Source organism: Desulfosporosinus nitroreducens, from assembly GCF_023897015.1.
Taxonomy (GTDB): Bacteria; Bacillota; Desulfitobacteriia; order Desulfitobacteriales; family Desulfitobacteriaceae; genus Desulfosporosinus; species Desulfosporosinus nitroreducens.
The window spans coordinates 1-57,671 of record NZ_JAMHFY010000016.1 but is presented as its reverse complement, the minus strand read 5'-3'; the positions used below and the strand labels follow the sequence as shown (position 1 = coordinate 57,671).

Genomic DNA, 57,671 nt, shown 5'->3' with positions numbered 1-57,671 from the left:
TGGTTGCATATTACAGTGGTGATTCAATAGCCAATTACACAATATCTGTTCTAGTCGATCTAATCTTAACAGTAATAGGCATAATTTTCTGTTCTGATCTTATTGCAAATAAACATGAAGATTCAATAATTTGCTTTCTCGCCTATATGATCTTCCTATGGTTATGTACTACAGTACTCAAATTAGTTTTCTTATTATGAAGAATGAACAAGTTTCCAGTAAGCTCGACCATGGAATATAATACCATATACCTTCGGAAGGAGGGTTATACATGGTATATGAAAACAAACGAGTGGAGGAAATGAACTATTTTGAACTGATTGCTTGGCTTGGAATAGGAAGTTCCCATCCCGGAGGCTTTCCTGCTACCAAACTTAATTTAGATGCAATACAAGTCACACCTGAGGAATATGTGCTAGACGCAGGATGCGGAAGTGGTCTAACAGCTTGTCATTTAGCCAAAACAGTGGGATGCAAAATTGCAGGCGTAGATATTAGTCCTCAAATGATTGAAAAAGCAAGACTAAGGGCTGAAAAAGAAGGAGTATCTCATTTGGTTGAATTTAGTGTTTCAGATGTTTATGATCTGCCGTTTAACGATAACCACTTTGACTTAATAATTGCTGAATCTATTACCGTTTTTTTAGATAAAGTCAAAGTTTATCTGGAATTTTATCGAGTATTAAAGCCTGAGGGGAGAGTAGCTGACCTAGAAATGGCATTGTTAAAAGAAATGCCTGCTAATCTTAGACATCAGATGGAACAGTGCTTCGGTTCTGGCACTAATCCATTGTCCTTCGAAGAGTGGCATAATGCTTTAGAGCAAGCTGGATTTCAGGATGTTGAAATTAAAAATCCTCAAGTATTAAAAGATAATGGCAATGTTGTTATGAATGAACTCAAAAAGGATTGGCTACTGATAAAAGACCTTACCACTAAAATCAAAAGACAGCCTAATTTATTGCCCAGATTGCAAAAGAATGCCGGCTTCATGAAGAAGAACCGTAGCTACTTTGGATTTGGCCTTATTTATGGTCGCAAACCCACTCCCAAGAAATTGGGATTCAAGGATTGGGTTAGGCAAGTTTTATTTCGAAGAAAAGCATAGTAATGCTCGTATGCAACGTATGTATTTTATGATTTTGCTAATCCTATGAGTGGACCTATAGGAGGATGCAAATTAATTATGTATAACAAAGCCAAAGCAAACAGCACTGAACAAGTGACAATCAATATTTATTTTAATCGTTGTTTTTCCTCAACTCACAAAGTTATTAAATACTTTTTAAGCAATAATAATTCCAATAAGTTTAAGATCTTCATTTCTCATGTTTGTGCAAACAACTATCTAGAAGAAGTTGCAGATTATTTCGAAGTGGAACCATCTCTTCATGGAAACGACTATGCTAACTATTGTTTAGATTTTTGTCTTAAAAACAATATTAACTTGTTTGTACCAAGATATAATGTAAACACTTTAATCAACTTTAAGGAACAGTTTGAACAACTTGGAGTTAAGGTAATGTTTATCGGGAACAGTGCAACTTACCAACTTCTTGACGATAAGTTAAAAACGTACGAGGCTTTAAAAGATACTGATATTGTCGCTATCCCAAAAACATTTTGTATCAGAAACTATGTGGACTTTGAAAAAGCACATGATGATATAACAAAAAACAGAAGCAGTTCTTGTTTGAAGCCTATCTCTGGAATTGGCGGAGATGGCTTCAAACAAATCTTAGAGGATATGAAAGAAGTAGATGAGCTTTATAAAACAACAGGTCCGACAATCGCCATGGATAGGATAGTACGGGTATTACAGAACTCCAAAAATGTAAACCCCTTCATAGTAATGGAATACTTGGAAGGGGATGAGTTTAGCATTGATTGTTTAGGGAATAAGGGCGAACTTATCGTAGCTATTCCTAGGAGAAAGCTAGACCTGTATCGTCAGAACATTGAATATCGAGAAGATTTGATTGCTCTAGCTCAAAAACTAACTAAGGAATTTTCCTTGAGTTATCTGTACAATATTCAAGTTAAGTATCACAGAGGCAAGGCCTATCTTATAGAAATAAACACCCGTATGTCAGCAGGGATTCATAAATCCTGTTTTACAGGGGTGAATTTCTTAGATCTTGCTATTAAGCTGCTTATGGGAGAGACCGTAACAACTCCGGACAGTATTCATTGGGGCTTTCAAATACGAACTACTGAGAACTATGAAATTGTGCCAACCTTGGCGATACCCTAAGCTTCCAACGTCCTGTTTGAGTCATGTCCATCGCCTGGAAGGCTCGGAGATGTTTCTAAATATCTCTTACTTCTTTATACTTGCTCCTTCTATTTCCAACCATTTAAAAAATAACAACTTTCTCAGTTTAATTTTAATATCCGAATAGCCATCTCTTACTTTAAGTTTTGTTGAATAGTAGATTTTGATTCCATCTTGGTCGAGAACATTATATTCGAGTTGTCTATTTGAATGTGGTTCTCTGATAGAGATTTTTGGAACGTAACGACCTGTTACGTTTGGACTGGGACATCATCCGCCTGAAGACGGATTTGGCTTCAAGTCAATAACTATAGAATTCGACTTGGAATTGATATATTGCAAGGCCTCTTTGTCAACTAAAAACATAGTGGATTCCTCCTGTAATCAGCATTATTATAACGTATTATACTTCCTTTAAGTGGTTGAGACAAATTTAGCTTCTCACCTATGGTACCTGCAAAGTGAACTCGTTCAGCAAAAGCAAGTAGAATAAGGAACACCCACTTGAAGAAGTGGGTGTCTTGGAATTGATAAACTTCAGAGTACCAATAAGTTATGAGAAATAGTTCATAAACTGATATATGCTAGCTGATTAAACCTAGTTCTCTTTTTGTTCGTTCTGCCAGCTTTTTAAGCATTTTTTCTCTATCACTATTGTATAACGGTCCATAAAAAACTATTCCGTACTTCTCTAACATTTTAGATTCGATCTCTTTTCTGGTGCGTCCGACTTCAGGGATATAGAGAGATTTCCTTTTGGCCTTGTGGAATTTCGCATGATGAGCGCTATCAATGAACACTGCAAGGTTTGCAGTTCTGTCGTCATCATTGACTTCGTTAAGATGGTGCAGAATTTCAGTATCTTTCAATTTTCTTTCTAAATACCTCTCAATAATTGACCTTGAGAGCTCAGTTTTCATAGAAATGTTATCGCTCATTAGTTGACTCCTTTCAAAGTGACACCCAAATAAAAAACAAGCAACAACCATTGGGATGGATTCTGCTCCTAGTCCCGCCAGTCAGGTTGCTTTGAATTCAAATAATTTATGAATTGATTAATTCGCTTTTTTATTATACTATATAATGTTGAAAAAAACAACAGCATTTATTTGCTCCACCAAAAATCTTGCAATAACTCCAATATTATAATTCTCACTAATCAATTACATAATTATGTTTCACCATATCGCAGACGTATACCAATCAGTGGACACGAGGGAGTAAAGATTGAGTTAATTTTTATATGATGTTTGCAAGCATGTTTTTGAGGATGTATGGTTAAAGTAAGATAAGGTTCAGTAATCAAGGGAGGGTAAATCAATGGATGAATTGGCTAAAATACAGGATGCTCAAGCAAAAGCTGAAAAAAACAAGAAACATCAAGATAATGAAAATCCAGCTAAGAAGTTACCCAGTAAGCAGCATAGTACTAACAAATAGTTCTATAAACCATGGTCTTTCAAGATCATGGTTTATTAACAAGCTTGACATTGTGACTATGTACTCATATAATCACAAAATGACACGTGGTTATACTTTGCTAAGTGGAGCGATTAAATGCCAAATCAAACCTTTTTCAGACAGATTCCTTAGATTTCTATTTAGTACACGTTATTAATCAACAACTATGGCCTACGTTAAAAGAGGCTAGAATAGGTTGATTTTTAGATCAACAATTTACAGGCTCCAAGTTTGGTTTCTAGGTGACAAGGTAATGAATGAACATAGCACTGATGTTCTAATAATAGAAGGTCGGTGCTATAATTATGTTACTCAAAAAACCAAAGTTTCATTTCAGTTTTTCTAACTGTATGGTATATAATTAATCCTAGTTTTATAATAGATAGCCGAAATGGAGCGTAAATATTAATGAATGTAGCATTTTTTCTTATACCTAAAAAGAACATCGTTTTTTTAAAAGAAAATGCAACGATGCGTCAAGCCTTGGAACGAATGGAGTATCATAGCTATTCGGCGGTCCCTCTCATTAATGACGAGGGAAAATATGCAGGAACGATAACAGAAGGAGATTTACTCTGGAAGTTAAAAAATACGCCTGGTTTATCCTTTGAAAACACGGAGGATATTTTTCTAAGCGAAGTAAAACAACATGTTCAGAATTTGCCAGTAACGATCGAAGCCCATATAGAGGATTTAATTTCCAGAGCGGTAGTGCAGAATTTTGTGCCTGTCGTGGATGATCAGCAAATCTTTATCGGAATTGTACGTCGTCGGGAAATAATTGAATACTGTTCTAAAATCTTGATCCAAAGAAAAGCAGACACCGTGAATACTATGGAAAGACCTAAACCTAGTTCGTTTACTGAACTTCGAGATTAAAAATCAGCAACAAGGTTGCTGAAAGAAAGAATTGGCTATCACATACTAAGATTAGAAGCTATCTGAAATTTTGAGGGGATTAATATGATTTTAGGAAAAAGTATTGAGCGTTGGCAACAAGAATATCCATTGCTTACTGAAATAATCAATACTAACGAAGTATTCTGGATAAATCCACAATATCAAGCATATAATGACGCCATTTTAAAGATTTCCCTCACTGAAGCAGACGTAAAAGCTGCTGACGAACGACTGAAAAAATTTGCTCCATATATCGCCAAAGTCTTTCCAGAGACAAAAGAACAAGGTGGTATTATAGAGTCACCTATTATCAGAATTCCTCGTATGAAAAAACAAATGGAGGAAATATTTAACCTGAAAATAATTTGTGAAAACTTGTTGCTCAAATGTGACAGCCATCTCCCTATTTCTGGGTCAATCAAAGCAAGAGGCGGAATTTATGAGGTACTTAAGCATGCAGAAGATTTAGCGTTTGAATTTGGAATGCTTTCTAGGGAAGACGATTATTCGGTTTTAGACAATGATATATTCAGAAATTTCTTTTCCCACTATTCTATTGTCGTTGGCTCTACAGGAAATTTGGGATTAAGTATCGGCATAATGAGTGCTAAATTAGGATTTAATGTAACTGTTCATATGTCTGCCGATGCAAAGCAATGGAAGAAGGACCTTCTCAGAAGCAAAAGGGTTACCGTAATTGAATATCAATCGGATTACAGCAAAGCTGTTGAAGAGGGTAGAAGACAGGCGGATAACGATCCAAAGAGCTATTTTGTTGATGATGAGAATTCAATCAATCTATTCCTAGGGTATGCTGTTGCAGCACTAAGGCTAAAAGAACAACTTAAAGATCTAAAGGTTGTTGTGGATAAAGACCATCCATTATTTGTATACTTTCCTTGTGGTGTTGGAGGGGGACCCGGTGGAGTAGCATTTGGATTAAAGCTAATTTTTAAGGATTATGTGCATTGCTTCTTTGCGGAGCCTACTCATTCACCTTGCATGTTAATAGGATGTATGACAGGTGAACATGATAAAGTATGTGTTCAGGACTTTGGAATTGATAACATCACGGATGCAGACGGATTAGCTGTAGGCAGAGCTTCAAGCTTTATCGGAAAAACAATGATAAATCTGTTAAGCGGCATTTACACTTTAAACGATAATATGTTGTATAGAATGTTGAGTGTTATGGCTGATACAGAAGAAATATTCGTTGAACCCTCAGCGTTGGCAGGTGCTCCCGGTATGTTCAATTTATTCATGACGAATGCAGGAAACAAATATGTAATAGATCAAGGTTTAACAGACAAAATCCAGAATGCATCTCATATTATCTGGGCAACCGGCGGCAACATGGTGCCGCAATCAGAAATGAGTAATTATTACCAAAAAGGTGTCGACTTATTTCACCATCTAAGCTCAATCTGTAAAAACACCTAATATTGACTCTGTAGCGGGAGTGATTAAAATGTGAACTCGCCTGAGTTGAATACCGATTTTATAAGTGGCAAATTATATAGTAAGTGTAAAAACAGGATACTAAACTGGAGGATAAAATGATTAACTTTAAAGAAATAGAAATAAGTGACAAGAAGTGGATAGACCAACTTCTTGTCACTGCTGATATGCGTGGTTGTCATCAAAATTTTACAAACATATTTGCATGGTCCAAAATCTATAAGTATCGGGTTGCACAAGTAAATGACTTTCTTGTGGTTAAAGGAGTTATGGATGATTCCCCCTATTATTTTTTCCCTGCTGGTACGGGCGATATCAAAACTGTCTTTGAAGTATTGAAACAAGACGCAGTTTACAATGGGCAAGAATTTGTAGTAGCAGGAATATCCCCCGAAAATATCGCAGTAATGAAAGAAGTTTTTCCTGATAACTTCGAGTATAAAGTAATACGAGATAACTTTGATTATGTTTATCTTCTGGACAAGCTAGTCACGTTAAAGGGGAATAAACTTCACTCTAAGCGCAATTATATCAATCGATTTATTAAGGTGAATTCTGATTGGAGTTTTGAACCGATATCATTAGCAAATCTGGCCGAATGCTGGGAAATGAACCTGCAATGGTGTAAGCTCAATTCTCATAATGAGAATCGGCACGAGATCGCCAATGAAACCTGCGCAGTACGGCGTTGCTTTGACAATTTTACCGAACTTGGCTTAGAAGGTGGGCTTATTCGTGCAGAGGGTAAAGTAATTGCTTTCACAATGGGAGAAAAACTAAATTCGGACACTTATGTCATCCATATTGAAAAAGCCTTTGGCGAGATAGCGGGTGCCTATCAAATGATCAACCGTGAGTTTGCTGCGGTTATCCAAAAGAACTATCCCCAACTCCTTTATGTCAACCGTGAGGAGGATATGGGCTTTGAGGGATTAAGAAAAGCTAAGTTATCTTACCATCCAGATAAAATGGAGGAGAAATACTGGGCTACTTACTTTGAACTTAAAGAATTAGCCGTTTAAGGCAGATGGAGATAAAATTTGATGTGCGAAATCAGACTGGCCCGAAAAGGTGAGACGGATCAGCAAAAAGAAATATGGAAACTTTGCTTTGGAGATCCTGACAGTTATATCGATTTCTATTTTGCCAATCGATATAAAGAGGATGAAACGGTTGTATTGCTTCATGATGGAGAGATTGCGGCTATGCTTACGATGATACCTGTCAGAACGGTGTTTCCGGATGACCGAAGCCTTAATACAGCCATGTTCTACGCTATCGCAACACACCCTAAATTCCAGAACAGAGGTTTTGCTACTCAATTAATGGACTATAGCAACAACCAGTACCTCAGGGCTAGAAAAGAGGAACTTTCCGTTCTTGTTCCAGCTCACACTCAGCTTTTTGAGTATTATCGAAAACAAGGCTACCAGGACGGATTATATATTAGGGAGATTCTATTTAGTCGAGAAGGAGCAGATAGCTTGCCTGTCTCTAAGCCGTTCAGTTGTACGATTTTACCAATAACCTCTGAGGATTATAATCGCAGAAGGAATAGCCAACTTAACGGCCGTCTTTATATTTCGTATCCTGATGAGAACATTTCCTACCAGAAAAAACTGTCCCAGCTCTCTGGAGCAGATATCTACGCTATAAATATTGATGATATACAGGGGTGTTTAGCAGTTGAAAGAATTACTTCTGACAAGGTGCTGATCAAAGAAATCTTACTTCCTGATGATCTCCTTAACACAGCTGTCAAACAAATCGTGCAACAACTTACTGCAAAAGAATATGTGCTGCGCACCTCACCCCACATAGGTCAGCAATTAGGAGGCTCCATTCGTCCTTTCGGAATGATCAGGGTACAAAGTGCCATAGATACGTTAATAATGCCAGAAGATTTAGGGTATCTGGGGGTTGCCTTCGATTAGAGATGGAAAAATCACAAACACAAATCCCTCTTTATTGATAAATTCAATAAGAGGGATATTGATCTATTATTAGTTCATGATTATGTTTGTAATATCCTTCACAGGTTTTCCATGCTGATCACAGATTTTTACTCTAACCTTGTCATTTTCTAAGGTGAAGTAGAGAATGTATGGGTTTTTGATATCACTTTTAGCCAAAGGATCAGTAGGATCAAGAATGCTTTTTCTATCAATACTAACTGGTCCAAAGAGGTTCTCATTTTCAAGAATAACTTTGGGTTCTTGCTGATAATTACATATTGTGAGCTTGCCTTTATGGCTTTCATCATAGCTGGTATAGACAACAGAATAGTCGTCATTAAAGGTAGTCGAATCCAAGGCCGGTGCTGAACCTAGAGGGTCAGTGTTAAATGGAATAGTATCCAAGACAAGTATTTTATCGTAATTAGCTTTATATCTTCGAGCCATAAAGATATTTAAAGATTGCTCAACAGAGGAACCAGAGGATTCTTTAATTAAATTCATGCCAATTAAACCAAAACTGTCCTCGATGCTTTGAGCGTTAATGACGTTTTTTATAATGGGTTTATTAAAGTCAGCCACGGGAGTGCCATCAAAATCCATGGCATAGAGGTCAATCCCATTAGCAGTGAGAGAGGTATAGGTCAGTTTACGGTCTAAACTATTAGCATTGACTATTTGATAGGGCTTTCGTAAGTAGGTCATATCCTTAACAACTTCGTTATCATTCATGAAAAAAGGGAAAGATGGTTGGCCAAAATGCTTTACAAATAATAAATGATCATTTGGTTTAGAGTAATAGAGATCACCTTTTAAATCCATGCTGCTAGCTTTCTCAAAGCCTTCTATAGGCATGAATTCTTGTTCGGCGAATAAAATGTGGTTGTCATTCCGATTGAGAGTAATTTTAACAACTCCTTCATTGAAAGCTGTTATTATACCATTGTTTTGAGAGAGGCGATTATCAAATAAAATAATGTTGTCAAGGAATTGGTGAGATGGAAATTCCGCTAAGAGTTTAGTCTCACCATTAGCTATATCTAAATACGATAAAGAAGAGTAGACAATATTATTCTTAGGATTTGTGGCTAAGACTAAGACAGCATTTTCACTTGATACAAAGTTATCTAACCAAACAATGTTTTTAATTTGGCCGAACTTTGTAGATTCAATGTCCAGAAAAGGCTCCCTGAACTCAGGTTTTGGAAGTGTTTTGTATTCTGATATTTGAGTAATAACAGTAGCTATCATCACCACAAGTGTAAATAAGAGCATAGTGTATTTTTTCATAGACTAACCCAATACTCCCTCCATAATATGGTATAATTAATTATTATACCACACTTTAATGGACTAAAAGGAGTAAAAAATGTCTATAACTGATATGTTGAATAAACAGTTTCAATCAATTCATAAGGTTATTTGGATCATTTTGCTGCCTCTAATAATCGACATTGGAGAACTTAATCTTTTTGAAAGGATTTTTAAGACTGAGTACCAGCCTTTATCAAAATTAGTATTTAAGTTAGGGTTTATTTCATCTCCACCTAGTATAAGATACACTCTGGAGGATTTTCCTTCGATCTTCTTTCAGTATAATTCAAGCGGTTTTCGAGGTCTTATAAATCAAATAAACCTGACTAATATTTTGCTCCTTATGTCGTTTGTTCTTATCACAAGTTTTTTACATAGTGGTTATTTATCCGTGATAAGTCAGGCTGGACACAAAAGAGTAACATTTAAGGATTTTCTTCGAGATGGTAATCAATTATGGTTTAAGTTTTTTGTCCTAACCCTCTTAGGGATTATCCCTTCACTTTCGGTATTTATATCGGTAAATTTATTTTATTTAAATTTCATATTTATCATCCTTGTTTATGTCCAATACTCAATAGTAGTTGATAAAGTAAGCCTCAAGGATAATTTTAAGCTGGGAATTAGTTTTCTGTTTGAAAACTTAGGATTAACAATCAAAATGGCCTTTGTTTTTGGCTTTTTGTTTTCCCTTATAGGTATAGCGATTATTATTTTGGCCGGAATGGGTCAGAATGGCATTGTCGTTGGAGTAATTATTACTGCCTATTTTGGAGCAGTTATTAATAAAGCAGTATTAGAGATCTATAGAGAGGTATCCCAAAAAACAAGTGAGGAAATAAACTTTTCGAAGTATGCATAGCCTTTCGCAGGGTAAATCAAATCTAATTATCTCATAGATAAGGCCAAGATATGAGTGGATGTGCTATGTGCGATAAGTTGAAACCTTCTACACATGATGTGGAAGGTTTTATTATTTTCTGATAAGCGTCTGCACCTTTCTCTGTTCTTAGAATAAATACTCAATATAAGAAAACGGGGAGTAGTAGCTCCCCGTTTTCAACGATGCTCTCAATCCTCGAAATGGAGAATAACAGAAGTAGAGAGGTTGAACTAATTATCTCTTTCGTTTTGCCATAAGATTGCTGATAAAACCTTTAAGTCCACCTTTTTTGGGTTCTTCCCATGCAGATTGTAAAGGCATTTGTCCTCTATAATCTTGATTATATCCCTGGGGGGAATATCCTTGGGACGGATAACTTTGAGTCAAAGGCAACTGGGGTTGGGGGTATTGTTGTAGCTGCCCGAAGCCTTGAGGCGGATACCCTGGTGTGGCGTAGCCTTGACCACCCACATTTTGTGGTCCGGCTCCTAAACCAAGATTCCCTCCAAAATTTCCTTGATGTCTAGGCATTTCTCCCCCCAGACTGCTTCCGGGACCATTCATATTCATGTTGCGGCTATATCCTGGTGGTATCGGAAAACTGCCTTGCCCTCCCATCGTGGACGGTACTCTCTGACTCTGATTCAACATCCAAGTGGGAGCGCCCCCGCTAAATTGCCCCGGAGCAGCCGAAGGTTGAAAGAACTGATTCTGTTGGGGCATTGCTTGTTGATTCCAAAACATATTCATTCTATCTAAAGACATAAGGTCACTCTCCATATCTCTATTAAAAAGGTAATATATGGTAGATTATTCGGGGCTATACCATTTCGCTACCCGAAAAAGTTGTCTTATATTATACTTTTTTGAAAGGGGGGAGCCCTCATATTCGCTAAGTGCGATGGGTGTAAATCGAATAATTTATTCATAAACTGCAAGCATTGTAAAATAAGAGCTTGTGCCATCAATCGTAAGGTAGAACACTGTAACGAATGCAATCAATATCCTTAATGGAATTTTAATTGAATTTAACCACTTCGTAATACCTTGCAGAAAAAACCATATGTCTATGATGAAGAAATAAAAGGATGATAATTTTAACGTGATTCGTTGTTTTTAACTCCTTAACGGGACCCGTTATTATGATAAAAAGTAATCACTTAATCTTCTTGGCCCCGCTAGTACCTCTCTGCCAATGAACAATGTACCGTCATCCTTTGTTTTGACATTCCATTTAACAAGTGCAATAAAACCATCAGCAATTTCAATTGCCGTTATACTACGAGGATGGACACTGCTTCCATCATTAAAATACTGGGGATTACCGATCTCTGGAAACATAGGCTTATGAGTATGACCGGCAATAAGCATATGTTTTTCCTGTATTACCCACTCTGTAAGTTTATTTTCAACTGCATCTTTCATATGATAGTTTTTGGCTGTACTTGTTGGATCATTTACACCGAATAGCTCCAGGGGTCTCCATAAATATCTAACCAGGAATCTCGATAACCTCCACATTTCATAATCCATGAAACTTGCTTGATGCCCATGGATCAAGAGAATCTTGTGATCTGTCATTGAATGCCTTAAAACCAGGCCCTCATGAACCTTAATATTCTCAAATAAGGGATAGTACTTTTTGTCCCTTACATCAAAGTATTGATACAAATTGTTTTTAACAAATTTGTCACTTTTTTTGCACATGTCATGGTTCCCAAAAATTAAATACAGCCTGCCCTCATTGAAGAATTTAGAAAGAAGCCAAAATGCATCACTATGTACGTATATAACGTCAGAAGCTTTTTTATTCTTCCAAAGTTCATCACCATCACCAATCTCAATATAAGTATAATTTTCATTATAGTAATGGGTTAAGGCAGCGAAATATAGATTTTGGTTCTTTGAAAAATCATCTGCCCAGCTTCCATCACCCCTATGGATATCACTCATTAATACAATCCTAGAGGTGTCGTCAAAGGAAATTTCGTCTGCTGAATCAAAGACTTTAGAAATGCGTTTTAACTTATTCATATATAACCCCCACGAAATAGATAAGTTCTGAGATAGGGAAATCTTTGTGTCAAAATTACACAAGCATGATCTATTTCCGGCTTTGTTTAACTTAATATATTGTAGTAAGTTAAAAAAGGTGCTTTAATTGAGGGTTAGAATCTCATTCCACGAGAGGACGTCTTATCCCTAATGAGCATATTGATCATTTAATTTTCCTTCGATTTTGTTGATGATGAGGTCAGTCTTTGTAAGGTGATATGAAGACTCTTTTAATTGTCTCACTCGAAAAAAAAAGACAGTTCAAACTGTCTTTTCAACTACCGTTAAATATTTAATTAAGTATCAAAAGGAATGCCAGTATTTGTTCATAAGACAATAGAATACTATCTTAGGTCTAAAATATCTTTCCTGGATCATCACTGTCATTATCAGTATCAATATCGGTATCAAAATCAGTATCAGTATCAGTATCTGTTTCAATATCAGCACCAGTACCAGTACCACAATTAGCATCAATTTCACAATAAATATCACTATTACTTTCACTGTCTTTATCACTAACAAATTCTTCTGTTGCATAAACAGGAACAGTCTTTGTCAAAGCACCCTGCTGAATCTCAGATACTAATGTCTTCAGGTTACTAACTAATTGTTTTCCTTTGTTAATCCAGCTCTTACCATTATTAACCGTCACTTGGGTTTTTTCCTCAACATTTTGCCAAACACTCTGCGCTTTGTCTTTAATATCTACAGCTTTGTCTCCGATTGCATGGGCCTGTTCGACTAGATCTTGACGCATTTCCTGTCCGCTTTTTGGAGCAAGCAATAGGCCCATCACTGCTCCTGCTAGACTTCCAAACATAGCCGCCTTAATTACCGTACCCTTTTTGTTTGCGTTATTTTTTCCCACTTCTTATCCGCTCCTTTTAACGCCATGAAATTACAAAGCTAACCTCTATTTTGTATATCTAGAAGTCTTTGTTTGATGTGCAATCGTTGCTATCATGGTCGTAAGTTTACAAGTCTTATTTATTATATGCTCTCCGAGATAAAATGCTTCTGGTTTCAATGGTTCAATGCTTAAACTAATGTTGCAGAGAATGACTAACAAGGACATGAACACTACACCATAAGAAGACATAAGATGAAGTTAGAATATTACTTAACTTGTTGCCCGGATATAGGAGGCTGACAATGTTAAACAAAAGTTTTATCAGGTCAGATAACAGGAAGGGACACCAATGTCCATTTACAAGTGTTGTGATACTGCAAAAGGATTCGACCGGGATAGTTCATGCTTGTCCGGTTTCAAAGGCGAACATAATTGGAAGCTCTACATATTCGGTTAAAAGCACAACAAAACGACTCTCTTCCAGTAGTGTAGTTCTCAGCAGATCTTACCGAAAAATTCCTCCCCCAGCAATGAGTTTGTCAATCAAGCCGAAGTATTGGCAAGGAACTTTAAAAGTACAACGTGTTTCAGAACCATCAAATCCTGTGCTATTGACTAGTGCTACTTCGGTTAAGAGACTTATCCAGGTGCTCTGTATCCTTTTAACAGCAGGTGTGATTTTTTTAATTGCCAAACCTAAAAAGCTGATAACTTTAGCTAATAGTTTAAGGGCATATTTATTAAGGCCATGTAGGTTTCACAAAAAATAACGTGCTATTTTGTAGAATAGCGCTCCACTCATAAAAAAGCAGGCTGACGTTAACTCCTAAGAGGTTAACGTCAGCCTGCTTTTTTATGCTGTTAAGCAATGTATTAGAGGAATTTAGTATCTGGTGAGGAAAGTTATAATATGGTTTGTTTAAATCAAGCGTACAGTAGAACCAATTTAAATAATTGAACGAGAATCAAGCGAAAGATTTCAAGGATGAATGATGTATTTAGGGAGGTAGAAAAATGATAGTAAGTCATAACCGGGAAGTTTTAGGAACACCTATAGACAATGATCAAATAAAAAATGCCGTCAAGAAAGTACTTATTTCTCCTGGGCAAGGGTGGGAAGGCTATGTTATGCGCGAATTTGAGCTGGGTCAGGGAGGCTATACTCCTCGCCATACTCACCCTTGGCCGCATATAAATTACATTCTCGAAGGTACAGGGTCTTTGTATTTAGATGGACAGGATTATGCGTTAGAAGCAGGTTCGTTTGCTTTTGTACCTAGCAATGAGTTGCATCAGTTTACAAATACTGGCGAGGGAAGATTTGCTTTCATCTGTATTGTACCTGAAGAAGGAGATAAGTAGTCCTACAGGAACCAAAGGTCAAAAATATTACGGAGGCCCTTAGGAGTCACTTCGCTTTTTCGCCATGTTTCGCCGCAAATCTAGAATATAGTATAAACAGAGACAAACCTTTTCGATGACAATTAGGAATTATTCGATAATTACTTATTGCTTAGAACTGATTTTGTGTCAGCGGCAAGTTCTATTTTAAATAAAGGGGGAGGAAGAGTGAGTAACCGTGAGGTAGCAAGTCTTGCTTGTAAGATTCTTAGTATTTACATGATTATTCAAGGGATTAACGTATCAACCAATGTTCTTTCTTTTGCTGTCGCAATGTCACATCAAATGACTCGTGAAAATTTACTGAATATCAGTTATCCGTTAATGTATATTCTTTTCGGAGTTTTACTATGGCTTCTATCGAGTAAGTTATCGGTAGTTATTGTAAAGAAGGAAACTCATTTTAACGATGGGATAAGGATAAGTGCTAGTGATATTCAAAGAATTGCATTTTCAGTTCTCGGTCTATTTTTTGTAGGTAATTCATTGCCTAGGCTAGTTTCAGTAATCGCAATTTTTTATACCAAGAGTAGTCGAGGAATAAACATTTCTACAGCAGAAATATTACTTGGAGCAGGAGGAGACATAACCCAATTAATCGTGGGTTTATGGATTTTTCTCAGCTCAAAGGGTTTAGTCAACTTCCTAAAGGCAATTAGGACTGCGGGATTAAAGAAAGAAGAAGAGGATTAATGCAGGACCCAGGTGCTCAAGAACTCTGGGCCGCCCTTAGTAAGTCAATAAAGGAATTATAATGATAACGTCCTAAAAAACTGCAACATTAACAAAACTTTTTCGAACAGAGCTTAACTTGAGAAGGGGATGGAGGATATGAAAAACAAAGAGCGAATACTATGGATTGGTTCAATGGCGGTAATCTTAGCCGTTTCTTTAATCATTATTTTTCAATACCAAATAAAGTTAAGCAACGCTGAGGAAAAGAAGACTAGTTTATTTAACGACAATAGTCGACTAAAGCAAGAAAATGAAGATTGTGCCACTCAAGCTTCGGGATTGAGGAGCGAACTTGAGAAATTAGAATTAGGAAATTATGACAAAACTACAATGCTTAAATTACAGGCTAAAGGATATACAGGTCAACTGAAAGATATTGTTGCAGACCTCAAGATGCATAATGAGTTGATTCCCTATAAGGGTATTATGGGTGGCACAATGGGTTTTTATCATGATAAAGACATACACCTTCTTACTGATAGGTGGGCATTGGCATATTTTGATGATGGACATATTTCCGGATATATGCTGTTAAGTTACGATATAAATAATGGAACTATCTCATGGAAAGTAATTGATTCACACCTCGATGTTTAAGGGTACAGAAGTCTAATAGAACCAGTGCCTCCTCGCTTACATTTATTTGACGAACGCGTGTTTAACTCGGTGACTGGGGTTAGCAGATAAATTTATTTTATCTGTAATACAAATGTGACACGCGACATAATTATATTGCAGGGCAAAAAAAGATAAGGGAGTGTCCTTATCGGTGCGAGCAAGGCAACCTTATCGGCCGGTGAGAAGTAGCTCGGTTTGGCGCTGGCTACTTTTTACCTTTTTTTACCACTGAGGAGATAGTTCACCTCACAATAACTTTTATCACCTCCACGATTAAAACTAGCAAACTAACTAGTAATGAACAGGATCCGATGGCAATCATTAACGTTTCATATGTTTTCATGATCCAACTTCCTCCCTTCAGAGAGAAATTTGGCTGCATGCCCGCAAATATGATAATTATGTCTATTACAAATATATATGCAGTAATGATGCCTTTAATAACGTTTTATAAAAATAAAGTCGTCCATAAGGCGACTTTTGTTTTGTCGGGTATTTAAAAAAATCATTACAACGACTTTCAATCGAGAAACGATATAGCGTGTGCCAAGCCCTAAAGCTGTAGCGACTAATAACATATTCTCAACAGCTTCAGCGCAGTCTTGATCAGCAAATGGAGCATTATCTTTCGGTGATAATAATTTCACATATTATACTGCGAAAAAAATGGTTTTGATTAAAGACAATTTGCTAACAAAAAGCCAGCTTCAAAGCTGGCTTTTTGCGGTATAATTTTAACATCTTACAAGAGAAGCGAGAATAGACAAGAAAGATATTCTCACTTCGACTATACTTGAAGACGTTATTGTTGTATAATAAAAAATAGACATAAAAAACCCATATTATCTTTATTTCCCTTACTAATATCATATCACAAAGTCTAGATGATGTCAAATGGGTTTTAAGGATTCTGAGTTTTAGGAGTGTGATTTAATGGACAGTTTTCAAGAAAATCATCAAGAGGAAATTGAGTATCTTACTAAAACAATAGCCTTTATTAACGAAGAAATGGAAAAGGAAGAGATTGATTTAGTAGAGAAAAAGAGTGATTTAATTGCAGCTAGAAAGGATATGTATGAAAACACCGTTCATATTTCAAGTGACTTTGAGAGTCTTGTTGATATTAGTTTATATCTCACGCCAGTTAATAATCAGATCTCAAATTACAATTCAAGGCGTATTAAGAAGCTTAAGAAAATGATAAGCTCGCCTTACTTTGGACGGTTTGACTTTACAGAAAAGGGTTTCAGTGAAAAAGAGAAAATATACATTGGACTTTACAATTTAATGGATAGGGATACAGGTCACGTATACGTTTATGATTGGCGTGCTCCCATTTCAAGCATATTTTATAGGTATGAACTAGGAGAAGCGATGTATGACACTCCGATAGGGATTAGTCGGGGAGATGTTTCATTAAAAAGGCAGTATCAAATTCGAAATTCTAAGCTAAAATATTTTTTTGATTGTAGTGTCAGGATTACCGACGAAATACTGCAGGAAGTATTAAGTCATAATACTTCCGCCAAAATGAAAAATATTATAGAAACTATTCAGAAGGAACAAGATGTAATTATTAGGGATAGGGACCATGAGCTTTTAATCGTACAAGGTGTAGCGGGGAGTGGAAAAACTTCGATTGCCTTGCATAGGATTGCCTTCCTCCTTTATGAAGGTCTTAATTCCAATCTGCAATCTAATAATGTCATCATAATTTCCCCTAACATTGTTTTTAGTCACTATATTTCTAGTGTCCTCCCCGAGCTCGGAGAGGAAAATGTGAGACAAAGCATTTTTGATGATCTAGTACTAGATGCTTTTAAAGGCAGGTTTGGTGAAGAAACTAGAGATATGCAGCTTGAAACATTGATACATTCCCGAGCGAAGATCGTAGGAGACCAAAGGCGGCAAAGCATCGATTTTAAAGGTTCGAGGATCTTTAAGCAAATTCTTGATAGACTATTATGGCATTATGGGCATCAGCTCATTGTTTTTGAAGATGTATATTACAACGGAACGATTATTACGACAAGGCAACAGCTAAAGAACCGTTTTTTACACAATGAAATTGGTATTCCGATGGCAAAACAGCTCAAAATAATCGAAAAGACACTCTTGGAAAAGGTCCACCCCTTACAGAGAAATAGACTCAAACGCTTGGAAAAGATTGTTGAAAAAAGTGAAGGGCATGAATTTGAGATAAAGTCATTCAGCCGATTATTAGCTATTAAACAAGCCAAGGCATTTAGGGAACGAATTCAAAGATTTACGAACGTTGATTATAGTCAGTTATATGAGCTGCTTTTCAATAACCGTGGGCTTTTGGTTAAGTTATCGAAAGGTCTAGAACTCCCAGAGAATATTGAAGAAATAGTTACAACAACCCAAGAAAATCTTCGAAAAGGACAAGTGCACTATGAGGATTATGCACCACTTCTTTATCTTAAGTTAAAAATCGAAGGAAATGATTTGTTTTCCGAGATCAAACATGTGGTCATTGATGAAGCTCAGGACTATTCACCCCTGCAATATGAGGTTTTTAAGCTTTTGTACAAAAACGCGACTTATACGGTATTGGGAGACATTCAGCAGACGATTGAAAAGACGATTAACCGTTCACACTATGATGATATTTCTGAGATACTCAGCAAAAATAAAACGATTAAGCTATCATTAGATAAAGGGTATAGATCAACTCTTGAAATCAACACTTTCACGCAGAAGCTTCTGAGTGAAGGTGCCAAACAAAATTATTGTTCTATTGAACGGCATGGTGAGGAACCCTTGGTTCTTCATCAAGAAACATTTGAATCGATGGATGAGGCGATCATCGGGGATATTGCTATGTATACAGAACAAGGGTATGAATCCATAGCTGTAATATGTAAAACTCAAAATGATGCAGAAAAGGTGTATTGTCGGTTGAAAAAATCAGTGCAAATTACCCTTATTAAACCCCGGGGCGGAGAAGTAATAAAAGGTGCATTGGTCATTCCATCATATATGGCGAAGGGATTAGAATTTGATGTTGTGATCGTTTACGATGTTAATAAGGAGAACTATTCGAGTGATTTTGATAAAAAATTACTGTACATTGCCTGTACGCGAGCGCTCCATCGGCTCGTTATTTATTATAAAGGAGATAAAAGTCTGTTGATTTAACTGTGAAGAACCGGATAATCAGAAGCGTAATAAAAGCTACCTGACAATTGCAATCCTGATTTCAATTAATTATGAAATAACGAGGCTCTTAAAACGAGACCTCGTTTTTTTTACGCCTTTTCATATTACCAATAGGCGATATTACGAGCTATATAGTACAATAGAACGTGAAACAATAACTGAGAGAACACTAGACGGGGTATAATTAAGCTTAACGAGGATTAGAAATGGGAGTAGTGAAGAATGTATCATAATTTAGATGAATGTATTCTTGATTTAGAAAAGGCTGGTCAATTGGTTCGGATTCGTGAAGAAGTCGACCCTTATCTTGAAATGGCAGCTATACATATGAGAGTCCATGCTGCCGGTGGCCCTGCACTGTTATTTGAAAATGTAAAAGGCTCGAATTTCCGAGCAGTATCTAATTTATTCGGTAACTTAGAGAGAAGTAAGTTTATTTTTCGGAATACGCTAGGGGCGACACAGGACGTGATCGCGTTGCGCAATGATCCAATGAAGGCATTGAAAAATCCCTTTAAACATTTCAGTTCAGGATTGGCGGCTTCCAAGGCATTGCCTTTGAAAAAAGCAAATAACACTTTGACTGGGTTCAATGAAATACGAATTTCTGATCTTCCGCTTATTCACCATTGGCCAGATGATGGCGGTGCGTTTATAACTTTGCCTCAAGTTTATACAGAAGATCCGGAAAAACCAGGGATTATGAACAGCAATTTAGGTATGTACCGTGTTCAGCTTAGCGGTAACGATTATGAACAAAATAAAGAAGTTGGTTTACACTATCAAATCCACCGCGGAATCGGCATTCACCAAGAAAAGGCAAAAAAGCTTGGTGTTCCGTTAAAAGTCAGTATATTTATTGGAGGTCCTCCTGCTCATACCCTGGCAGCAGTCATGCCATTACCAGAGGGTCTAAGTGAGATGACGTTTGCCGGTTTGATTGCTGGACGTCGTTTTCGTTACAGCTATGTTGATGGTTATTGCATTAGCCTTGATGCTGATTTTGTTATTACAGGCGAAGTTCATCCAGGTGAAACAAAGCCAGAAGGGCCTTTTGGTGATCATTTAGGCTATTATAGTCTTATTCACCATTTTCCTTTCCTGAGGGTACATAAAGTATTTGCCAAGCCAAATGCGATCTGGCCGTTTACAGTTGTTGGTCGTCCACCTCAAGAAGATACTGCTTTCGGCGATCTTATCCATGGGTTAACGGGACATGCAATTAAACAAGAAATTCCTGGTGTGAAAGAAGTTCATGCTGTAGATGCTGCAGGAGTTCATCCTTTACTATTTGCGATTGGAAGCGAACGCTATACGCCGTATCAAATCGTCAAACAACCGACTGAACTTCTCACTATCGCTAACCGCATTTTAGGTACAGGGCATGTAAGTCTCGCTAAATATTTATTTATTACGGCCGAAGAGAATCAACCTTTAGATACCCATCGAGAAGTAGAATTCTTAACATATATACTCGAACGAATTGATCTGCATCGTGACATTCATTTCCAAACTAATACAACAATCGATACCCTTGATTATTCGGGAACAGGTTTAAACTCAGGCAGCAAGGTGGTTATCGCCGCCTATGGTGATCAAAAAAGAGATGTGTGCAGAGCAGTCCCAGAACAGTTGAAAGATTTGCAGGCCTTTAAGAATCCATGTTTAGTAATGCCAGGGATTGTTGCGATCGAAGGACCAGAGTTTATAAACTATCCGCAAGCACAAAAGGAATTAGACGAGTTAAGCTTGGCTATACAGACAAGAGGTGAAATGCCAACTTGTCCAATGATTATCCTTTGTGATGATAGTTCATTTATCAGTGGCTCTCTAAATAACTTTTTATGGGCGACATTTACGCGAAGTAATCCTTCACATGATATCTATGGGGTTAATAGTTACTATGAAAACAAGCACTGGGCCTGTGACAATATGATCATTGATGCCCGCAAAAAGCCTCACCATGCACCGCCATTAATTCTCGATCCAGCCGTTGAAAAGAACATTGAACGTTTATTTCTAAAGGGAGCGAGCTTGAGCGAAGTAAAAGCAGACTGATTCAAGAATTCATTTGAGCCCTCATCATTTAAGGTGAGGGCTTTATGATGAAAATAACAAAACACTTTTAAAGCAACTAGAGGTTGCTTTTAGAAACACTGGGGTGGTTTGTTTTTCTCTTCAGAATGCTACAATTGATGCATAACGTTAAAAGGAGAGAGAAACATGAAAACCGGAGAAAAAATAGCTAAGGCAAGAAAAGCTATAAATTTGACACAGGATCAATTAGCTGAATTATTGGAAGTTACAAGGCAGACTATTTCCAAATGGGAATCCGAATTAGCCTTTCCAGAAACTGCAAAAATCCCCAAATTAGCTGAAGTGCTGAGGGTAAGTTGTGATTATCTATTAAGAGATGAGAAGTCGGTGACATCTGAAGTTTCTATGAAGAGTTCAAATGGTTATGTTGTTGACTGGACAAAACTTTATCCGATTCTCGGGGAATATCAAAACACCGTAAATTGTAAGCAATATCATAGAATATTTACTGAGATGATCAAAGAAATGATGAAAACCTATAATTACTCTTTAGATGACACGGTTTTAGTTCTCAAAGATTTGCAATACAATGCATTTTTGGATATGCAGAAAGAAGAATAATATAGTATTGAAAAGATGTTTAATGACTGTAGTAAATGATCATATTCCGAAGAAAAAAAGCGACGTGAGAGGTAATCCTCTCACGTCGCTTTCTGCTCGGTACTATAATTCCACATGCTTCTTAAGAAGGTACACGGAAAAAACGAATAATAGTGATGAGACTGCGAGAGAGATAAGAAAGGTTGTGAAGAAATCACTCCCATTTATGCTAAAGCAAAAGCCTTGACCAGAGTGTGAGACAAAGGAATCCTTCTGTGGAGAAAGACCAAGGGCCTTAGCCGCATAAAGATTGGTCATTAGGCCAAACATAACCCAAATTATTAGAGAGCCAGGTATCCAATATGACCTTGTAAGGATAACCATCAAGGCACCTAGAGTAATTGAGAAGGGGCTTATAATGAGTAACCAACTTAGATCTCTTGCACAAGCCTGAAGCAAGTCTAACAGTTGAATTTTTGGAAAAAAAACAGGCAGAGTTGAGGTATAAATTGACCCCATAATTACTAATGTAGCAAAGAAAATGCCATACATTTTTAAAACCCGCCAGAAACTAGCAACCCATTTGGCACTAAGCAGTAAACTTCTTGAATAAGGAAGCGCCAGCCACCACCCTGTGGTTCCTTCTTGCCATTCTTTATTGACAACTAAGATTGCGCACCCAAAAGGAGTTAAAATTAGCAAACACCTAATAATCAAATTAATGTCAATGTATCCCTTGGAAAAGGTTAAGGCAGCATTTATTAAGACTACTGCAAAAACTGCATAAACTTTACTTAAAAGAGATCGATGACGACGATCTTCTTTTTCGAGTTTAGAATCATTTCTAACCAAAGTTAAAAATGCTTTCATCGAAATAACCCCCTGTAAATGGATTCGATAGATCCCTTTTCTTGACGCAGGGCTTCCGCATTTCCTTCTAAAACAAGTTGTCCCTTGTTAAGAAATACAACATGTTCAAACAAGCTTTCTGCTTCGTGGATTTCATGGGAGCTGATCAATATAGTCTGTGGTTGATCCAGCATAGAATTAATGAGCAGTTGAATAATGGTTTCACGGGACAATAGATCAATCCCGGAAAATGGTTCATCAAGGAGCACAAGTTTGACCCTCCGTGCCAGGCAAAGAATGATATGTAAGCGGGCCTCATAACCTTCTGATAAGGTGGATACCAGTACGTCCAAATCGAGACTCATGAGGTTGGCCATTTCAAGAGCGCGTGGCAGGTCAAAGCCAGGTAAAATATTGAGAGCATAGGTTAAGGCTTGTTTAATCGTATGGGATTTGTACCATTTTGCACGATCAGGGAGGTAGGCGATCTCTGAGTTTAACTTCCAGTGAGCTGGTTGACCGAAAATCCCGATACTTCCCTGTTGCGGTTTGACAAGCCCAACGATGGCCTTTAAAAGCGTCGACTTTCCCGCGCCGTTAGGACCAATAAGTCCTGTTATTTGACCTGCTGGAAAAGATACGGTTAAGTCGTTGAGGGCGATCTTGGAACCATAGGATTTGCATAGGTGTTTAATTTCAAGAGCACTACTCATGCCAAGTAACCTCCTTTAGAAAGGACTCTGTTGTAGATCGGTCGATCCCCAGATTTTTCATTGACGAGACGAAGGCAATCACTGCCTCACGTGCCAGCGCCTTTTTTACTTGTTCGACAGTTTCAGAATTAGAGGTGATAAAGGTTCCCTGACCCCGGCGAGTTTCTGTTAAGTGATCACGATCGAGTTCTTGATAGGCTCGCATTACGGTGTTGGGGTTAAGTTTTAATTGTTGTGCAAGATCGCGCACGGAAGGCAACTTTGTTCCTAATTGAACGTCTCCTCTAGCTATAGCCTGGCGTATATGCTGCAGGACTTGTTCATACAAAGGTTTTGACAAATCCAATCGAAACTTAAAATCACCAACTTGTATGCTGTCCACTAACGGTCCCCCTCAAGATAGATCTCTTTGTATTAAGTGTATTATATCAAATATGACACTTAAGTTGAAGATAACGTGTAATAAACTTTTCGAGTTCTGGGAATTTTTAGCTTTGAAATGCGGCTTTTAATTTTACGCAAAGGGTAAGGATCATTGATTTATAAATAAATGTTACAAACGGCTAGATTCGCTGATTCGTGGCGAATATAGCCGTTAATTTTTTGATCATTATCAATTCAGGAAACACTCAACAAACGTTCAGCTAGCATTTAGGCCTGATTCAGAAACAAAGGATATAGTTATTTAGCAACACTTTTAACTTTAAACAGGAGGCCAATAAAAATGAAAGTTTACACTTTTAAGTTAAAAATCATAATATTAATAACAATTTTCTTAGTTGGTACGGTATATGTATTATCGCCATTTCCGAGTAAAGACTCCACTTCATTAATAAATAATAATAAGTTTTACCTACCTGTATATAGCAACTTTGAACTCCAGATAGGAAATGAATGCGCCGCATATTCTGTTGCTTTCGTTTTAAGAAACTTAGGTAATGAATCCAAGGGAGCTGATATCTATGCTGAAATCCCTTTCAAAGACCCTTTTATGGGCTATGTCTTGACAAAAGGACTATTTATATATCTTCAAACACAAGGGTTAACGCCTATGATATATAAAGGGGATCTAGCTACACTCAAGGCTAGACTTGTACAAGAGGCGTCTCCAATTATTGTGTTAATTGGAGAAGGAATCTATTGGCAACATTATATTACATTTTTAGGATTTGATGACGAAAAAAACGAATTGTATTTCTACGATTCTAACGAAACAAATGATAATAACGCAGAACTTCCCGGAAACAAAACTATGGAAAAAGAAGTTTTTTCAAACCTGTGGAACAATGGTTTACCAGTCTTCAATCACGTCTATATATCGACAGGGGAGAAACTGGTATCGCCTACTTAACAAACTTAATTTTATAGCCTGTTGAAACACTGGGTGAGAAGCAAGCGCAAAATTATAACCAATTGATGAATTTGAATAAAGTCTATTATAAACCTTGTGTTGTCTCAGAAATTAGATAACCTTAGGGTGGTAGGAGAAAAGCTAGCAACTATGTTCTAGAAATTTATAACTTAATAATTGATACAGTGAATTAAGTCCAGTAATAAAACTGGACTTTTTGCTTACAATGATCTTATTAGTGATTACGCAACGGATAAAAGCCCGTTGTCGGAAGTGTATAATAAATTAACAGAAGCAGACACTAAAAAAGGTTGCCTTTGTGTTGGAACGAATGTAGATATCAAAAAATATCATAGAATCCCTATGGTATCTTGTACTATGTAAAAGAAACAACTAGGATACAATAAGAAAAAGGAAAAAGAGAAGGAGATGCGATGACAAAGGAGAAAGCAATAATTGAAACAGGATGGAACTTAGACAACAGTTATGCACGGCTGCCAAAATCATTTTTCACCAGCCTCAACCCAATCCCTGTACGCTCGCCCAAGTTGATTATCCTCAATTATCCGTTAGCAACATCCCTAGGGTTGGACTTCCAAGCGTTGGAAAGCATAGATGGCGTTGCAGTGTTTGCTGGCAACCGAATTCCTGAAGGCGCTTCGCCTCTTGCTCAAGCTTACGCGGGACATCAATTCGGTCATTTTGCCTTGTTAGGGGACGGCCGGGCTCTGTTGCTTGGCGAACAGATCACTCCGAAAGGTGAGCGGGTTGATATTCAGCTTAAGGGTTCAGGTCCAACCCCATATTCCCGCCGTGGTGATGGCAGAGCAGCGCTTGGACCGATGCTGCGCGAATATATCATCAGCGAAGCAATGCATGCGCTTGGTATTCCTACCACCCGTAGCCTTGCGGTGGTGACAACCGGAGAGTCAGTAATCCGCGAAACCAAGCTGCCGGGTGCAATTTTAACCCGCGTAGCTGCCAGTCATCTGCGGGTCGGCACCTTTCAATACGTTTCAGAATGGGGAACGGTCGAGGATCTCAGGGTTTTAGCTGATTACACATTGCAACGACATTATCCTGACGTTGCAGATGCCCCGAACTGCTATCTTTTGTTGCTTCAGGAAGTTATCAAGCGTCAGGCCGAATTGATTGCCAAATGGCAACTCGTTGGTTTCATTCACGGGGTGATGAACACCGACAACATGACCCTTAGTGGAGAAACCATTGATTATGGTCCGTGCGCCTTCATGGATACCTATGACCCGGCAACAGTATTCAGTTCAATTGACGTTCAAGGCCGCTATGCCTATGTCAATCAGCCGAATATTGCCGCATGGAATCTCGCGCGATTTGCTGAAACCATATTGCCGCTGGTGCATAACAATCAGGAACAAGCGATCAAAATGGCCCAGGATGCGATTTCGGATTTTACTGACTTGTATCACCGTAATTGGCTCTCAGGAATGAGAGCAAAACTAGGAATTATGAACGAAGAGATCGAGGATGAAGCCCTTATTGAAGGTCTGCTCAGTATGATGCAGAAGTATCGTGCGGACTATACTAATACTTTCCGCACGTTAACTTTTGACAGACTGGAGGATTCGGTCCTGTCTGGCACCCCAGAATTTGGTCAGTGGCATGAGCAGTGGCAGGCAAGACTAGGCAGGCAACAGGAATCGAAAACCTCTTCCCATCAATTGATGCGGAACTCCAATCCTGCGCTAATCCCTCGCAACCATCAAGTAGAGGCTGCACTGGAAGCCGCGGTGAAACAAGAAGACTACAGCGTAATGGAGCAACTTCTTGATGTTCTTTCAAACCCCTACGCACACTCCCCCGAACAGGCTGATTACTGTACATTGCCAGAGCTATCAAGCCAACCTTACCGAACTTTTTGCGGGACCTGATATAGAAGTATTAGGGGCGATTCTTTCTTGAGTCTTTCAAAGTTAATCTCTAAGCGCCAAAAGTTCCAGATCGTTTTAAGACGGTCTGGAACTTTTATATTTCTTAGTTTGATTCCTCGATTATGAAGGAAAATTATGTAATAGTAATTATTGACATATGTTCAATACAGAGTATAATTGAAATCATAAAGGGCATATGTCAGTAACTTCGAGGAGGTAAATAGATGTCAGGTAGAGTTGAAATGGGTTAAAAGGATAGCAAAGGTGGAAGAAGGACGCTCCTTTTACTTTTGTCATGAAAAATGAAATTATACCTTGATGTCTGATGAGTAAGAAACTATACGGCTCATCGACTTAAAGGGCTGCGCAGGAAGAGTTGGAAATCTAAGGAACTGTTAAATACCTAATTAATGATAGAGAAAAATATCGCAAGGTCTTAAGGCAACAAATTAAGGTTGATAAAATTGAGGAGGAGACATTATGATTGCTGTAGTAAACCAAGATGAATGCATCGGGTGTGAATCATGCCCTGAATTCTGTCCTGAGGTTTTTAAGATGGGGGCAGACGGGTTAGCAGTAGCATACACAAACCCAGTCCCCAGTGAGTTTGAAGAAGCTGCCAAAGAAGCTGCCGAGGGCTGCCCGGCACACTGTATTACTATTGAATAGTTTAAGTGATGATAAGGTTTCAAGGGTTGAATTTGGGGACTTTGACCAAAGTCAATCGGAGGTGAACATAAGTTGAGAGTACCAATAAGAATTAAAAATACAGATCCAACCTTACGTGATGAAATCGCGGAATTATTGAAAGGCTATGATTTTTCTAAATGCCTTACTTGTGGTATGTGTACGGCTGGTTGTGTTTATAGTGATCTGCATGAGGATCAAGATCCTCGTAAATTTATACGTAAAGTAGTCTTGGGTATGCGAGAAGAAGCAGAGAACGATCCCTTTATCTGGAATTGTACAATGTGTAATCGTTGTACCGTTGAATGCCCGATGGGAGTGAATATTAACGCAATAGCGAGGGCATTTCGAGGAAAAGTTGCAATGCCTCCTGGTCATTTGCAGGTTATTGCTAATGATCATATACGGACAGGTAATCAGATGGGTGTCGAACAAATTGACTATGATGAGACATTACAATGGATTGAAGAAATGATGCAGGAAGAATTGAACGACCCGACTTATAAGATTCCTTTAGATGTCCCTAATGCAGATTTCTTCTTTGGATTTAATGCTCGAGAGATTAAACATTATCCAGCTGATCTGCAAAGCATTTTAAACGTTTTCCACGCGGCCAAAGCAAACTTTACGATTAGCTCTAAGCGTTGGGATGCAACAAATATTTGTTTGTTTACGGGTAAAAACGATGAATTCGATGCGATTTCGCGTCCGATGTTTGAAGAAGCTGAGAGGCTAAACCCTAAGGAAATTATTGTCACGGAATGCGGTCATGCTTTCCGTTCGACAAGGGTGTTTGCGCGAGATTACTGGAAAGGGAAACAGTTCCCTGTTCGGCATATAGTCGAGTTGTATGCTGATTGGATTAAAGACGGCACATTAAAATTGGATAAGAGCAGAAACACAATCCCGGTAACTTTACATGATCCCTGTAATACGGTTCGTAAAGAGGGAATTGTCGAGCCTCAGCGTTATGTACTGAATAATACTGTGATGGATTTTCGTGAAATGTTTCCTAACAGGGAGTATAACCTTTGTTGCGGAGCCGGCGGGGGCGCAGGTGCCGTAGCTGCAACTAAAGCAATGCGTATGGTTAAAGCCAAGCCTAAAGTTGATCAATTAGTGGCTACAGGTGCGAAAATTGGGTGTATCCCTTGCCATAACTGTATGGACCAGTTTGTAGACATGAATAAGCATTACAAACTTGGTATGAAAATGATGCATCTCACCGCCTTAGTAGAAGTTGCATTGGGTTTAGTAGATGAGGAGAAGCAATTTTCTCATTAAATTATTAACATTACGCCAGTAGTAACTGCCTTAGTTTAGTGAAATCAACGCAAAAAGCACAGGACAAGAAATTCTGCCTGTGCTTTTTGCTTTTTATTTTCCTATTTTCCTGCTAACATATTGTTAAGGTCAGTCTTGACATCTCCGGTCAGTTGAAGGTTGAAGTTTTCCTGGAGGACACTCAAAACACCAGGCGTAATAAATTCCGGAGCCTTTGGCCCTACATAGATGTTCTTGACACCTAAGCTAAAGAGTCCCAAAAGAATGGCCACGGCTTTTTGTTCAAACCAGGAGAGAACAATACTTAGCGGAAGGTCATTTACCCCGCAACCAAAGGCATCTGCCAGTGCTAAAGCAATTTTTACGGCTGAACCGGAATTATTACATTGACCCAAGTCGATATAACGGGGGATTCCATCGATCGTACCAAAATCATGGTCATTAAAACGGAACTTACCGCAGGAAGTCGTCAAAATGACACAATCTTGAGGAACGGAGAGGGCTAATTCACGGTAATAGTCGCCGCCTTTTCCTGGTGCATCACAGCCTGCAATAACAAAGAATCGTTTGATTTTCCCAGCCTTTACAGCTTCTATTATTTGCGGGGCGATACTTAAAACGGTGGTGTGGTGAAATCCTGTCAACAAGGTTTTATCGGATTTGACATCCGCTTTAGGCAAGGACAGTGCTTTTTCAATGATTGGAGTAAAATCATCATTGGCGATTTTTGCGACTCCTTCTAAACCCGCAACATCGTAGGACCAGAATCGATCGCTATAGCTCCCTTTGATTGGCATCACGCAGTTGGTTGTGCCAAGGATTGCCCCAGGAAATGCTTCAAAGAGTTGCCTCTGATCAAACCAGGACTTACCGATATTACCTTTTAAATGAGCATATTTTTTCAGATGAGGATAACCATGAGCCGGCAACATTTCGGAGTGGGTATAAATATTAACGCCTTTGCCTTCGCTCTGTTTGAGAAGCTGTTCGAGGGCAAACAAGTTATGCCCGGTGACTACGATACAATGTCCCTCAATTTTGTCTTCAGAAACGGTTACAGGGGTTGGTGTTCCCAGCAAAGCTGTGTGGGCTTGGTCCAAGACATCCATAATTTTAACTGTAGCTGTTCCAACTTTAAGGGCCATGCCAATAGTCTCGGCAAGGTTAAAGTTTGAGTTGGTCAAGGTTGAATACAAAGCTTCATGAGTTATTTTATCGACTTCCGTGTCGCTGTAACCAAGTTGCCGTGCATGTGTGGCGTAGGCTGCAACCCCTTTTAAACCAAAGATTATGGTATCTTGCAGGCTAGCGATATCCGGGTTCTTACCGCAAACTCCGAATTTAGTGCATCCGCCACTCGGAGTTTGTTCACATTGATAACAAAACATGGCGTTGATTTCTTTTGAAGTTTCTTTATCGTTTTGGGATTTGCCGCCTAAATTCGCGAAAAGATCTTTTAATGACATTATTTAGTCTCCTTTGTTGTTTGTTTGTATTTATAGTTTTATGATACTTTAAGAAAAGAGATTTAACTGTGACTGGTTAGTTTTTTTAATGTGATATAAATCATATCTTCACTGTTAACACAATCACATAATCTGCAAACAAAAGGAAAGTAGAAGCCTTTTTATCAGGAAACCTACGCCAAAGATAATTGGAATACGATCTTTGCGCACGCGCCTTGGCTTAGGCTTTTACTGAAAAGGAAACCATCCGTAAAAATTTAAGGTGGTTTCCTTTTTATAAGTTTAATGTGAGCTGTATCACACATTAATCATCTTAAAATTATATAATTAACGAGAAATAATTTACTATATGAAGCAAAGGAGAACTTATGTCGAAGCATAAAAACACTTACACTTGGCGCAGACTCATTCAATTACTATTCACCATTGTTGTTGTCTTGATCGGGGTTCAATTTATTCGTTTTGTTTACAGCATAACCGATCCAAACACCATGCAGTTCATTGCAAGACCGGCGGGAGTGGAGGCATTTCTTCCGATCAGTGCTTTGGTCGCTTTAAAATCGTGGCTCGCCAATGGTATATTTGACCAGATCCACCCGGCTGGACTTGTGATGCTTTTGGCTGCCATGAGCGTCTCCCTTTTATGGAAGAGGGCATTTTGTTCTTGGATTTGTCCTTTTGGTACATTATCTGAGGGTTTAGCTTTATTGGGTAAAAAGATGTTCAAGAGGAATTTTATCCTGCCAAACTGGCTCGATTGTCCTTTACGCTCTCTAAAGTATATAATTCTTGCTTTTTTTGTCCTTTTCATTTTTGTGCTTATGGATGGAGCTTCAACCTACATGTTTTTACAAACTCCCTATAACATGGTTGCGGATATTAAGATGTTAGACTTTTTTAGAAATATGACTTGGGTAGGATTCAGCGTTATCATCAGCTTGATGCTGCTTTCCATCCTTATTGAGAATTTCTGGTGCCGGTATCTCTGTCCCTATGGAGCTTTGTTAGGTTTATTGGGCATATTAAGTCCTTGGAAGATACGAAGAGAGCCCCTCTCATGTATATCCTGTGAAAGATGTTCGATCTCTTGCCCGAACCGAATCGAAGTCGATAAAGCACTAACCGTTTGGTCACCGGAGTGTACAGGGTGTTTAAATTGTGTGGATCAGTGTCCAGTAAGCAACACTTTAAGATTTGATCTTCCCAAGACTTCGTTCCCTTTGTCACCAAGGATGTTGGCTCTGGGAGTAGTTGCTTTATGGATCGCCTTGGTCGGTGTTGCCAAGCTGACTGGGTATTGGGAAACGAGTATCTCAACGGAAATGTATAAGATGTTAATCCCAATTATGGACCAGTTAAATCACTTTTAAGCTAAAATCCATTCCGTAAAATATACTCCAGAGAATGTTAAATACTTGGAAGTTAAGTGGCTATGAATTTTGTCTTTCTTAAAAGTGAGTCGTGATAGTAGATTGTAACCATAATGCTAAGAGGAAAAGCTATGACAGGTTCGAGAAAGAAATGAAATGGTGAAGAATTCTTATAATGCGAAAGAAACAGTAAATACTAAGTGAGGTGACATATGAAGATTGGAATTCTCGTAAGAGAAGATACCATGATGAAGTGTACAGGAAAGGGCTGCTTGAACGCTCTTTTACAGAGAAAAGATGCTTTTGCTAGATATAATGGAGAAATAGAGTTGCTGACTTTTACCCATACCGGCGGTAATTTAAATCGTAAGATTGAGAAAATGCTTGAAGCCGGCATCAAGAGTGTACACATATCCTCCTGCTTAAGAGCAAAGTCCCCGGAATATGAAACGTTAACTAAAACTCTTTCTGTTAATTTTACCGTTGTCGGATACACACACGGTTCAGAAGCAGGGGTAAGAAATTCTTCGCTTCATGATATAAAACATGATATTAATGATTGAGTATGGTATGGAATTTTGAAGCTTTATAAGAAGAACAAAAGCCATCTGGGGAACGGAAGGACGTTAGGGGAACCAATTTTATAAATGGCAAAACCAGATCGTTTTTGTGACGATCTGGTTTCGTTTTATCAATGTTAACTTCTGTTATCTGGGAGGAATTAAAGAAAAGATGACGAATATTGTATGCATAACATATAATCTGTAGGTATCACTCGAATTATCAGTCATCAGCTTTTGTTGATCAACAAAAGCTGACATTGTTTTAGATTGATTTTTTGCTGGAGAGGCCGGAGTGTTCAGCCTAACAATTAATAAAAGGGAGATAGATGATTGAACAAGGAAGATATCGCAGGCATTCGTAAAGAATTAAAAACAAATAATTCTAAATTAAAAATTCAAGAAATTTGCAGCTATTTTATCAAACAAGACAGTAAGGACATCCTCTGTTCTGAAGAAATATACTTTGATATGATGGACGAGCAAAAAAAAGAATTGTATTTAAAAAACTTCAAAAAGGTCTTGACAGGTAAGATTGATTCGAAAATTTTTGAATTAGAATTCAAAAACAATAAACTGGGCGAAAATCAAACTCAGAAGCAAATGATTCATATTTTGAAAACAAATAATTTCAAAGAGGCAACACAAACTATCGTGAGTAAAATTCTGGACCAAACTAGTGAAAAATATGAGCTAGATTTTATGGTTAGTTTTGTTCGAGGAGAAGTTTATAAGTCAGCTAAAAATAAAGATAACGGTGAAGTAGATAATGACGTAGCCTACTCCTTGGGATTTTTCATATGCAGTGTCTGCCCTGTTATCATTCCGAAAAACTCACTTAATTTTGATTTCATTGAAAGAGAGTTTAGCACCAGTGTACCTGCAAAAGCTATCATTAATACAGCGTCTCCTTTTGAGGGTTTTATGTTTCCTTCGTTTAGTGAAGATGCTGCAGAGACTGACAAGGTTGTTTACTATACCCAAAAAGAAAACAAGCCCAATGCTTTGTTTGTAGAAAACATTCTCGATTGTGATTTCAAATCGACAGCCCAGGCTGACAAAGAGCGCTTTTTTGAAGTTGTTCGAGACATTGTAGGAGCCGAAATTGAGCCGGAAGTTGTTTCGAGCATTTATGAAGAACTTGGTCGTCGACTTGACGTAGAGGAAGAAAGTGGAGAAGTTTCTTTAATAGGTTTGAAAGATATGGAGAGAATTTTAGAAAATAGCGGAATTAACACCGCAGATAAGTTGAGATCTTCGTTTCTGGGAATTATGGGTGAGGAAAACTACGAGTTTAAAGCCTCGAGTATTACCCCTAATTATGCAACGAAGTCGATTAAAATTGACAACAACACAGCGTCAATTTCCATTGGCCCACAAGATTTAAAAAATGTTAAGCAAGTAACCAAGGACGGTGTACGATATTTGATGATTAGAATTGATGACACAGCCACACTTGAAGGCTTTGATTTGATTACTGAGGAATTTTAACATCATAAAACTTTACCAGATCGTTAGATCTAGTTTTTTTATATTTACTTAGATTATTTACTGATCTTGGCAGGAAGTCTAAAGAAATATGTGGAATAATAAATTGATCTCCATATTAAAATTTATCAATGGCTACTCCCGTGGTTGGCAAAATCCCCGAAGATAGACCTAAGATGCTTAAAGTATTGCAAGACACTATTGACGATTTTGACGAAGATGAATTAAGGCAATATCGAGAGCAGTTAAGACAGTTGTAATGAAGTCTGCCGAAAAGCTGGATATGATAGCGGTGTCCAATAATTCCACTGCATATTTCTTGATAAACCGAAGAGCAAGGAAAAGAGAAAAACAGAATAACCATTACGACAATGCCTTAACTCATTCAGGAGGATATAACTATATGGATATAAAGATAAGGGAAGCAGTCATAAAAGATTATGAAAGTTTATGTGAAATTTATGTCGAACTTGATGAACAACACAGGTTAAATCATCCTGAACTTTTTATTAAACCTGAAGATTACGCAAGAGCAAAAGAATACATATCGGAAATCATCAATGATAGTAATAAGGCACTTTTTGTTGCTGATATTGATACAAAAGTTGTGGCTTTTGCAGAATGTTTCATTCAGAGGTCATCTAATTTCCCTGTTATCAAGAAGAGGGAATGGGTACAATTAGATGGTATTGCAGTTAAGAGAGATTATCAAAAGTATCATATCGGTTCTTTACTTTTAAGGAAAGTTGTTGAGTGGGCTAAATGTCAGGAGATAAAAAGAATCGAATTAAAAGTATATTCCTTCAATAAGTATGCTGATGAATTTTATTCAAGGAAAGGTTTTAAAGATTTAAGTAAGGCTATGTATTTAGACTTATAGTATTTGTTCAGATTAGCATTTGAATTTTAGAAGGCGTATCCGGTTTCACGAGGTCTGCTGGTACTTTTTTTAGAGGCAGATGACCCGAATGAGAGTGACAGCATTTATGGTTTATGTGATAATGAAAAAAATGGGTTTTAGGGGGAATACCACCATGACTAAACTCATAAATCCAGTTGCTTCTCCGGTAGAAAGTTGCTGAGCACCAAAGAAGGATGCTGGTCAGCATCCTATGAAGAACAATACGGAGCATTGCCAAATCTGCGGTCAAGCGTTGGACTATTTAAGCGTGGGCAAAGAGAGCACCTGTGTTAAATGCGGGAAAATCGAGATTGGAAATATATGTTGTCCTAATGGGCACTACGTTTGTGATGATTGCCATGGGAAAGATCTATTTGAGTTCATTTTGAATGATATTGAGACAACTCAAGAACATAATCCATTTGTGATTGCCGAGCGATTGATGAGTCATGAAAGAGTGCCAATGCTTGGTTGTGAGAATGCCTGGATCGCTGCCGGGGCTTTCCTTGCGGCACTTAAAAACGAAGGAACGTTAAAAATAGCTGACAATCAGATTCGAGAGGCTTTACAGAGAACAAAAAAACAAGCTATCGGCGGATATTGCGGATTAACGGGTGTCTGCGGCATTGCCCCGGCTATTGGAGCCTGTTTTAGCGTTCTGCTGGGAGCAGCGTGTCCAAAAGATCAAGAAACAGCAAAAACCATGAACGTTGTTGGCAATATCGTTCAGGTCATCGCCAGTCTCACCGGTCCATGCTGTTGTAAGGCTTTTGTTAGGGCTGCCCTAGCTGAGGCCTCAGCTTCAGCCGAAGAGTTCTTTAATGTCTCCCTGCCTGCGTACGAGCAGATCGACTGCACCTATAGCGCACGTCACCCGCACCAATGCCGAGAAGATAAATGCCCTTATTATAAGTATCCCCAGGAAAAAGCAAAGACGTTAGACCTTTAATCGTTTTATATATAGTAATGTATATCAATGTAATATTTTCAAAATTGTTTGATTGGAGTTTTAGAAAATGTCTTTTATACTAAAAATCAATAAGTAGAAACAAGTCGTTAACTGGTATCTATAGACTAGACACTTTTAAAAAGAGTTTAGTCTATAGATTTTTTTACATCGTTTTCAAACGAACTTCTACTGGAGATCCTATGGTTATCCCGTCTTCAGAAACTATAGAATCATAGGCCAAGATCGTCACTCCTTTTTCACTTGCAAGCTTCAGCGCCTTTGTAAATTCCGGATCCCTTATCTCAAAGGGGGTAAAATACTTTACGCCTTTCATCTGGACGAGAAAGAAAATGAAACCGGCATACCCATCCTCCACTGCTTTGATCATTTCATAAATATGCTTGCAGCCTCTCTGAGTAGGAGCATCAGGGAACATGGCAATGCCCTCGGTTTCAAGGGTTACACCTTTTACTTCAATGAACCCTCTTTGATCGTTGGTTTCAAAGTATAAATCAAATCTAGAATTACCGTAAACAACCTCTTTAGACAGTTTTGTAACTTCACGAAATTCCTTAATTTTCCCCTCCTTGATACCATCAAATACAACCAGATTCGGGATTTGTGAATCGATATTGATCAGAACATTTCCCTTATAGCAGGCTATAAGGGAGTACTTTGTCTTTCGCTCTGTATTTTTTGCTTCTTCCAGAATTACCACAGTTCCTTCTTGGAGTATCTCTCTGCACCGTCCTGTATTTTTAACATGAACAATTTCTTCATTATTGTCTAACATTACGTGAGCAATAAATCTATTAGGCCGTCTTATAAATCTTGCAACTTTAACAGATGTATACTTCAATGTTTGCACTCCTTTAATTTATAAGCCATAGCCTTCTTATAATAATTATTTCCATGATAAGATTACCGCCCATTTTATAGTCCTGTATTGAGGAGGGGATAGCTAATCAACGGTATTATATTTAATGCGCCACTTAGAAAATTCAAGGGCAGTTATTCTTTCAGCGGTTATGCCATCAGACATGCTAGAGGCCAGGAAAATAATTGGTTCTACCATAACTCTTGGACGTAGCAGTGGGGATTTTATTTGACGCTTAAGATCTTCGGGAATCATCCCGGTATCAGTTGCTCCGCCAGGAAGGAGCATATTAACGGTTATTCCATATGGGCGGAGATCCTCTGCCATTATGTATGACAGCGACTCAGCTCCGGAACCAGAAGGGCCGTAGGGGATAAAGCCCTTGCACCTCGTGGTTTCACGATTTATCATAATGTTGATAATTTTTCCATGTCCCTGCTTAATCATAAGTGGGGTAAACCCTCGGGCCACAAGAAAATAACCCGTAAGATTTGTGTCGATTAAATTTCGGAATCCGTCAGGGGTAACTTGGAAAAAGGGTTGTGGTTCTACCATGAATCGCTTATTTACTGTATGCATACCAATTCCAGCATTATTGACTAAAACATCAAGTTTCCCCCAGGTTCTCTGTACCCATTCAACTGAATCAGCAACCGATGTTTCCGAGCGAACATCCAAAGGCAATCCGTATGCATTCAAACCTGACGATTTAAGTCGCTTAACTTGATTATCCAGTTTTACTCCTGGTCTTGAAGCCAGAGCAACCGTAGCCCCTGCACGAAGAAGACCTTCCGCCATTGCAAGTCCAATACCGCTTGAGGCACCGGTCACAACTATATGGATTCCCGATAAATCCGTATCGGGATTTGAAGTATTAGTTTTAGTCATCTTATACCTCCTGAAAAATTGTGCTATGAGTATAATACCTCCTATCCTTTAACACGACAACTTCAAGCGAAGTGTACATTCATAGTTGTCCTGGGCACCCGATAAGAATATTGAAGATTTTCTTGCTTCTTATATCATTGAGGCAACAAAAGAAGAAAGTGAGATCAATGTTGTTAAAGAGAATTAGTGCTAATTTAGAAGCCGAAATTGGCTTCTTTTAAATACACTAAGAATTTCTAAGTAAAAAAGGAAATCGACTGACGCCTAGGCCCTGGCGCAGCTAGCTATACTTAATACAAATTTCTTAATACTAGTTTTCTTTTACTAAACTATGATGTATAATACTCATATAATCGCGTAAGCGAATATATGAGTATAATTTAAAAGAGGTGATTCAATGGAAAAGCTGTTAGATGCCTTAAAGGCCCTATCTGATGAAACTCGGTTAAGGATTCTAAATTTATTATTTGAAAAGGAACTCTGTGTTTGCGATATAATGGAAACCTTACAAATTTCACAGGCCAAAGCCTCAAGGCACTTAATTTATCTTAAGAATGCTGAATTGGTGAAAGACCGCAAACATGCCCAGTGGGTTTACTATTCCTTGGCTATCGATGAACGGATCAAGTTTATAGACAGCTTGGTCTATGATAATTTGAGGAATCTAGAACTGTATCAAAATGACCTGAAAAACTTAAAGGATTGGTTAACTCGCAAGACTCTGAACTGTGATTAGATTTATGGAGGGTGATTAAAGTGGAAAAGGTTGAACAAGCTAAGTTGTCGTTTTTAGACAGATTCTTGACACTCTGGATATTTATCGCTATGGCAGTCGGTGTCTTTGGTGGGTATTTCTTTCCTGACTTAGCAAAGTCACTGAGTGAATTCAGCACCGGAACAATATCATGGCCGATAGCTGTAGGTCTTATCATTATGATGTATCCCCCCCTTGCCAAGGTAAAGTATGAAGAGATCGGAAAAGTTACACAAAATAAAAAGATCTTTTCCTTTTCGCTAATTCAAAACTGGATTATTGGTCCTATCTTGATGTTTGTGCTGGCTATATTGCTGCTGGGCGATAAACCCGGCTTTGCTATTGGACTTATTATCATAGGTCTTGCCAGATGTATTGCAATGGTTATTGTTTGGAATACCCTCGCTAAAGGGGATAACGAATATTGTGCTGCTTTGGTTGCCCTTAACTCTATCTTCCAAATTCTTTTATACACAGCCTATATTTATATATTTGTCACTGTCATACCTAAGTGGCTGGGGCTTTCCTGGGGAGGCCAGGTGGTAGATGTTTCGATGTGGGAAGTAGCAAAGAGTGTACTTATTTACTTAGGTATCCCTTTTGCAGCAGGTTTTATAACAAGGTTTGGATTGATAAGAGTCAAAACAAAAGAGTGGTACGAAAAGGTATTCATTCCTAAGATATCTCCCTTGGCTTTGATTGCACTGCTTTATACAATCGTCATTATGTTTATAACAAAAGGAGAACAAATTATTCAAAATCCTGGAGATGTCATTAGAATCGCAATACCTATGTTAATTTATTTTGCAATAATGTTTTTTGTAAGCTTTTATATGTCTTTTAAAGGCGGTTTCAGATATGACCAAACTGTAACCTTAGCTTTTACAGCGGCAAGTAATAATTTTGAACTTGCCATAGCAGTTGCTGTAGCTGTATTCGGTATAGCATCAGATGTTGCCTTCACTGCGGTAATCGGTCCTCTAGTTGAGGTGCCAGTCATGATTGCTCTGGTAAATGCAGCACTCTTCTTCAAACGCAAGTATTTCGATAAAAATGGCCTACCAAAGCATAGCCTTTAGAAAGGGGTTTAAATTATGCCTCAAAAAATTAAAGTTGCCTATATTTGCGTTCATAACTCATGTCGCTCACAGATGGCAGAGGCAATATCAAAGCTAATGGCAGCGGATAACTTTGAAACCTATTCTGCAGGGACAGAAATCAAGCCACAGATTAATCAGGATGCAGTTGAAGTAATAAAAGAGATTTATGGTGTTGATATGAACACAACCCAAAGATCAAAATTGCTCTCAGATATTCCTCCTGTGGATGTTGTAATTACCATGGGATGTAACGTCAAGTGTCCTATTCTACCGTGTAAATACAGGGAGGATTGGGGACTGGATGATCCTACGGGTAAGGATAAGCATGAGTTTATAAAAACTGCCCAAATAATAGAACAGAAGGTTATGGACCTGAAAAATAGAATAAACGATTTGTGGTAGCGTATTAGGAGATCTGGCCACTTTGCCCTATAGATCACGCGTATTCATAAATTATAGCCCGATAACTTGATGCTCACAAAATCAAGGTAATCGGGCTATTTTGCACTGCCATCCAGGCGTGAAAAGAAAATTCATGATACTGAAGCAGGATTTAAATGTTCATTAGCCGGTAGTATTTCGACACTATGATTGTAAAAACAACAAAAATATAATAATATAAATACATTATTAAAACACATTTATGAAAGTCGGGGATAAGATGACAATTAACAGAGTGAGTAGCATTGAAGTAAGAAAGATCAATCGAAATGCTATCTACAAATTTTTATATAAGCGGGATCCTATCTCTATTCAAGAAATAGCTCAGACGTTAAATATGAGTTTACCCACCGTTACCCAAAATCTTAAAGAATTACAAGAAAGAGATTTAATTATTGAGACAGGTTTATTCGAGTCTACAGGAGGCAGAAAAGCGAAGGCTATTACGTTTAATAGTCATAAATATGCTATTGGGTTAGATATTACCCGAAATCATGTTGGAATTGTATTAATTGATTTAAGCGGAAAGTTGATCAAAAATGTCCGAAAGCAATATCCATTTGTCAATTCTAAAGAATACTTTGCAGGAGTTGGAAACTTAGTACAGCAATTCATTAATGATTGCACAATAGAAAGTTCGAAGATTTTAGGTGTAGGTATTGCCTTACCTGCAATATTATCAGCCGATAAACAAATGGTGAATTACGCAACTGTTATAGATTTCAAAGGGGGAAGCGTAAAGGACTTTTGTGAGTTTATACCATATCCATGCATTTTGAGTAACGATGCAAATGCAGCAGGATTTGCAGAACTATGGAATGAAGACGATATACAAAATGTGGTATATCTTTCTCTTAATAATAGTGTCGGTGGATCTATTATTATAGGAAAGAATATCTTTTCAGGACAAAATCAACGCAGTGGTGAGTTTGGACATATGACAATTGTTCAAAACGGTCGCACTTGTTACTGTGGACAAAAAGGATGTGTTGATGTATATTGTTCAGCTAAAATCCTATCAGATAGCACAAACGGGAATATTGCTGAGTTCTTTAAACTTCTAAGATCAAATAATGAACCTCAAAGAACTCTTTGGGAAGAATATCTCTCGCACTTGGTCATCATTATCAACAATTTAAGAATGCTCTATGATTGTAATGTAATTCTAGGTGGATATGCTGGAGCCTATATGGATGAGTACATTGACCAATTAAGAGAATTAGTATCAAAAAGAAATTCGTTTGAGGTAGACGGAAGTTATCTGCATGTATGTAAATATAAGTTGGAGGCAACAGCCGTTGGCGCAGCCTTGCAGCATGTTGAAACCTTTATCAATAATATTTAAATATATTTACTTAACTTACTCAACCCCTGCAAGGAGTACCAATTCTAATAATGTTATCATCTTTACTGGATAACTTAGTAATTCAGGCAAGATGATTTTTCATGTTTGTGTTGCAGAAAAATGGAAAAAACCATAGAGTTCAGATGACAAAATTAATTCAGAAATGTATAACTTTACTAGTCAAACACAGGTTGACTTAAGTGAAAAAAGGGATATAATTTTATTAAATCTTATTAAAACATATTTACAAAAGTCTTATATAAATCACGGAAAAATAAGTTCATTTTTTACAAATGTTTAAGTGGTGAAATATGAGGGATGTTAAAGTATGACTCTATTCTGATTTTAAAATCAGCATGAGAAAGGATTAAACAAATAATCTCATGGGGGAAGAAAATGAAAGAAAATTTTAAGCTGCGAGTATCTCAGATTGAGAAATCGTTTCCGGGTGTTAAGGCTCTTGATAAGATTGATTTCGCTGTTAAAAAAGGTTCTGTCCATGTATTGTGTGGAGAAAATGGGGCTGGAAAATCAACATTAATGAAAATCATTAATGGAATCTATCAACCGGATAGTGGTCAGATTTACATAGACGAAAAACCGGTGAAAATCAATAATCCTATCCAAGCGAGAACTCTAGGGATCTCCATGATATTTCAAGAGATGAGTTATGTTCCTGAGATGACAGTTGAAGAGAATCTTTTTCTTGGAAATCTCCCCGTCAAAAGGTTCGGTAATGTTAATTGGAAAGAGGTAAGACGACGCACTAAAGAGCTCTTACTGGCTGAAAATCTACCGTATTCTCCGACGACCCCACTTAAAGATCTTACTATTTCAGATATTCAGATGCTGGAAATCATTAAAGCTATTTCCTACAAGTCCGATATCATCATAATGGATGAGCCCACCTCGGCGATCACACTTAAGGAAGTAGAAAAATTATTCGTTAAGATAAGAGAACTCAAAGCTAGAGGAGTAAGCATCATCTATATATCTCATAAGTTAGATGAGGTTTTCCAGATAGCGGATGATATAACAGTGTTAAGAGATGGAACGGTTGTAGAAAGCCACCCTAAGGAAGAACTGGACATCGAAACGGTTATCGCCTTGATGGTGGGACGTAAACTTACCACGACATTTCCAAAGGAACACGTTGCTATTGGGGAAGATATGCTTCAGGTTGAAAACTTGAATTGCACAAATGTGTTCCATAATATTAATTTCCATGTTAAAAAAGGGGAAATTTTAGGATTTGCCGGGCTAATGGGTGCCGGAAGAACCGAAGTTATGCGCGCTTTATTTGGCCTTGATCCAAAAACATCGGGTATTGTAAAAATTAAAGGCAAGGAAGTTACGATTAAAAACGTGCGTCAGAGTATCGATCATGGGATGGTCATGCTTTCAGAGGATAGGCGACGATACGGTATAATTCCTATGCGATCAGTCAAGGAAAATACGACCCTTTCTAATTTAAAAAGTGTTTTTTATGCTTACAGGAATCATAAAAAAGTTGAGAAGAAACTGGTCTCCGAAATTCTTAATAAAATGAGAATTAAAACACCAACCATAGATACACCTATAGCATCATTGAGCGGAGGTAATCAGCAAAAGGTTGTTCTCGCCAAATGGATGATAAGAAATCCGGATATTCTAATCTTGGATGAACCTACTCGAGGTATTGATGTCGGCGCCAAGTTAGAAATTTATAAGCTTATGACGGATTTAGCTAAAGAGGGTAAAGTCGTAATTATCGTTTCTTCTGAACTCCCTGAGGTCATTGGTATGTGTGACAGGATTTATGTCATGGCCAAAGGAACAATCACAGGGGAGATAAATCGAGGAGACTTTTCTCAAGAGCTCATTATGAGATATGCTACCGGAACTTTGACAGCTGAGGGGGTGAACTGAAATGAAACTAGGAAGTAATTTTTGGAGTACTGTTAAAAAGAAATACAGCATTTATATGATTCTAGTCGGGTTATTCATTGTATGTTCACTGGCAAATCCTAATTTTTTGTCAGTCAATAATTTAACCAACATTTCAAGGCAGTTATCAGTTACCACTATCCTGGCACTGGGTGCGACGCTTCTTATCATCAGCGGAATGCTGGACTTATCATCAGGGTCAGTCCTGGCACTTGCTGGAGTATTTGCAGTATCTACCTATAAAGCGACAGGCTCTTTGTTATTAGCACTTACTGTAGGTATTCTGACTGGGATTGTATGTAACGTAATCAATGCCATCATGGTTAGTACGTTTAAAGCACCTCCTTTTATTGCTACATTGGCAATGCTTACAGTGGCTCGTGGGGTGGCACTTCTGTACACGAAGGGACAGAACATCCTTCAACTGGGAAACTTTACAGAATTAGGACAGGGATCCATTGGAGTTATTCCAATTCCTATTATTTTTCTAATAGCGATTGCAATTCTAACGTGGTATTTGTTGAATCATACTCGATTTGGACGTTCTCTTTATGCTGTCGGAGGTAATGAAGAAGCGGCTATTGCCTCAGGGATTAACGTTCATAACGTTAAATACACTGCTTTTATCATTAATGGTATTTTTGTAGGGATTGCGGGTGTTCTATTCATGTCCCGTGTCAATGCAGGTCTTCCGAATGGCGCTATCAATTATGAGTTTACCGCTCTAACCGCAGCTATCATTGGGGGAACGAGCTTTTCCGGCGGTATTGGGACCGTAGGAGGAACCCTTGCCGGTGCGTTCATTGTTGGGTTTTTAGATAACATTATGAACTTAAACAATGTAGATTCTTATATGCAACAAATAGTTCGCGGTACCATTATCGCACTTGCTGTTATCTACGATATTCGATCAAGGAACCGCAGAGCAAAAGCTACGTTAGTCAAAGCAGAGGATCTGGGAGCAGATAAAAAATAAAAACATCAGTTTAAGGCTTGTTTAATGATGAGAAATAATCAGATTCTTTAACGAAGTATTATATGAACTGAATTAATAAGCCTTGCTGTTTAAAAATATAACTTTACAAGAGAGAAGGATGGAGAAAAAGATGAAGAAAAAACTGTTAAGCGTAGTTTCATTGTTATTAATGGTGGCTTTATTAGCCGGTTGTTCATCAAGTAAGCCAACAACACCTGCTCAGAGTGACTCGTCTAGCGAGAAAAAATACAAGGTTGCCTACATAGCACGCGCCCAATCCGATTCATTTGCGGCTTGGCTTGCTAATGCAGTTAGAGACGAAGCTAAGAAATATCCGAATATCACCCTAGAGGTTTTCGATGGTCAGGCAAACGATGATAAAGAAAACTCTATGATTGAGAATGCTATAACCAACAAATTTGATCTAGTTATCGTGCAGCCAAATAGTGGCGAATCTCAAAGACCTTATGTAGAAAAGGTTGTTAAAGCCGGTATCTTTGCAATTACAACTAATGCACGTATTTCCGGTATTGAAGGTGCATCGTCAGTTGATGCTCAACCTTATGAGCAAGCAGCGGTCAATGCACGTGCAGCTTTAACACAAATTCCACAGGATGCAAAAGTCGTTGTCCTAAAAGGACCTTCCGGTAACTTCCATGCCGATGAGCGTCGTGCCAGCTGGCAAAAAGAGTTCTTTGACAAACGCCCAGATGTTAAAATTGTTGGCGAGCAAATTGCTAATTGGAACAAAGATGAAGCTATGAAGTATATGGAAGACTGGGTTCAAGCTAACGATAAAATTGATGCTGTTATTGCCATGAATGATAACATGGCTGCCGGAGCACTTGAAGTAGTTAAAGACAATCCAAAGTATGCAAAAATGTTTGCCTATGGTGTTGATGGAACAGCTGAAGCATTATTCCTCATTAAAGAAGGCAAAATGACGTCTACTTGTTTGCAAAATGCTAATGAACTTGCAGAGAAAATGCTTGATGCAAGTAACAAGCTTTTAACTGGTGCAGAAAAAGAGATTAACACTGATATTGGTAACCCACTCGTTACTAAGGAAAATGTTGATGAATACATTGAAATCCTAAAAAAATCCGGAACAATTAAATAATACTTTCATGCTCTCTGGAGTACGCAGGACATTCTCCCTCAGGGATGAATGTCCTGTTGGCTAACATCTACCCTAGCGTTCATATGTGATTGCACCATTTTTAACTAACTTACATTTACTCAAGGAGGGGTACTCAATGAAAAATAGAGCAGCCTACATGACCGGTCTCAACAAATTGGAAATCCGTGAAATCGAAGTCCCTGTACCGAAAGAAAAACAAGTCCTCGTAAAACTTGAATATGTAGGTATTTGCGGGTCTGACGTGCATTATTTGGAACACGGGAAAATAGGAGATTTTATCGTCAATGGTGATTTTATACTTGGTCATGAATGTGCGGGAACTGTAGCTGCCATCGGATCAGGTGTAGAAAATCTCAAAGTTGGAGATAAAGTAGCTTTAGAACCGGGATGTACTTGTGGTCAATGCGAATTTTGCAAAACAGGCAGATACAATCTTTGCCCGGATGTAGAGTTCTTAGCGACACCACCCTATCATGGTTGCTTGATGGACTACATTGCATTTCCGGAAAACATGGCCTTTAAGCTGCCAGAAACCATCTCAACTAAAGAAGGCGCGCTTGTTGAGCCATTAGCAGTTGGCATGCATGCTGCAGCGCAGGGTAATGTTAAGTTAGGAGATTCAGTGGTGATCCTTGGCTCAGGTACTATTGGTCTTGTTACACTTCTGGCGTGTAAGGCGTTTGGTGCAACGGATATTATAGTTGTGGACGTTATTCAAAAAAGGCTGGAATATGCTAAAAAACTGGGAGCAACGACAGTTTTAAATGCCAAAGAAGTGGATGTTTTAGCTGAAATCGATAAACTTACGAACAAAAAAGGCGTTGATATTGTTATCGAAACTGCGGGGTCTACCCAAACAATTGCTCAAACCCCTTATCTTGTCAAGAATGGTGGATGTATCGTTCTTGTTGGCATGGCACCTCAGGATACTATCGAATATAACTTCGCAAAAATTATGGCTAAAGAAGCAGAAATTAAATCAGTTTTTCGTTACAGAAATATCTATCCTCAAGCTATCAATGCAATTTCAAAAGGTATTATTGATATCTCTGGAATTATTACGCATGAGTTTGATTTTGAAGATGTTGCCAATGCTTTTGACTTCGCGATTAACCATAAAGAAGACGTTGTTAAAGCTGTTATAAAAATCGGCTAATCTATTTCTACCAATATTCGTAGACTACTAAACCAGGAGGGGTGCGCGATGCAATATTTACTTGGCGTTGACTTAGGGACTTCGGGTACAAAAACTGTGTTGTTTGATCTTGCCGGAAACGCCATCTTTTCAAAGACGATTGAATACCCATTATATCAGCCAGCAAATGGTTGGGCAGAGCAAGACCCTTCTGATTGGTGGAATGCGACATATAATGGTATTAAATACGTTATCAATGAGAGTGGTATTGATGCATCTGGAATTGCCGGAATTGGTCTTTCTGGACAGATGCATGGGCTTGTAATGCTCGATAAGAATGGAATCATCTTGAGAAATTCAATCATTTGGTGCGATCAGAGAACAGACAATGAATGCCAGCAGATGAATAAAATAATCGGTGAAAAAAGGCTCATTGAAATTACGGCCAATCCTGCTCTTACAGGCTTTACTGCTTCCAAAATTCTCTGGGTTCAGAACAACGAACCTGAAGTTTATGAGAAATGTGCTCATATTTTGCTTCCTAAGGATTACATCCGCTATATGCTTACGGGTGAATTTGCTACAGAAATGTCAGATGCGTCAGGTATGCAACTTATGGATATTCCTAATCGTTGTTGGTCTGATGAAATATTATATAAATTTAATATCGACAAGTCTATGCTGGGGAAGATCTATGAATCACCAGATATTACAGGCAAGGTACACAGAAGGGCAGCAGACTTAACGGGACTCCGTGAGGGTACAATCGTTGTGGGCGGTGCAGCTGACAACTCTGCTGCAGCTGTTGGTACAGGGGTCGTAAGGGCAGGGAATGCTTTTACGACCATCGGAACTTCCGGTGTGATTTATGCCATTTCAGATGACGTTTCCATTGACATTAAGGGCAGGGTGCATACATTTTGCAGTGCCGTACCTGGGAAGTGGACGGTCATGAGTTGCACCTTGGGTGCTGGCTTATCTTTGAAATGGTTGAGAGATACTTGTTGCTCTGAGGAAATGATGGAAGCTGAAAAGCTAGGGGTTGACCCCTATGTTGTCATGAATACCATGGCCGAACAAGTTATGCCCGGAGCAGGGGGATTAGTTTATCTGCCTTACTTAATGGGTGAACGCTCTCCTCATCCGGATCCTTATTGCAGAGGAGTATTCTTCGGATTGTCTGCTTCGCATAATCGCTCTAACATGATTCGTGCCGTAATGGAGGGGGTAGCCTTTTCCCAGCTTGAATGTGTTGATGTATTTAAGGAAATGCGAGTTAACGTCGAAGATATGATAGCCTGTGGTGGCGGAGGAAGAAGTCCCGTCTGGAGACAGATGCTTGCAGATATGTACGGTTGCCCTGTAAGCACGATCAAAGCGGATGAAGGGCCTGCCTTTGGTGTAGCGATACTAGCAGGAGTTGGAGCAGGAATCTATGATTCAGTAGAAAACGCCTGTGATAATTTAGTTATCAAGAATAGTATCCAGAAGCCAAATCTTTCTACACGAAAGGTGTACGATGAGTATTATCAGCTGTATAAGAAATTGTACATTGATTTACAGGGGTCATTTAAGTATTTATCTAAACTCCCAAAATAAGTCTGTGAACGGCAAGATTTTAAGAGATCTTTGTGTGAGTGAACCTACTTAGTATAATTACAGGGTTATAACGGAACTAATGTTTCGTTATAACCCCTTAAGCATTCTCTGATATACCCTTAAATTAAGATTTCCTTAGATGTTTCAAGTTATCCCGGAGAGTTCTGAGCCGAATTTAATGCTGCTATACTTCGTACAAAAAAATATGCAGCACCAATTACCATGCTGATATTTAAACAGGGCTACTCTTCATTTGATGAACTTTCTAAACTTGCTGAAGGTGAATGCAGCCAGTTGGTAGTTACTGGAATGTCTATGACAAAAGGAAGAATTAAAGTAATACTTGTTGGGATTTGTTTAGGTTTTTAGAAATAAACAATACATAGTTAAATGAGTTATGATTGAATATAACCCATTCAATGAAAGTTTATTTACCACGCCGAGGGAAGCTCGCATTGATCACGAAAAAGATAAGCAGTTAAATTATTCAAACGTATGAATACTGATGCAAGGGTCTTTTTTCAAGATGAAATATCTTTTTTCCCGGTCAATTATATTAGCCGCTTTAAACTCTTTAAGTGCCTGAATGACCATAACACGCGAAGAGCCAATCATATCAGCTAATTCCTGCTGGGTAATTTTTAGATCTATCAACGTCGAGGTTGGCGTTTTTCGTCCATATTGTTCTGCTAAACGATAAAAAAGTTGCAACAATCTCTCTTTTACAGGTAGTCCAGCTTCTTTTCCTAATTTCAACATGGTTTCATAACGTTTTAGTCCTAAGTAGCCAATAATTCTCATGGCAAACGAAGGATCTTGTTTGATTAACGCCTCAAATTGGAGTTTACTGAAACAGCATATGCAAACATCTTCCATAGCTATGGCGCTTGAATGCTCATTTTGTTCTTGATATAAGGACAATTCACCTAAGACTTCACCGGGTCCGCATATATCCAGAATTGTTTCATTGCCCTCTTTTGTAGTTTGTACGAGTTTCAGCTTACCCGATTTTATGAGGTATATGGTACTTGTTGCCTCTCCTTGCCGAAAAAGGTAGTGTCCTCTGGACAATCTCTTTCTTTGCGTACATTGGCACAAGTTAGTAAGTTGATCTTGTTCTAGTCCCTGAAATAGGTCCAATTGCTGCAGACAGATGATGCAACGCTTCATACTTTTCCTCCTCATGTATCAACGGTTGCTATAAATAGAGTGTATCGGGAAAAGGCTCCAACACTACTATAATACCTGAAAACCTGAAATGCACAATAATTCCGCCTGTCGTAAGCGGAATTATTGTGCATTTTCGGAAAAATTTACAGAAGCACTTCTACCTTTTCTGCCTTAAATAAAACCATTTTCTCCTCTATACATGCTTTGCCTGTGAGCCTGAAGCCTTTTGGGCCACCTTCCATAGTTGCTATTATAACCTGCATCATTCCGTTATCTTTGATGTTCTGCTGAGTGATCTCCATCTTGTAGATACCAAACCCTAGTACGTCAGCTTCTCTTATTTCCGCTACTTTCCCTACCACGATCATGTGTGGTTCTCCATGGACAGAAGCAGTTGTAATAGGAATAAACGGAGCCTTTGCTATTACATCTTTAATTTCTTGAGTTATAACCATTTAAATTCACTCCTTAAACTTTTTATTAATTATGTCACTTAACTTTACTGATGTAAGTAGGGGTTTCTTTGCCTAAAGCTTTCTCTAAAGTTTTAAGCACATTCTTTTTGAAAACTGACAGATCAACGCTCTCAATTTCGATTGGCACCTGTGTATATTCGAAAAAATCTAAGATATCCTCATCATTGAACTCGGAAACACCGGTGTAGAGGAGCAAAATTTTATCATAGAAACCAAAATTCTGCCTAGCGTCAATTTCGTCCCAGCCTTGTGCTTGAATGAAAATTTCTCGCCAATTTTGCAACCAACCTTGAGTAAGGTAAAATATCTTAACCGATTTTTCTAGTTTCTCCTGTCTCTCCTTACCTAAAATCAATTCAATACAATTCCGGGGTTGCAACCTGATAACATGATATTTTTCTGTAAACTCGCTCATCTCAGGATGGCACATAGAGCCAAAAAAGAGGACTGTCTTTTCTTCGGTCGAATTATCATTTAGCGCATCGGTGATGCCATCTTTCAGTTTATCATAGTCTACATGCAAAGCTGGTGCAGTATAGATAACTTTAAACACGACATCAGATGCCCATTCAGTTCTAATTTCCTCTAGAACTTGCTCAAGCTCCAGTTGGAAGATGCCGCAGGCAACTATGCGTACCTCCATATTAATATCACCTCTTCTCTGAGTTTCGTTGTACGATAAGTCATGGGATCTAACAACTTACTCGTCTTGTGTGATCTTAACATGGGGCTAAAAAGATTAATGTTAAATAATTAACAAAAAAGTTAAAAATAATATGTTAATAGCAAGGAACGTATAAGTGTATAAACAAGCGTCAGTATTACGCTCCTATACAAATGGGGTAGACTGGTGAGGCATTGGAGCACTTGCTTTTTCTATTATGTTCCGCACGTGGAGTACGTGGTATGCTATATTGGGTTTGAGTGAAAGTTTTGATATAAGCGGGACGCAGAGAAAGTATATTATTTTTATTTTAGTCGTGGCGTGTAGCGAGCAAGCACGAGTGAAAGCTAAATTGCCCAATAAATTGAAGTATTAGTAGTTATTGAGGCTGTTTTGGATTGATGCTTATTGCTTCTTATAGGATGGGGAGTCAATCTCGGATGGACGCAGTTCTTTAACTTAAAGAAAGTTATCTGATATTTTAAATTTGACATATGTAGATAATCTATATAATATAATTATATAGATTATCTACATATGGAGGCGCAATATGACAATCGATAAAAGTCTTTTAACAGGAAGCACTACAATGCTTATTTTAAAGTTACTTGACGAATCGGATATGTACGGCTACCAAATGATTGAAGAACTGAGAAAAAAGTCAAACAATACTTTTGAGTTAAAAGCAGGAACATTGTATCCTTTGCTCCACACCTTAGAGCAAAAGAATATGCTCACTTCATACGAAGAGACCGCAGATAATGCAAGGGTACGGAAATACTACAGTATAACAAAAAAAGGTCGCAAGCATTTGAGCGAGAAAAAAGAAGAATGGAAAGCATATACCTCTGCGGTAAATGATGTTTTAGGAGGTGCAACTTTTGCAACAGCCTAGCAAAATTACCGAGTATTTGGAAGCTGTGCGCCAACAGATACGTTGGAAAAAAGCTCAGTCTCCAGTTTTAGAGGAAATTAATAACCACATAACCGATCAGAAAAACGCCTTTTTAAGTGAGGGGTATAATGAGGAAGCAGCAATTGACAAGGCAATTGCTGAGATGGGCGATCCCTTTGTTGTCGGAGAGCAACTTGACCGTGCTCATAGACCTAGGCCGGATTGGCCGTTGCTTGTAATAACAGCCACTATGCTTGTTTTGGGGCTAGCTATTCAATTTTTTGTTAGACCAGATGTCCCTCTTGGAGAATGGATGTTTGGAAGACAAATTTTATGGGCAGGTATTTCAATTCTTGTGATGTTTGCGGCATATTTCTTAGACTTCACAATCATAGGGAAGTACCCTAAGTTTATATTTTTTGGTCTCTGTACAATAACGTTAGCTTCTTATTTGTTAAAAGGAGAAGGCAGAGGGACATCTACTATTTATCTGCTATTGCTGTTTCCTACCGCCTTTGCGGGGTTTGTTTACATGATGAGAAAAGGAGGGTATAGCGGACTTATTCTTTGCGGGGTAGCTTTTATTATTCCGGTATCGAGGACTAATGGGAATGTCACTGTTTCCTTTTTGATTTGGATTTCCTGCCTTCTTATTTTGGCGGCGGCTGTTAAAAAAGGCTGGTTTAACGTAAGAAAACTATTGGCTACACTCATTTTAGCTATCCAGACTGTTGTCGTTTTGTCTATACCGTTTTTGAAGGGCAAACAGTATTTCTTTGATAAAATGCGAGTAATCTTAAATCCAACGCTTGACCCGACGGGGTATGGATATATTAGTGCTGTGATACAACGGCTTTTATCCCATTCGCAGTTAATCGGTCAGGGCTTGCCGATAAGAGGGTATGGAGATTATTTGGCATTAAAGCTTTTACCCGCAGCCAATACCAATTTTCTGTTGACTTACTTGATTTACAGATTTGGATGGATTGTACTTATCGGGACAATTGCGATATTCTCAGCTTTTATTATGCGTGCCATTATTCTTTGCAAGAAGCAAAAAAGCGTACTAGGATTTTTGGTTTCTCTCGCGATTATCTCAACATTTTCTGCACAGTTTATTTTGTATATTTCTTCAAACTTAGGTTTTTGGCGACTTGATCCGTTGTCGTTACCACTAATCTCTTACGGAGGGCGAGCCCTAGTTACAAATATGTGCCTAATAGGACTTTTGCTTTCAGTGTTTCGTACAGGGGATTTGGTGACGGATAAAGATGAGGAGAGTGTAGGTGGAATAAATTCAAGCCGATTTATTCAATACGATAACGGACAGATTATCATTAACCTAAAAAGTCACTCTATTAAGTAGGAAATATTTATATTTAATGAAGTCACTAGCATCCTTATTGGGCTTACTAGTGGTCAAATAATACAGCCATAGTCAATAAAATAGGGGAGTGGTTCATTTGAAACGAGATGCAATAATTGGCGGAGTCATGGGGGTAATTATCGGTGACGCTTTAGGGTTACCTGTTCAGTTCATGACAAAAACAGAAATAAAGAAAAACCCCATCACAGATATGACGGGAGGGGGGGCCACCGGACTCGAACCGGGGGCGTGGTCGGACGATAGTTCTCTTACCCTCTGTCTGGCTGAAAGTCTGTATGAGGTGGGCTATAATCCTGCTGATATTGCTCGGCGCTTTGTGATGTGGTATCGTGATGGCTATTTGACCCCGTTGGGCAAGTCCTTTGATATAGGCGAAACCACAGAAATAGCCATGAAGAGATTGATCCATGGGGTTGCTCCATTTAAAGCGGGTCCTACTGATGCCAATAGTAATGGGAATGGAAGCCTGATGCGAATTCTCCCCGCAACCCTATTTTTCGCCCATGAATCTGATTACACTATGATTCAGCGAATATGTGAAGTTTCCAAGATAACCCATGGACATCCGCGTAGCCAATTGGCGTGCAGTTTGTATTCTCTGTTCGTAAGGGAATTGCTAAAAGGGAGCAGTCCTCAAAAAGCCTATGACACTATGAGACTTAAATCTCAAACTGTGTTCTTTATAGATCGCAAAATTGGTAAGCAATTAAGTCATTTTAAACGTATTATTAGCGGTGAACTTCCCGATCTTGATGAAAGTGATATAAAATCGGGGGGCTATGTCGTTGAATCCTTGGAGGCCGCTCTCTGGAGCTTTCTCACCACATCGTCGTTTGAGGACGCGGTGCTCAAAGCGGTAAATTTAGGTTGGGATACGGATACAGTGGGAGCAATTACAGGTAGTATGGCTGGTGTTCATTATGGGTTTTCGAACATTCCCGATCATTGGCTGAGGAAACTATTAGATTATGAAAAAATAATGAGTCTAACTAATCAATTTGCAGAACGGATATTACAAACAAAGTAATTAGCTTATGGCGTGATATATTTAGAGTTTCAATCGCAATTCAGATTAGTTGTTGACAACGTAAATTAAAAATGCTAATATAAAGTTCCGGCTTAAACGGCCACTCAATCTGGCGGCATAGCCAAGTGGTAAGGCAGAGGTCTGCAAAACCTCTATTCCTCAGTTCAAATCTGAGTGCCGCCTCCAATCAATTTGCCGATGTGGCGTAACTGGCAGACGCACGGGACTTAAAATCCCGCGGAGTAACATCCGTACCGGTTCAATTCCGGTCATCGGCACCATACAGACTACTTAGCAAACCTCGAAATCCTTTGATTATGGATTTCGGGGTTTTTTATACGTGGGTTGGACGAAGGTTACACCCTTACCAGGATGTCCTTAATAGGGTTTGCTAATTAATCAAAAAGTCTAGATTTTGCAGGGATTTATGGGTAGTTTTGCGTATATATGTGCATAAAAAAACAGCTTTTGGCGTCAAAAACCGTGCACATGGAGTTAAAAACGATGTATCGTAAACCAAATAGTTAACGTCAGACCCGGCCTAGCTTGTCTCCAAAATCGTACCGCGTACGATTTTGGAGACAAGCTAGGAGAAGGCTCCGACCCTTTCGGGATTGCCCAAATTCTGATTTGGATATTGAGGCGGAAAAATAGTAAGATTCTGGTTGCCTAAGAGAAAAAAAGGGGTTTGGTTAGCAAGCCCTATTTATTAAAAGCCTGTGTGCTAGTGGCCGTAATGGCTATTAGGGGCTTCCGTCATTGTATAGCTTTTGAATTAAGTAGTTCTCTATAATAACTTCAGGACAAACATAACTGACATCCCCAGACCCAAGGTGGCGATAATATTACGGCTCTTATAGGCCACAAAAGCAGCAACTATGCCCGCAATCAGGTAATCATTGTGTAAACTAATATCCAAATATCCCTTGGGCAAAAGTAACAATGGCACAATTAAGGACGTCAATATTGCAACTGGGACATATTTTAACCATCTGTTTAACCAAATTGGAACCCCTGTAAACCGGAACAAAGCTAGCGCACCAAATCTGGTGAAATATGTAACCAAGGTCATCCCTATAATAATGTAAAAAACTTCACTGCGCATGTTCGCTATCCTCCTCTAATAAACCCCCTATTAGACTGGCTATAAGGCAGGCGATAATAATATACCATTTACCTGGTAGGTACAGAGCAGCAATTACTGAAACCACTGCAGCTATAGCGAATACAATTAGACTGATGCGGTCTGCCAACAGCGGTATCAGCAATACCAAAAAAGTTGCCGGCATGGCAAAATCAAGCCCCCAAGTTAAGGGGTCAGAAATGTAGCCCCCCAAAACGACCCCGGTAATAGTAGCCAAAACCCAAACTAAATAAAGTACAATACTCACAGTCAATTGATAGGGCACACTGTATCTGGTTTTGTGAATTCGGCTAATGGTCAAGGCATAAGCTTCATCAGTCAAAAAGAATGCCATAAATGCTTGAAGGGGAAAAGGCAGTCTAACCATATAGGGCGCCAAGGATGATCCCATGATCAAGTGGCGTAAGTTTACCAGTAAGGTTGTAAGCATAAGAATTCCCCAGCCCGTTATGCCTGCGCCCAGCATCGTAATGCCAATAAACTGTGACGCACCGGCAAAAACAAAGACAGACATTAGAATAGTTTCTATTCCTGACATTTTTGCTGTAAGCCCCATTATCCCACAGGTGATACCAAAGGGCACTACCCCAAGCACCACTGGGGTGCATTCGCGAAGTGCAACCCATACTTCTTCTGCTAGTTCGTTCTTACCTGAGAGGAGATTTGATAGCAGCATAATCATCCACCTACCTTTAATATTTCTTTAAATCTTAACGAGTATCGAAAATATTGTAAATATCCAATTGTGCTTATATAATATAAATTGGATACAAAATAAGGAGAAATGCCAAATGGATATATCCAAATACCTAAATAGCACAGAGTTGGATACCTTTAATAAGCAACCTCTCTATCTGCAAATTTCCTTACTCATTGCTGACAAAATCCAAAAGCAAATCTTTCCTTCAGGTACGAAGCTGCCCCCTGAACGGGAATTAGCTGACCTCTTTGCTGTAAGCCGTACAACTGCTATCAATGCCTATCGTAAGTTGGAACAGCAGGGATTGGTATGGACCAAAGTGGGTAGCGGGACTTATGTAGCCCAAGCACGTGATTTAGAGTCCTTATCTGAAGTCCCCTGGCCCCAACTGTTTACTGCCTATCCTCAAAACCCGTTAGCGTCAATCCTGAGGGATCTGGTTTCTACTAATACTCCGGGTACTATATCTCTGGCTGCAGGTATGCCTGATCCAGCCCTTTATCCTCTGGAAACCTTTACCGAGTTATTTAACCGCAATATTGGAACTGTCCCTCCTGCAGATTTTGGACATATTCCTACAGAAGGTTATTACCCATTGAGAAGGGCAATCGCCGCAATGTTGAGCGAGAAGGGGATACCGGCTTCGACGGAGAACATACTAACTCTCTCAGGATCCCAACAAGGCATATATTTACTAAGCAAAGTGTTATTGGAACCTGGCGACTATGTTGTGATGGAAACACCAACGTTTATCGGTGCTATCCAAGTTTTTCAGGCTGCAGGAGCAAGGGTTTTAAGCCTCCCTTACTCGGAAAAATTTTCAATAGAGCTGTTGGAGGACTTTCTAATTCGCTACCGGCCGAAATTGTTATATATTATACCTACCTATCAAAACCCGACCGGCAGGGTAATGCCGGAACAAGAGCGCAAAGATTTGATAAAACTTGCAAAACGTCATCGGCTTGTGATAGTGGAAGATGATCCATACAGCGATTTGTGTTATGGTGAACAGCCGCCTCAAGCTCTTAAATCAATGGATTCCTACGGAGGAGTAGTTTATTTGGGGACTTTCTCGAAAATTCTATTCCCAGGTTTACGTACAGGATACCTTGCAGGTCCGCCAGTTTTAATCAATCGGCTTGCCTTAGAAAAACAGTTCATAGACCTACACTCAAGCAACATAGCCCAATGGCTCGTGACCATGTTCTTAAATGAAGGGAAGCTTGCAGAGCATCTGACCAAGGTTCGGAGAGAATACAAAAAACGCCGAGATACAATGGCAAAAGCTCTCCAGCGTTTGTGTGTAAAAGAGATTGATTTTACCGTACCAGAGGGAGGGTTTTACTTTTGGTGCAAGTTAAAACAGGCTGGTACCTCCCAACAACTCCTACAAGCTGCTGCAAAAAACCGAATTTCCTTTGTGCCTGGCGAAGCTTTCCATACAGTACCCACCCCTGATAAAGAGTTTCGTCTCTGTTTTACGACTCACAATGAAACCGTTTTGCTTGAAAGCGTGCAGCGCTTGGCCAAAACCTTGACACAAATAACAAAAAAGAACAAAGATAACGATGCACCACCTTGTTCGGTATGGCCGATTATTTAACCTAGCGAGGAAGAATTAGACAAACAAACGCCCACCCTTGTTGATTCCAACAAAGGTGGGCGTTAATTAATTCCCTACCTAAACTTTATTAATTCGGCTGAACGTTTGAGTTGTTCATCTAGAACCTTAGCATATATTCTTGTTGTTCTGGGGTCGGTATGTCCTAAAGCGTCTTGTACAATTGCAAGGTTATCCGTTTCACGGAGTAGTAATGTGGCAAAGGTTGAACGCATTTTATGTGCACTGAAACCGTCAGTATTATGTCCCAATGTTTTAAGAATTGCCATATATTTTGTTATGAGATTTTGTACTGCTCTTGTACTTATGCGTTTTCCTTGCATAGAGAGAAATAATGCCTCTGATTTGCCTTGAGCATATCGTTGTCGTTCATTTTGAAGATAATCGTCCAAAGCTTCCTTGATTTCAGTATTAAAGTATACGACTGTTTCTTTATTTCCTTTGCGAATAACTTCAAAGTAGCCTTTACTAAGGTTTGTAGTTGTGAGATTAAGATGACAGAGTTCGGATAAACGCAATCCTGTACCAATAAAGGTAAGAAATATTGCGTAATTGCGTTTTTCAGTATATGCGTGATATTTGAGTTGTTCCTTAGATAAACCAACACCGTTCTGTAAAACGTCAGTAAGGTCAGCAATTTGATTAGGCTCAAGAGCTTTAGGAAGCTTTTGGTTGACGTTAATCGGGTCTAGCTTGATAGTAACATCTTTAGAAATCATATCCTCGCGCAGCAAATAACGATAAAGGGATTTTATGACTGCTTGTTTACGAGCAAGAGCGCGCACACCATTATTGCGTTCAACGCTGGCCCAGCTCAAATAAGCTTCGATGTCGCGGTGTCCGATGTTTTCAACAAGTAATAAGCTTACGTCAACAGGAGAAGAGGGGAAGGCAGCCTTGGAATTGCATAGGAACTGAAAAAACAAACGAAGTTCATTGGTATAGGCATATTGGGTATTTTTCGACTTATTTATGACTGCAAGGTGATTAATATAATCTTGTACAAAATGTGGAAGGGAAGAGGAAGTTAAGCCTTTATTATGATTCAATAGAACCGTACCTCCATCAGTGTAAGCAGTCAAGTAAAACCAGCAACTTTTCGCCACAAACCATACAACATTTTATTACTGGGTAATAGTCTTCCTA

The 57,671-nt window shown here is 38.6% G+C and carries 58 protein-coding genes and 2 tRNA genes; 40 read left to right on the top strand and 20 right to left on the bottom strand.

What is annotated here, in order from left to right; translation table 11 throughout:
• Nucleotides 1-271 precede the first annotated feature (271 nt).
• Entirely contained in the window at nt 272-1,108 is an 837-nt protein-coding gene (locus M8E35_RS16865) for a class I SAM-dependent methyltransferase (protein ID WP_252470434.1), read from the top strand.
• Nucleotides 1,109-1,186: 78 nt separating this feature from the next.
• Nucleotides 1,187-2,254, top strand: coding sequence for an ATP-grasp domain-containing protein (locus tag M8E35_RS16860; RefSeq protein ID WP_252470432.1), 1,068 nt, complete (start codon nt 1,187-1,189; stop codon nt 2,252-2,254).
• 66 nt (nt 2,255-2,320) lie between these two features.
• Here M8E35_RS16860 and M8E35_RS27235 read toward each other — a convergent pair whose 3' ends face one another.
• Both M8E35_RS27235 and M8E35_RS16855 read right to left on the bottom strand, forming a co-directional pair.
• Nucleotides 2,321-2,506 carry a CC/Se motif containing family gene (locus tag M8E35_RS27235; RefSeq protein ID WP_495537917.1) on the bottom strand — a complete coding sequence of 62 codons (186 nt, stop codon included), beginning with the start codon at nt 2,504-2,506 and terminating at the stop codon, nt 2,321-2,323.
• Between the two features lie 353 nt (nt 2,507-2,859).
• Nucleotides 2,860-3,213 (bottom strand): hypothetical protein, encoded by a 354-nt coding sequence (locus tag M8E35_RS16855; protein WP_073030220.1) that lies wholly within the window; start codon nt 3,211-3,213, stop codon nt 2,860-2,862.
• 382 nt (nt 3,214-3,595) lie between these two features.
• Here M8E35_RS16855 and M8E35_RS16850 point away from each other — a divergent pair, with 382 nt between their 5' ends.
• The 5 genes from M8E35_RS16850 to M8E35_RS16830 all read left to right on the top strand — a co-directional run bounded on the left by M8E35_RS16850 (nt 3,596) and on the right by M8E35_RS16830 (nt 8,031).
• Nucleotides 3,596-3,715: a DUF4023 family protein gene (locus M8E35_RS16850; protein WP_073030221.1), complete on the top strand. Its 120-nt coding sequence runs from the start codon at nt 3,596-3,598 to the stop codon at nt 3,713-3,715.
• Nucleotides 3,716-4,144: 429 nt separating this feature from the next.
• The gene (locus M8E35_RS16845) at nt 4,145-4,615 is read left to right on the top strand and encodes a CBS domain-containing protein (protein WP_252470430.1); all 471 of its coding nucleotides are present in this window, start codon (nt 4,145-4,147) and stop codon (nt 4,613-4,615) included.
• 84 nt (nt 4,616-4,699) lie between these two features.
• Nucleotides 4,700-6,079 carry a D-serine ammonia-lyase gene (dsdA, locus tag M8E35_RS16840; protein ID WP_252470428.1) on the top strand — a complete coding sequence of 460 codons (1,380 nt, stop codon included), beginning with the start codon at nt 4,700-4,702 and terminating at the stop codon, nt 6,077-6,079.
• Between the two features lie 116 nt (nt 6,080-6,195).
• Complete coding sequence (locus M8E35_RS16835) at nt 6,196-7,119, top strand: DUF2156 domain-containing protein (RefSeq protein WP_252470426.1); 924 nt, start codon at nt 6,196-6,198, stop codon at nt 7,117-7,119.
• Nucleotides 7,120-7,140: 21 nt separating this feature from the next.
• A complete protein-coding gene (locus M8E35_RS16830) occupies nt 7,141-8,031 on the top strand; it encodes a GNAT family N-acetyltransferase (RefSeq protein WP_252470424.1) in 891 nt (296 codons plus the stop codon).
• Between the two features lie 69 nt (nt 8,032-8,100).
• Here M8E35_RS16830 and M8E35_RS16825 read toward each other — a convergent pair whose 3' ends face one another.
• A complete protein-coding gene (locus M8E35_RS16825; RefSeq protein WP_252470422.1) occupies nt 8,101-9,342 on the bottom strand; it encodes a hypothetical protein in 1,242 nt (413 codons plus the stop codon).
• 79 nt (nt 9,343-9,421) lie between these two features.
• Here M8E35_RS16825 and M8E35_RS16820 point away from each other — a divergent pair, with 79 nt between their 5' ends.
• Nucleotides 9,422-10,228, top strand: a complete 807-nt coding sequence (locus M8E35_RS16820; RefSeq protein ID WP_252470420.1) for a hypothetical protein — start codon at nt 9,422-9,424, stop codon at nt 10,226-10,228.
• A gap of 255 nt (nt 10,229-10,483) precedes the next feature.
• Here the strand turns inward: M8E35_RS16820 and M8E35_RS16815 are convergent, their stop codons facing one another.
• Complete coding sequence (locus M8E35_RS16815; RefSeq protein ID WP_252470418.1) at nt 10,484-11,014, bottom strand: hypothetical protein; 531 nt, start codon at nt 11,012-11,014, stop codon at nt 10,484-10,486.
• A gap of 120 nt (nt 11,015-11,134) precedes the next feature.
• On the opposite strand from M8E35_RS16815, the gene M8E35_RS26975 reads away from it, so the two are divergent.
• Entirely contained in the window at nt 11,135-11,260 is a 126-nt protein-coding gene (locus tag M8E35_RS26975) for a DUF3795 domain-containing protein (protein ID WP_366946827.1), read from the top strand.
• Nucleotides 11,261-11,389: 129 nt separating this feature from the next.
• Here M8E35_RS26975 and M8E35_RS16810 read toward each other — a convergent pair whose 3' ends face one another.
• Both M8E35_RS16810 and M8E35_RS16805 read right to left on the bottom strand, forming a co-directional pair.
• On the bottom strand, nt 11,390-12,283 hold the full coding sequence (locus M8E35_RS16810; protein ID WP_252470416.1) for a metallophosphoesterase: 894 nt from the start codon (nt 12,281-12,283) through the stop codon (nt 11,390-11,392).
• A 376-nt stretch (nt 12,284-12,659) separates the two neighbouring features.
• Entirely contained in the window at nt 12,660-13,175 is a 516-nt protein-coding gene (locus tag M8E35_RS16805) for a YtxH domain-containing protein (protein WP_252470414.1), read from the bottom strand.
• Nucleotides 13,176-13,459: 284 nt separating this feature from the next.
• Between M8E35_RS16805 and M8E35_RS16800 the strand changes: the two genes are divergently transcribed.
• The 4 genes from M8E35_RS16800 to M8E35_RS16785 all read left to right on the top strand — a co-directional run bounded on the left by M8E35_RS16800 (nt 13,460) and on the right by M8E35_RS16785 (nt 15,890).
• Nucleotides 13,460-13,927, top strand: a complete 468-nt coding sequence (locus M8E35_RS16800) for a hypothetical protein (protein ID WP_252470412.1) — start codon at nt 13,460-13,462, stop codon at nt 13,925-13,927.
• A gap of 244 nt (nt 13,928-14,171) precedes the next feature.
• Nucleotides 14,172-14,519 carry a cupin domain-containing protein gene (locus M8E35_RS16795; RefSeq protein ID WP_252470410.1) on the top strand — a complete coding sequence of 116 codons (348 nt, stop codon included), beginning with the start codon at nt 14,172-14,174 and terminating at the stop codon, nt 14,517-14,519.
• A 207-nt stretch (nt 14,520-14,726) separates the two neighbouring features.
• Nucleotides 14,727-15,251 (top strand): hypothetical protein, encoded by a 525-nt coding sequence (locus M8E35_RS16790; protein ID WP_252470408.1) that lies wholly within the window; start codon nt 14,727-14,729, stop codon nt 15,249-15,251.
• A gap of 138 nt (nt 15,252-15,389) precedes the next feature.
• On the top strand, nt 15,390-15,890 hold the full coding sequence (locus M8E35_RS16785) for a hypothetical protein (RefSeq protein WP_252470406.1): 501 nt from the start codon (nt 15,390-15,392) through the stop codon (nt 15,888-15,890).
• 262 nt (nt 15,891-16,152) lie between these two features.
• Here M8E35_RS16785 and M8E35_RS16780 read toward each other — a convergent pair whose 3' ends face one another.
• Both M8E35_RS16780 and M8E35_RS16775 read right to left on the bottom strand, forming a co-directional pair.
• On the bottom strand, nt 16,153-16,254 hold the full coding sequence (locus M8E35_RS16780; RefSeq protein ID WP_252470404.1) for a putative holin-like toxin: 102 nt from the start codon (nt 16,252-16,254) through the stop codon (nt 16,153-16,155).
• Between the two features lie 94 nt (nt 16,255-16,348).
• Nucleotides 16,349-16,558: a nitroreductase family protein gene (locus tag M8E35_RS16775; RefSeq protein ID WP_252470402.1), complete on the bottom strand. Its 210-nt coding sequence runs from the start codon at nt 16,556-16,558 to the stop codon at nt 16,349-16,351.
• Nucleotides 16,559-16,844: 286 nt separating this feature from the next.
• On the opposite strand from M8E35_RS16775, the gene M8E35_RS16770 reads away from it, so the two are divergent.
• The 3 genes from M8E35_RS16770 to M8E35_RS16760 all read left to right on the top strand — a co-directional run bounded on the left by M8E35_RS16770 (nt 16,845) and on the right by M8E35_RS16760 (nt 21,752).
• Nucleotides 16,845-19,073 (top strand): HelD family protein, encoded by a 2,229-nt coding sequence (locus tag M8E35_RS16770; RefSeq protein ID WP_252470400.1) that lies wholly within the window; start codon nt 16,845-16,847, stop codon nt 19,071-19,073.
• A gap of 243 nt (nt 19,074-19,316) precedes the next feature.
• A complete protein-coding gene (locus M8E35_RS16765; RefSeq protein WP_252470398.1) occupies nt 19,317-21,152 on the top strand; it encodes a UbiD family decarboxylase in 1,836 nt (611 codons plus the stop codon).
• A gap of 165 nt (nt 21,153-21,317) precedes the next feature.
• Complete coding sequence (locus tag M8E35_RS16760; protein ID WP_252470396.1) at nt 21,318-21,752, top strand: helix-turn-helix domain-containing protein; 435 nt, start codon at nt 21,318-21,320, stop codon at nt 21,750-21,752.
• Nucleotides 21,753-21,854: 102 nt separating this feature from the next.
• On the opposite strand, the gene M8E35_RS16755 is transcribed toward M8E35_RS16760, so the two are convergent.
• From M8E35_RS16755 to M8E35_RS16745, 3 genes are read right to left on the bottom strand one after another with little or no spacing between them, the layout of a single operon-like run.
• Complete coding sequence (locus M8E35_RS16755; RefSeq protein WP_252470394.1) at nt 21,855-22,601, bottom strand: hypothetical protein; 747 nt, start codon at nt 22,599-22,601, stop codon at nt 21,855-21,857.
• The gene (locus tag M8E35_RS16750) at nt 22,598-23,293 is read right to left on the bottom strand and encodes an ABC transporter ATP-binding protein (protein WP_252470392.1); all 696 of its coding nucleotides are present in this window, start codon (nt 23,291-23,293) and stop codon (nt 22,598-22,600) included. Before M8E35_RS16750 ends, M8E35_RS16755 begins: the two co-directional genes overlap by 4 nt.
• Nucleotides 23,286-23,675: a GntR family transcriptional regulator gene (locus tag M8E35_RS16745; RefSeq protein WP_252470390.1), complete on the bottom strand. Its 390-nt coding sequence runs from the start codon at nt 23,673-23,675 to the stop codon at nt 23,286-23,288. Before M8E35_RS16745 ends, M8E35_RS16750 begins: the two co-directional genes overlap by 8 nt.
• 342 nt (nt 23,676-24,017) lie before the next feature.
• Between M8E35_RS16745 and M8E35_RS16740 the strand changes: the two genes are divergently transcribed.
• The 4 genes from M8E35_RS16740 (at nt 24,018) to M8E35_RS16725 (ending at nt 28,525) form a co-directional block, all read left to right on the top strand.
• Entirely contained in the window at nt 24,018-24,644 is a 627-nt protein-coding gene (locus M8E35_RS16740) for a C39 family peptidase (protein WP_252470388.1), read from the top strand.
• 434 nt (nt 24,645-25,078) lie between these two features.
• Nucleotides 25,079-26,554, top strand: a complete 1,476-nt coding sequence (locus tag M8E35_RS16735) for a protein adenylyltransferase SelO (protein WP_252470386.1) — start codon at nt 25,079-25,081, stop codon at nt 26,552-26,554.
• A 480-nt stretch (nt 26,555-27,034) separates the two neighbouring features.
• Nucleotides 27,035-27,223, top strand: a complete 189-nt coding sequence (locus tag M8E35_RS16730; protein WP_252470384.1) for a ferredoxin — start codon at nt 27,035-27,037, stop codon at nt 27,221-27,223.
• Nucleotides 27,224-27,295: 72 nt separating this feature from the next.
• Nucleotides 27,296-28,525 carry a (Fe-S)-binding protein gene (locus M8E35_RS16725; protein WP_252470382.1) on the top strand — a complete coding sequence of 410 codons (1,230 nt, stop codon included), beginning with the start codon at nt 27,296-27,298 and terminating at the stop codon, nt 28,523-28,525.
• A gap of 101 nt (nt 28,526-28,626) precedes the next feature.
• Here the strand turns inward: M8E35_RS16725 and hcp are convergent, their stop codons facing one another.
• Complete coding sequence (hcp, locus tag M8E35_RS16720) at nt 28,627-29,913, bottom strand: hydroxylamine reductase (protein WP_252470528.1); 1,287 nt, start codon at nt 29,911-29,913, stop codon at nt 28,627-28,629.
• Between the two features lie 446 nt (nt 29,914-30,359).
• Between hcp and M8E35_RS16715 the strand changes: the two genes are divergently transcribed.
• From M8E35_RS16715 to M8E35_RS16695, 5 genes are all read left to right on the top strand, one after another.
• Complete coding sequence (locus tag M8E35_RS16715; RefSeq protein WP_252470380.1) at nt 30,360-31,361, top strand: 4Fe-4S binding protein; 1,002 nt, start codon at nt 30,360-30,362, stop codon at nt 31,359-31,361.
• A gap of 212 nt (nt 31,362-31,573) precedes the next feature.
• Nucleotides 31,574-31,924 (top strand): CGGC domain-containing protein, encoded by a 351-nt coding sequence (locus tag M8E35_RS16710; protein ID WP_252470378.1) that lies wholly within the window; start codon nt 31,574-31,576, stop codon nt 31,922-31,924.
• Between the two features lie 330 nt (nt 31,925-32,254).
• A complete protein-coding gene (locus tag M8E35_RS16705; RefSeq protein WP_252470376.1) occupies nt 32,255-33,412 on the top strand; it encodes a DUF4317 family protein in 1,158 nt (385 codons plus the stop codon).
• A 400-nt stretch (nt 33,413-33,812) separates the two neighbouring features.
• A complete protein-coding gene (locus M8E35_RS16700) occupies nt 33,813-34,289 on the top strand; it encodes a GNAT family N-acetyltransferase (RefSeq protein WP_252470375.1) in 477 nt (158 codons plus the stop codon).
• A 154-nt stretch (nt 34,290-34,443) separates the two neighbouring features.
• Nucleotides 34,444-35,259 carry a DUF5714 domain-containing protein gene (locus M8E35_RS16695; protein WP_349031371.1) on the top strand — a complete coding sequence of 272 codons (816 nt, stop codon included), beginning with the start codon at nt 34,444-34,446 and terminating at the stop codon, nt 35,257-35,259.
• Nucleotides 35,260-35,422: 163 nt separating this feature from the next.
• On the opposite strand, the gene sfsA is transcribed toward M8E35_RS16695, so the two are convergent.
• Nucleotides 35,423-36,118, bottom strand: a complete 696-nt coding sequence (gene sfsA, locus M8E35_RS16690) for a DNA/RNA nuclease SfsA (RefSeq protein WP_252470371.1) — start codon at nt 36,116-36,118, stop codon at nt 35,423-35,425.
• A gap of 102 nt (nt 36,119-36,220) precedes the next feature.
• Nucleotides 36,221-37,024 carry an SDR family NAD(P)-dependent oxidoreductase gene (locus M8E35_RS16685; RefSeq protein WP_252470369.1) on the bottom strand — a complete coding sequence of 268 codons (804 nt, stop codon included), beginning with the start codon at nt 37,022-37,024 and terminating at the stop codon, nt 36,221-36,223.
• 397 nt (nt 37,025-37,421) lie between these two features.
• Between M8E35_RS16685 and M8E35_RS16680 the strand changes: the two genes are divergently transcribed.
• The 9 genes from M8E35_RS16680 (at nt 37,422) to xylB (ending at nt 47,441) form a co-directional block, all read left to right on the top strand.
• On the top strand, nt 37,422-37,760 hold the full coding sequence (locus M8E35_RS16680; protein WP_252470367.1) for an ArsR/SmtB family transcription factor: 339 nt from the start codon (nt 37,422-37,424) through the stop codon (nt 37,758-37,760).
• A 20-nt stretch (nt 37,761-37,780) separates the two neighbouring features.
• The gene (gene arsB / locus M8E35_RS16675) at nt 37,781-38,857 is read left to right on the top strand and encodes an ACR3 family arsenite efflux transporter (protein ID WP_309446479.1); all 1,077 of its coding nucleotides are present in this window, start codon (nt 37,781-37,783) and stop codon (nt 38,855-38,857) included.
• Nucleotides 38,858-38,872: 15 nt separating this feature from the next.
• Nucleotides 38,873-39,280 carry an arsenate reductase ArsC gene (locus M8E35_RS16670; RefSeq protein WP_252470363.1) on the top strand — a complete coding sequence of 136 codons (408 nt, stop codon included), beginning with the start codon at nt 38,873-38,875 and terminating at the stop codon, nt 39,278-39,280.
• Nucleotides 39,281-39,539: 259 nt separating this feature from the next.
• Nucleotides 39,540-40,664 (top strand): ROK family transcriptional regulator, encoded by a 1,125-nt coding sequence (locus tag M8E35_RS16665; RefSeq protein ID WP_252470361.1) that lies wholly within the window; start codon nt 39,540-39,542, stop codon nt 40,662-40,664.
• 396 nt (nt 40,665-41,060) lie between these two features.
• Nucleotides 41,061-42,572 (top strand): sugar ABC transporter ATP-binding protein, encoded by a 1,512-nt coding sequence (locus M8E35_RS16660; protein ID WP_252470359.1) that lies wholly within the window; start codon nt 41,061-41,063, stop codon nt 42,570-42,572.
• Nucleotide 42,573: 1 nt separating this feature from the next.
• On the top strand, nt 42,574-43,566 hold the full coding sequence (locus tag M8E35_RS16655) for an ABC transporter permease (protein ID WP_252470357.1): 993 nt from the start codon (nt 42,574-42,576) through the stop codon (nt 43,564-43,566).
• 130 nt (nt 43,567-43,696) lie between these two features.
• Nucleotides 43,697-44,686 carry a sugar ABC transporter substrate-binding protein gene (locus tag M8E35_RS16650; RefSeq protein ID WP_252470355.1) on the top strand — a complete coding sequence of 330 codons (990 nt, stop codon included), beginning with the start codon at nt 43,697-43,699 and terminating at the stop codon, nt 44,684-44,686.
• 136 nt (nt 44,687-44,822) lie between these two features.
• Complete coding sequence (locus M8E35_RS16645; protein ID WP_252470352.1) at nt 44,823-45,863, top strand: NAD(P)-dependent alcohol dehydrogenase; 1,041 nt, start codon at nt 44,823-44,825, stop codon at nt 45,861-45,863.
• 48 nt (nt 45,864-45,911) lie between these two features.
• Nucleotides 45,912-47,441 carry a xylulokinase gene (gene xylB / locus M8E35_RS16640; protein ID WP_252470350.1) on the top strand — a complete coding sequence of 510 codons (1,530 nt, stop codon included), beginning with the start codon at nt 45,912-45,914 and terminating at the stop codon, nt 47,439-47,441.
• A 483-nt stretch (nt 47,442-47,924) separates the two neighbouring features.
• Here xylB and M8E35_RS16635 read toward each other — a convergent pair whose 3' ends face one another.
• The 3 genes from M8E35_RS16635 to M8E35_RS16625 all read right to left on the bottom strand — a co-directional run bounded on the left by M8E35_RS16635 (nt 47,925) and on the right by M8E35_RS16625 (nt 49,730).
• Nucleotides 47,925-48,611: a Crp/Fnr family transcriptional regulator gene (locus M8E35_RS16635; protein WP_252470349.1), complete on the bottom strand. Its 687-nt coding sequence runs from the start codon at nt 48,609-48,611 to the stop codon at nt 47,925-47,927.
• A 143-nt stretch (nt 48,612-48,754) separates the two neighbouring features.
• Nucleotides 48,755-49,066, bottom strand: a complete 312-nt coding sequence (locus M8E35_RS16630; protein WP_252470348.1) for a pyridoxamine 5'-phosphate oxidase family protein — start codon at nt 49,064-49,066, stop codon at nt 48,755-48,757.
• Between the two features lie 34 nt (nt 49,067-49,100).
• Nucleotides 49,101-49,730, bottom strand: a complete 630-nt coding sequence (locus M8E35_RS16625) for a DUF1638 domain-containing protein (protein WP_252470347.1) — start codon at nt 49,728-49,730, stop codon at nt 49,101-49,103.
• A 571-nt stretch (nt 49,731-50,301) separates the two neighbouring features.
• Here M8E35_RS16625 and M8E35_RS16620 point away from each other — a divergent pair.
• The 5 genes from M8E35_RS16620 to M8E35_RS16600 all read left to right on the top strand — a co-directional run bounded on the left by M8E35_RS16620 (nt 50,302) and on the right by M8E35_RS16600 (nt 53,341).
• Nucleotides 50,302-50,646: a PadR family transcriptional regulator gene (locus tag M8E35_RS16620; RefSeq protein ID WP_252470346.1), complete on the top strand. Its 345-nt coding sequence runs from the start codon at nt 50,302-50,304 to the stop codon at nt 50,644-50,646.
• Nucleotides 50,633-52,012: an FtsW/RodA/SpoVE family cell cycle protein gene (locus M8E35_RS16615; protein WP_252470345.1), complete on the top strand. Its 1,380-nt coding sequence runs from the start codon at nt 50,633-50,635 to the stop codon at nt 52,010-52,012. Before M8E35_RS16620 ends, M8E35_RS16615 begins: the two co-directional genes overlap by 14 nt.
• A gap of 97 nt (nt 52,013-52,109) precedes the next feature.
• Nucleotides 52,110-53,060: an ADP-ribosylglycohydrolase family protein gene (locus M8E35_RS16610; protein WP_289710881.1), complete on the top strand. Its 951-nt coding sequence runs from the start codon at nt 52,110-52,112 to the stop codon at nt 53,058-53,060.
• A gap of 111 nt (nt 53,061-53,171) precedes the next feature.
• A tRNA-Cys gene (locus tag M8E35_RS16605) sits at nt 53,172-53,246 on the top strand.
• 8 nt (nt 53,247-53,254) lie between these two features.
• A tRNA-Leu gene (locus tag M8E35_RS16600) sits at nt 53,255-53,341 on the top strand.
• Between the two features lie 506 nt (nt 53,342-53,847).
• On the opposite strand, the gene M8E35_RS16595 is transcribed toward M8E35_RS16600, so the two are convergent.
• Both M8E35_RS16595 and M8E35_RS16590 read right to left on the bottom strand, forming a co-directional pair.
• Entirely contained in the window at nt 53,848-54,165 is a 318-nt protein-coding gene (locus tag M8E35_RS16595; protein WP_252470343.1) for an AzlD domain-containing protein, read from the bottom strand.
• Nucleotides 54,155-54,880 carry an AzlC family ABC transporter permease gene (locus M8E35_RS16590; RefSeq protein WP_252470342.1) on the bottom strand — a complete coding sequence of 242 codons (726 nt, stop codon included), beginning with the start codon at nt 54,878-54,880 and terminating at the stop codon, nt 54,155-54,157. The genes M8E35_RS16595 and M8E35_RS16590 overlap by 11 nt, the downstream gene beginning before the upstream one ends.
• A gap of 115 nt (nt 54,881-54,995) precedes the next feature.
• On the opposite strand from M8E35_RS16590, the gene pdxR reads away from it, so the two are divergent.
• Nucleotides 54,996-56,507: a MocR-like pyridoxine biosynthesis transcription factor PdxR gene (gene pdxR / locus M8E35_RS16585; protein WP_252470341.1), complete on the top strand. Its 1,512-nt coding sequence runs from the start codon at nt 54,996-54,998 to the stop codon at nt 56,505-56,507.
• A 74-nt stretch (nt 56,508-56,581) separates the two neighbouring features.
• On the opposite strand, the gene M8E35_RS16580 is transcribed toward pdxR, so the two are convergent.
• Nucleotides 56,582-57,574, bottom strand: coding sequence for a tyrosine-type recombinase/integrase (locus M8E35_RS16580; RefSeq protein ID WP_252470340.1), 993 nt, complete (start codon nt 57,572-57,574; stop codon nt 56,582-56,584).
• Between the last annotated feature and the right edge of the window lie 97 nt (nt 57,575-57,671).

What these genes read in the sequence shown, in the direction of transcription:
- M8E35_RS16865 (WP_252470434.1), top strand. Translation starts at nt 272, where the DNA reads ATGGTATATGAAAACAAACGAGTGGAGGAAATGAACTATTTTGAACTG.
- M8E35_RS16860 (WP_252470432.1), top strand. Translation starts at nt 1,187, where the DNA reads ATGTATAACAAAGCCAAAGCAAACAGCACTGAACAAGTGACAATCAAT.
- M8E35_RS16855 (WP_073030220.1), bottom strand. Translation starts at nt 3,213, where the DNA reads ATGAGCGATAACATTTCTATGAAAACTGAGCTCTCAAGGTCAATTATT.
- M8E35_RS16850 (WP_073030221.1), top strand. Translation starts at nt 3,596, where the DNA reads ATGGATGAATTGGCTAAAATACAGGATGCTCAAGCAAAAGCTGAAAAA.
- M8E35_RS16845 (WP_252470430.1), top strand. Translation starts at nt 4,145, where the DNA reads ATGAATGTAGCATTTTTTCTTATACCTAAAAAGAACATCGTTTTTTTA.
- dsdA (WP_252470428.1), top strand. Translation starts at nt 4,700, where the DNA reads ATGATTTTAGGAAAAAGTATTGAGCGTTGGCAACAAGAATATCCATTG.
- M8E35_RS16835 (WP_252470426.1), top strand. Translation starts at nt 6,196, where the DNA reads ATGATTAACTTTAAAGAAATAGAAATAAGTGACAAGAAGTGGATAGAC.
- M8E35_RS16830 (WP_252470424.1), top strand. Translation starts at nt 7,141, where the DNA reads ATGTGCGAAATCAGACTGGCCCGAAAAGGTGAGACGGATCAGCAAAAA.
- M8E35_RS16825 (WP_252470422.1), bottom strand. Translation starts at nt 9,342, where the DNA reads ATGAAAAAATACACTATGCTCTTATTTACACTTGTGGTGATGATAGCT.
- M8E35_RS16820 (WP_252470420.1), top strand. Translation starts at nt 9,422, where the DNA reads ATGTCTATAACTGATATGTTGAATAAACAGTTTCAATCAATTCATAAG.
- M8E35_RS16815 (WP_252470418.1), bottom strand. Translation starts at nt 11,014, where the DNA reads ATGTCTTTAGATAGAATGAATATGTTTTGGAATCAACAAGCAATGCCC.
- M8E35_RS16810 (WP_252470416.1), bottom strand. Translation starts at nt 12,283, where the DNA reads ATGAATAAGTTAAAACGCATTTCTAAAGTCTTTGATTCAGCAGACGAA.
- M8E35_RS16800 (WP_252470412.1), top strand. Translation starts at nt 13,460, where the DNA reads ATGTTAAACAAAAGTTTTATCAGGTCAGATAACAGGAAGGGACACCAA.
- M8E35_RS16795 (WP_252470410.1), top strand. Translation starts at nt 14,172, where the DNA reads ATGATAGTAAGTCATAACCGGGAAGTTTTAGGAACACCTATAGACAAT.
- M8E35_RS16785 (WP_252470406.1), top strand. Translation starts at nt 15,390, where the DNA reads ATGAAAAACAAAGAGCGAATACTATGGATTGGTTCAATGGCGGTAATC.
- M8E35_RS16780 (WP_252470404.1), bottom strand. Translation starts at nt 16,254, where the DNA reads ATGAAAACATATGAAACGTTAATGATTGCCATCGGATCCTGTTCATTA.
- M8E35_RS16770 (WP_252470400.1), top strand. Translation starts at nt 16,845, where the DNA reads ATGGACAGTTTTCAAGAAAATCATCAAGAGGAAATTGAGTATCTTACT.
- M8E35_RS16765 (WP_252470398.1), top strand. Translation starts at nt 19,317, where the DNA reads ATGTATCATAATTTAGATGAATGTATTCTTGATTTAGAAAAGGCTGGT.
- M8E35_RS16760 (WP_252470396.1), top strand. Translation starts at nt 21,318, where the DNA reads ATGAAAACCGGAGAAAAAATAGCTAAGGCAAGAAAAGCTATAAATTTG.
- M8E35_RS16755 (WP_252470394.1), bottom strand. Translation starts at nt 22,601, where the DNA reads ATGAAAGCATTTTTAACTTTGGTTAGAAATGATTCTAAACTCGAAAAA.
- M8E35_RS16750 (WP_252470392.1), bottom strand. Translation starts at nt 23,293, where the DNA reads ATGAGTAGTGCTCTTGAAATTAAACACCTATGCAAATCCTATGGTTCC.
- M8E35_RS16740 (WP_252470388.1), top strand. Translation starts at nt 24,018, where the DNA reads ATGAAAGTTTACACTTTTAAGTTAAAAATCATAATATTAATAACAATT.
- M8E35_RS16735 (WP_252470386.1), top strand. Translation starts at nt 25,079, where the DNA reads ATGACAAAGGAGAAAGCAATAATTGAAACAGGATGGAACTTAGACAAC.
- M8E35_RS16730 (WP_252470384.1), top strand. Translation starts at nt 27,035, where the DNA reads ATGATTGCTGTAGTAAACCAAGATGAATGCATCGGGTGTGAATCATGC.
- hcp (WP_252470528.1), bottom strand. Translation starts at nt 29,913, where the DNA reads ATGTTTTGTTATCAATGTGAACAAACTCCGAGTGGCGGATGCACTAAA.
- M8E35_RS16715 (WP_252470380.1), top strand. Translation starts at nt 30,360, where the DNA reads ATGTCGAAGCATAAAAACACTTACACTTGGCGCAGACTCATTCAATTA.
- M8E35_RS16710 (WP_252470378.1), top strand. Translation starts at nt 31,574, where the DNA reads ATGAAGATTGGAATTCTCGTAAGAGAAGATACCATGATGAAGTGTACA.
- M8E35_RS16700 (WP_252470375.1), top strand. Translation starts at nt 33,813, where the DNA reads ATGGATATAAAGATAAGGGAAGCAGTCATAAAAGATTATGAAAGTTTA.
- M8E35_RS16685 (WP_252470369.1), bottom strand. Translation starts at nt 37,024, where the DNA reads ATGACTAAAACTAATACTTCAAATCCCGATACGGATTTATCGGGAATC.
- M8E35_RS16680 (WP_252470367.1), top strand. Translation starts at nt 37,422, where the DNA reads ATGGAAAAGCTGTTAGATGCCTTAAAGGCCCTATCTGATGAAACTCGG.
- M8E35_RS16670 (WP_252470363.1), top strand. Translation starts at nt 38,873, where the DNA reads ATGCCTCAAAAAATTAAAGTTGCCTATATTTGCGTTCATAACTCATGT.
- M8E35_RS16665 (WP_252470361.1), top strand. Translation starts at nt 39,540, where the DNA reads ATGACAATTAACAGAGTGAGTAGCATTGAAGTAAGAAAGATCAATCGA.
- M8E35_RS16660 (WP_252470359.1), top strand. Translation starts at nt 41,061, where the DNA reads ATGAAAGAAAATTTTAAGCTGCGAGTATCTCAGATTGAGAAATCGTTT.
- M8E35_RS16655 (WP_252470357.1), top strand. Translation starts at nt 42,574, where the DNA reads ATGAAACTAGGAAGTAATTTTTGGAGTACTGTTAAAAAGAAATACAGC.
- M8E35_RS16650 (WP_252470355.1), top strand. Translation starts at nt 43,697, where the DNA reads ATGAAGAAAAAACTGTTAAGCGTAGTTTCATTGTTATTAATGGTGGCT.
- M8E35_RS16645 (WP_252470352.1), top strand. Translation starts at nt 44,823, where the DNA reads ATGAAAAATAGAGCAGCCTACATGACCGGTCTCAACAAATTGGAAATC.
- xylB (WP_252470350.1), top strand. Translation starts at nt 45,912, where the DNA reads ATGCAATATTTACTTGGCGTTGACTTAGGGACTTCGGGTACAAAAACT.
- M8E35_RS16635 (WP_252470349.1), bottom strand. Translation starts at nt 48,611, where the DNA reads ATGAAGCGTTGCATCATCTGTCTGCAGCAATTGGACCTATTTCAGGGA.
- M8E35_RS16630 (WP_252470348.1), bottom strand. Translation starts at nt 49,066, where the DNA reads ATGGTTATAACTCAAGAAATTAAAGATGTAATAGCAAAGGCTCCGTTT.
- M8E35_RS16625 (WP_252470347.1), bottom strand. Translation starts at nt 49,730, where the DNA reads ATGGAGGTACGCATAGTTGCCTGCGGCATCTTCCAACTGGAGCTTGAG.
- M8E35_RS16620 (WP_252470346.1), top strand. Translation starts at nt 50,302, where the DNA reads ATGACAATCGATAAAAGTCTTTTAACAGGAAGCACTACAATGCTTATT.
- M8E35_RS16595 (WP_252470343.1), bottom strand. Translation starts at nt 54,165, where the DNA reads ATGCGCAGTGAAGTTTTTTACATTATTATAGGGATGACCTTGGTTACA.
- M8E35_RS16590 (WP_252470342.1), bottom strand. Translation starts at nt 54,880, where the DNA reads ATGCTGCTATCAAATCTCCTCTCAGGTAAGAACGAACTAGCAGAAGAA.
- pdxR (WP_252470341.1), top strand. Translation starts at nt 54,996, where the DNA reads ATGGATATATCCAAATACCTAAATAGCACAGAGTTGGATACCTTTAAT.